General features: G+C 57.5%; 40 protein-coding genes. 26 read left to right on the top strand and 14 right to left on the bottom strand.

Features of this window, described 5'->3' with window-relative positions; translation table 11 throughout:
- The 7 genes from EKN83_RS19740 to EKN83_RS19710 form a co-directional block, all read left to right on the top strand.
- On the top strand, window positions 1-3,505 hold a 3,505-nt coding region (locus EKN83_RS19740), incomplete at its 5' end, for an Ig-like domain-containing protein (RefSeq protein WP_126801536.1).
- Between the two features lie 84 nt (window positions 3,506-3,589).
- Window positions 3,590-9,274, top strand: a complete 5,685-nt coding sequence (locus EKN83_RS19735; protein WP_126801535.1) for an Ig-like domain-containing protein — start codon at window positions 3,590-3,592, stop codon at window positions 9,272-9,274.
- 44 nt (window positions 9,275-9,318) lie between these two features.
- Window positions 9,319-10,224, top strand: a complete 906-nt coding sequence (locus tag EKN83_RS19730) for an OmpA family protein (protein ID WP_126801534.1) — start codon at window positions 9,319-9,321, stop codon at window positions 10,222-10,224.
- A gap of 228 nt (window positions 10,225-10,452) precedes the next feature.
- Entirely contained in the window at window positions 10,453-12,711 is a 2,259-nt protein-coding gene (locus EKN83_RS19725; RefSeq protein ID WP_126801533.1) for a type I secretion system permease/ATPase, read from the top strand.
- Window positions 12,708-13,946, top strand: a complete 1,239-nt coding sequence (locus EKN83_RS19720; RefSeq protein ID WP_126801532.1) for an HlyD family type I secretion periplasmic adaptor subunit — start codon at window positions 12,708-12,710, stop codon at window positions 13,944-13,946. The genes EKN83_RS19725 and EKN83_RS19720 overlap by 4 nt, the downstream gene beginning before the upstream one ends.
- A 1-nt stretch (window position 13,947) precedes the next feature.
- Entirely contained in the window at window positions 13,948-15,423 is a 1,476-nt protein-coding gene (locus EKN83_RS19715) for a TolC family protein (RefSeq protein ID WP_126801531.1), read from the top strand.
- Between the two features lie 47 nt (window positions 15,424-15,470).
- Window positions 15,471-16,157: a response regulator transcription factor gene (locus tag EKN83_RS19710; RefSeq protein WP_126801530.1), complete on the top strand. Its 687-nt coding sequence runs from the start codon at window positions 15,471-15,473 to the stop codon at window positions 16,155-16,157.
- A 51-nt stretch (window positions 16,158-16,208) separates the two neighbouring features.
- On the opposite strand, the gene EKN83_RS19705 is transcribed toward EKN83_RS19710, so the two are convergent.
- Window positions 16,209-19,043 carry a transporter substrate-binding domain-containing protein gene (locus EKN83_RS19705; RefSeq protein ID WP_260591314.1) on the bottom strand — a complete coding sequence of 945 codons (2,835 nt, stop codon included), beginning with the start codon at window positions 19,041-19,043 and terminating at the stop codon, window positions 16,209-16,211.
- Between the two features lie 443 nt (window positions 19,044-19,486).
- Here EKN83_RS19705 and EKN83_RS19700 point away from each other — a divergent pair, with 443 nt between their 5' ends.
- The gene (locus tag EKN83_RS19700) at window positions 19,487-20,698 is read left to right on the top strand and encodes a tetratricopeptide repeat protein (protein ID WP_126801528.1); all 1,212 of its coding nucleotides are present in this window, start codon (window positions 19,487-19,489) and stop codon (window positions 20,696-20,698) included.
- 5 nt (window positions 20,699-20,703) lie between these two features.
- Here EKN83_RS19700 and EKN83_RS19695 read toward each other — a convergent pair whose 3' ends face one another.
- Window positions 20,704-21,012, bottom strand: a complete 309-nt coding sequence (locus EKN83_RS19695; RefSeq protein ID WP_185857688.1) for a Biofilm associated protein A — start codon at window positions 21,010-21,012, stop codon at window positions 20,704-20,706.
- A gap of 269 nt (window positions 21,013-21,281) precedes the next feature.
- Between EKN83_RS19695 and EKN83_RS19690 the strand changes: the two genes are divergently transcribed.
- Window positions 21,282-24,836: a response regulator gene (locus EKN83_RS19690; protein WP_126801527.1), complete on the top strand. Its 3,555-nt coding sequence runs from the start codon at window positions 21,282-21,284 to the stop codon at window positions 24,834-24,836.
- Window positions 24,833-25,624: an aminoglycoside adenylyltransferase family protein gene (locus tag EKN83_RS19685; protein WP_126801526.1), complete on the top strand. Its 792-nt coding sequence runs from the start codon at window positions 24,833-24,835 to the stop codon at window positions 25,622-25,624. Before EKN83_RS19690 ends, EKN83_RS19685 begins: the two co-directional genes overlap by 4 nt.
- Here the strand turns inward: EKN83_RS19685 and gorA are convergent.
- Window positions 25,621-26,973 (bottom strand): glutathione-disulfide reductase, encoded by a 1,353-nt coding sequence (gene gorA, locus EKN83_RS19680; RefSeq protein WP_045286391.1) that lies wholly within the window; start codon window positions 26,971-26,973, stop codon window positions 25,621-25,623. The two genes, EKN83_RS19685 and gorA, sit on opposite strands and share 4 nt — an antisense overlap.
- Window positions 26,974-27,044: 71 nt before the next feature.
- Window positions 27,045-27,887: a 23S rRNA (adenine(2030)-N(6))-methyltransferase RlmJ gene (locus EKN83_RS19675; RefSeq protein ID WP_008503119.1), complete on the bottom strand. Its 843-nt coding sequence runs from the start codon at window positions 27,885-27,887 to the stop codon at window positions 27,045-27,047.
- 177 nt (window positions 27,888-28,064) lie between these two features.
- On the opposite strand from EKN83_RS19675, the gene prlC reads away from it, so the two are divergent.
- Window positions 28,065-30,107, top strand: a complete 2,043-nt coding sequence (prlC, locus tag EKN83_RS19670) for an oligopeptidase A (protein ID WP_047959656.1) — start codon at window positions 28,065-28,067, stop codon at window positions 30,105-30,107.
- 7 nt (window positions 30,108-30,114) lie between these two features.
- The gene (gene rsmJ, locus EKN83_RS19665; RefSeq protein ID WP_025760139.1) at window positions 30,115-30,867 is read left to right on the top strand and encodes a 16S rRNA (guanine(1516)-N(2))-methyltransferase RsmJ; all 753 of its coding nucleotides are present in this window, start codon (window positions 30,115-30,117) and stop codon (window positions 30,865-30,867) included.
- Between the two features lie 96 nt (window positions 30,868-30,963).
- Here the strand turns inward: rsmJ and uspA are convergent, their stop codons facing one another.
- Entirely contained in the window at window positions 30,964-31,401 is a 438-nt protein-coding gene (gene uspA / locus EKN83_RS19660; RefSeq protein ID WP_003861223.1) for a universal stress protein UspA, read from the bottom strand.
- Between the two features lie 283 nt (window positions 31,402-31,684).
- On the opposite strand from uspA, the gene uspB reads away from it, so the two are divergent.
- A complete protein-coding gene (gene uspB, locus EKN83_RS19655; protein WP_003861224.1) occupies window positions 31,685-32,020 on the top strand; it encodes a universal stress protein UspB in 336 nt (111 codons plus the stop codon).
- 43 nt (window positions 32,021-32,063) lie between these two features.
- On the opposite strand, the gene EKN83_RS19650 is transcribed toward uspB, so the two are convergent.
- Both EKN83_RS19650 and pitA read right to left on the bottom strand, forming a co-directional pair.
- Window positions 32,064-32,471, bottom strand: coding sequence for a hypothetical protein (locus EKN83_RS19650; protein WP_126801525.1), 408 nt, complete (start codon window positions 32,469-32,471; stop codon window positions 32,064-32,066).
- Between the two features lie 184 nt (window positions 32,472-32,655).
- Window positions 32,656-34,155, bottom strand: a complete 1,500-nt coding sequence (pitA, locus tag EKN83_RS19645; protein WP_025760141.1) for an inorganic phosphate transporter PitA — start codon at window positions 34,153-34,155, stop codon at window positions 32,656-32,658.
- 228 nt (window positions 34,156-34,383) lie between these two features.
- On the opposite strand from pitA, the gene EKN83_RS19640 reads away from it, so the two are divergent.
- Complete coding sequence (locus EKN83_RS19640) at window positions 34,384-35,577, top strand: NAD(P)/FAD-dependent oxidoreductase (RefSeq protein WP_126801524.1); 1,194 nt, start codon at window positions 34,384-34,386, stop codon at window positions 35,575-35,577.
- Window positions 35,578-35,925: 348 nt separating this feature from the next.
- The gene (locus tag EKN83_RS19630) at window positions 35,926-36,951 is read left to right on the top strand and encodes a TerC/Alx family metal homeostasis membrane protein (RefSeq protein ID WP_025759668.1); all 1,026 of its coding nucleotides are present in this window, start codon (window positions 35,926-35,928) and stop codon (window positions 36,949-36,951) included.
- A 352-nt stretch (window positions 36,952-37,303) separates the two neighbouring features.
- Here EKN83_RS19630 and EKN83_RS19625 read toward each other — a convergent pair whose 3' ends face one another.
- Window positions 37,304-37,966 carry an HAD family hydrolase gene (locus EKN83_RS19625; protein ID WP_025759624.1) on the bottom strand — a complete coding sequence of 221 codons (663 nt, stop codon included), beginning with the start codon at window positions 37,964-37,966 and terminating at the stop codon, window positions 37,304-37,306.
- A gap of 236 nt (window positions 37,967-38,202) precedes the next feature.
- Here EKN83_RS19625 and EKN83_RS19620 point away from each other — a divergent pair, with 236 nt between their 5' ends.
- A complete protein-coding gene (locus tag EKN83_RS19620) occupies window positions 38,203-38,730 on the top strand; it encodes an NlpC/P60 family protein (RefSeq protein WP_032672654.1) in 528 nt (175 codons plus the stop codon).
- A 5-nt stretch (window positions 38,731-38,735) separates the two neighbouring features.
- On the opposite strand, the gene EKN83_RS19615 is transcribed toward EKN83_RS19620, so the two are convergent.
- Entirely contained in the window at window positions 38,736-39,530 is a 795-nt protein-coding gene (locus tag EKN83_RS19615) for an SDR family NAD(P)-dependent oxidoreductase (RefSeq protein ID WP_025759627.1), read from the bottom strand.
- Window positions 39,531-39,563: 33 nt separating this feature from the next.
- Window positions 39,564-40,445 carry a LysR family transcriptional regulator gene (locus tag EKN83_RS19610; protein WP_045286772.1) on the bottom strand — a complete coding sequence of 294 codons (882 nt, stop codon included), beginning with the start codon at window positions 40,443-40,445 and terminating at the stop codon, window positions 39,564-39,566.
- A gap of 99 nt (window positions 40,446-40,544) precedes the next feature.
- Between EKN83_RS19610 and EKN83_RS19605 the strand changes: the two genes are divergently transcribed.
- The 8 genes from EKN83_RS19605 (at window position 40,545) to arnF (ending at window position 48,757) form a co-directional block, all read left to right on the top strand.
- Window positions 40,545-41,051: a phenolic acid decarboxylase gene (locus tag EKN83_RS19605; protein WP_047959649.1), complete on the top strand. Its 507-nt coding sequence runs from the start codon at window positions 40,545-40,547 to the stop codon at window positions 41,049-41,051.
- Window positions 41,052-41,375: 324 nt separating this feature from the next.
- The gene (gene arnB / locus EKN83_RS19600) at window positions 41,376-42,515 is read left to right on the top strand and encodes a UDP-4-amino-4-deoxy-L-arabinose aminotransferase (RefSeq protein WP_045286770.1); all 1,140 of its coding nucleotides are present in this window, start codon (window positions 41,376-41,378) and stop codon (window positions 42,513-42,515) included.
- A gap of 1 nt (window position 42,516) precedes the next feature.
- Complete coding sequence (arnC, locus tag EKN83_RS19595; protein WP_025759633.1) at window positions 42,517-43,500, top strand: undecaprenyl-phosphate 4-deoxy-4-formamido-L-arabinose transferase; 984 nt, start codon at window positions 42,517-42,519, stop codon at window positions 43,498-43,500.
- Window positions 43,497-45,479 carry a bifunctional UDP-4-amino-4-deoxy-L-arabinose formyltransferase/UDP-glucuronic acid oxidase ArnA gene (arnA, locus tag EKN83_RS19590; RefSeq protein WP_025759634.1) on the top strand — a complete coding sequence of 661 codons (1,983 nt, stop codon included), beginning with the start codon at window positions 43,497-43,499 and terminating at the stop codon, window positions 45,477-45,479. Before arnC ends, arnA begins: the two co-directional genes overlap by 4 nt.
- Window positions 45,476-46,378 (top strand): 4-deoxy-4-formamido-L-arabinose-phosphoundecaprenol deformylase, encoded by a 903-nt coding sequence (arnD, locus tag EKN83_RS19585; RefSeq protein ID WP_025759635.1) that lies wholly within the window; start codon window positions 45,476-45,478, stop codon window positions 46,376-46,378. Before arnA ends, arnD begins: the two co-directional genes overlap by 4 nt.
- Window positions 46,375-48,030, top strand: coding sequence for a lipid IV(A) 4-amino-4-deoxy-L-arabinosyltransferase (gene arnT, locus EKN83_RS19580; protein WP_104557187.1), 1,656 nt, complete (start codon window positions 46,375-46,377; stop codon window positions 48,028-48,030). The genes arnD and arnT overlap by 4 nt, the downstream gene beginning before the upstream one ends.
- A complete protein-coding gene (gene arnE / locus EKN83_RS19575; RefSeq protein WP_025759637.1) occupies window positions 48,027-48,365 on the top strand; it encodes a 4-amino-4-deoxy-L-arabinose-phosphoundecaprenol flippase subunit ArnE in 339 nt (112 codons plus the stop codon). Before arnT ends, arnE begins: the two co-directional genes overlap by 4 nt.
- Complete coding sequence (gene arnF, locus EKN83_RS19570) at window positions 48,362-48,757, top strand: 4-amino-4-deoxy-L-arabinose-phosphoundecaprenol flippase subunit ArnF (RefSeq protein ID WP_025759638.1); 396 nt, start codon at window positions 48,362-48,364, stop codon at window positions 48,755-48,757. Before arnE ends, arnF begins: the two co-directional genes overlap by 4 nt.
- Here arnF and acpT read toward each other — a convergent pair.
- Together acpT and EKN83_RS19560 are read right to left on the bottom strand one after the other, a co-directional pair.
- Complete coding sequence (gene acpT, locus EKN83_RS19565; RefSeq protein ID WP_126801523.1) at window positions 48,699-49,310, bottom strand: 4'-phosphopantetheinyl transferase AcpT; 612 nt, start codon at window positions 49,308-49,310, stop codon at window positions 48,699-48,701. The two genes, arnF and acpT, sit on opposite strands and share 59 nt — an antisense overlap.
- Window positions 49,311-49,414: 104 nt before the next feature.
- Window positions 49,415-50,464 carry an AI-2E family transporter gene (locus EKN83_RS19560; protein WP_045286765.1) on the bottom strand — a complete coding sequence of 350 codons (1,050 nt, stop codon included), beginning with the start codon at window positions 50,462-50,464 and terminating at the stop codon, window positions 49,415-49,417.
- A gap of 145 nt (window positions 50,465-50,609) precedes the next feature.
- Here EKN83_RS19560 and EKN83_RS19555 point away from each other — a divergent pair, with 145 nt between their 5' ends.
- Window positions 50,610-51,827: an MFS transporter gene (locus EKN83_RS19555; protein WP_088244405.1), complete on the top strand. Its 1,218-nt coding sequence runs from the start codon at window positions 50,610-50,612 to the stop codon at window positions 51,825-51,827.
- A 4-nt stretch (window positions 51,828-51,831) separates the two neighbouring features.
- On the opposite strand, the gene EKN83_RS19550 is transcribed toward EKN83_RS19555, so the two are convergent.
- Both EKN83_RS19550 and EKN83_RS19545 read right to left on the bottom strand, forming a co-directional pair.
- A complete protein-coding gene (locus tag EKN83_RS19550; protein WP_025759642.1) occupies window positions 51,832-52,389 on the bottom strand; it encodes a DcrB family lipoprotein in 558 nt (185 codons plus the stop codon).
- Window positions 52,390-52,461: 72 nt separating this feature from the next.
- Window positions 52,462-53,127, bottom strand: coding sequence for a 7-cyano-7-deazaguanine/7-aminomethyl-7-deazaguanine transporter (locus EKN83_RS19545; RefSeq protein WP_045286763.1), 666 nt, complete (start codon window positions 53,125-53,127; stop codon window positions 52,462-52,464).
- 167 nt (window positions 53,128-53,294) lie between these two features.
- Between EKN83_RS19545 and tusA the strand changes: the two genes are divergently transcribed.
- Window positions 53,295-53,537 (top strand): sulfurtransferase TusA, encoded by a 243-nt coding sequence (gene tusA / locus EKN83_RS19540; protein ID WP_045286762.1) that lies wholly within the window; start codon window positions 53,295-53,297, stop codon window positions 53,535-53,537.
- Window positions 53,538-53,553: the final 16 nt, after the last annotated feature.

Here is a 53,553-nt window from a genome sequence, read left to right as displayed (position 1 = left end):
GAAGGTGGTGATCACCGATCCGGCAGGCCATGCGGGCGAACCGTCTGATGACTTTAAATTTATCGTCGATCTGGAAGCACCAGTCAAACCTGTCATTGGTGACGTTGAGGATGACGTCGGCCCGGTTTCCGGCCCGATTCACAACGGGGACACCACCGACGACACCCAGCCGGTATTCAGTGGCGACAACGGTACGCCAGGCGACACCGTGCGCCTGATTATTGACGATGAAGTGGTAGGTACCGCGATTGTCGGCGATGACGGCAAATGGGAAGTCACGCCTGAGAAACCGCTGCCAGAAGGGGATCATGAAGCGGTTGTCGTGATCGTTGATCCGGTCGGTAACGTCAGCGATCCGTCCGATCCGATCGGCTTCATCGTTGATACCACGCCGCCGGTAAAACCGACGATTGATAGCGTGTTTGATAATGCGGGGCTGAAAACGGGCAACCTGACGAGCGGTGATATCACCGATGACAGCACTCCGGACTTTACCGGTACCGCTGAGAAAAACAGCGTGGTGCGCATCATTGTCAACGGTAAAGAAGTGGATTCCGTTACCGCCGATCCAACCGGTAAATGGACCTGGACACCGTCTCCGGCGCTGACCAACGGCCACTACGATGTGCGCGTGATTGCTGAAGACAAGGCCGGGCTGCGCTCTGAGCCGTCTGACGCGTTCTCGTTCGATCTGGTCGCAGGCGGCGTGCCGACTGCGCCAGCCATTACCGATGTGATTGACGATGTAGATGCCTACACCGGCACCGTACAGCAGGGCGGTATCACGAACGATGACAAACCGACCATCACCGGTACCGGTCAGGACGGGACCACGGTTTACCTGTACGACGGCACGAATCCGCTGCCGATCGGTAGCGCTGTGGTCAAGGATGGCACCTGGACTATTGATTTCGACACGCCGCTGGCGCAGGGCGAGCACCGCTTCCGCGCGGTCGCGGAAAATGCCGTTGGCAACCGCAGCCCGGAAACCGGCGAGTGGGTGATTATTGTCGATTCTGTTAAACCGCTGGCGGCCACGGATATTGAACTGTGGGACGACTTCGGTACGCCAGGCATTATCGCCAATAACGACACCACCGATGACAACACCCCGACCTACCGCGGCAAGGGCGAGCCTGACGGTACCGCGATCATCGATCTGGGTAACGGCACCACGGTGCGCGTGCCGATTGATGGCAGCGGTAACTGGAGCTACACCCCGGCGCCTGCGCTGGCGGACGGTGACTACACCTGGAAAGTCTCGATTGAAGACAAAGCGGGGAACATGGGCCCAGAGTCCGACCCTATCCACTTTATCGTCGATACCAGCCACAACGGCGTCTCTATTAGCCACGTGGAAGATGATGAAGGCGCGCTGAAAGGCAATCTGGCCAGCGGCAGCCATACCGATGACACGACACCGACCGTTGTGGGCCGCGCGACGCCTGGTGCCGAGGTCAAAGTCTACCTGGACGGTAAGTTTGTCGACAGCGTGATCGCCAACCCGACGACCGGTGAGTGGAAATACACCTTCAACCCGGCGCTGACCGCTGACGGAACGTACCAGATCACCGCCAGTGAAAATACCGGCACCGGTGACAGCGCCCAGACCGCGCCGTTTGAACTGACGCTGGACACCCGCGTACCGGTTGGCTCGTTTGATAGCGTTTCCGATGACGTCGGCCTGGTGCAGGGCGATCTGGCCAACCCGGCCGTGACCGATGACACCACGCCAACTCTGCACGGGACCGGCGTCGCGGGCGATACCGTCTTTATTTACAACGGTACCACGCTGCTGCATACCGTGACCGTTGGTCCGGACGGGTCATGGAACTACACCCTGCCGGCACAGAACAACGGCACGGAGCTGTCCCTGACGACGGTATTCCAGAGCCCGACCGGCGTGAGAAGTGCGCCGTCCGCGGAGTGGAAAATCACCATTGATACCGAAGCCCCGGTAGGCAGCGCGGTGGTGGATGCGATGACCCATGACTCCGGCGTCAGCGGCAGCGACTTTATTACTAACAATGGTCAGGCCGGTGGTCTGGTCAGCGGCTATCTCTCCGCGCCGCTGGAAGCGGGCGGCAAGGTGCTGGTCTCTACTGACGGCGGGAAAACCTGGCTTGAAGCGATGGTTGACGGCGACAAATGGGCGTTTGTTGACGGGCAGGCACACAGCGCGGACTGGACGGTGCTGACCCGCGTGGTCGATGCCGCCGGGAACTATACCGAATCCTCCCAGAAAGTGGTGCTGGATCAGGTAGCGCCGGATGAACCGACCGACGTGGTGCGCAGCGGTAACGACGTGACGGTAACGCTGCCGGGCAGCGGGATTGTTGAGGGCGACACCGTGCTGGTGAAGAGTGGCGACATTACCGTCACCCATACGCTGACGGCGACAGACATCGCCAACGGCAACGTGACTTTGACCATGCCTGCGGGTGGCTACACCGATATTCCGGTCGGCGCGGCGATTGTTGACGCGGCGGGTAACAGCTCCAGCTACCGCACCAGCGCGTTCACCAGCACCAACAGCTTCGAAGACGATACGGAGTTCGCGGACATTAATGCAGGCGCATGGGTGCACGGGATGCGTTTCTCCCACACGCCAGATACCGGCACGGCGGATTATGAGTTCGACAGACAGGTCATTGGCACGGGCAGCACCAACAGCCTGTATCTGTACAGCACTTCTACGGATACCGGGATGGCAGCCAGCATGTTTGTTGACTTCCAGTATGGCGCTAAAACGATCGATTTCGTGTTCAACCCGCGCTTTGCCGGTCCGTCGACGGTGGTGACGTTCTACGACGTCAACGGCGATGTGATTAGCTCTCAGCCGGTGAACGCCTTCATCGGCAACCGTAACGTCCCGGTGTCGTTCACCAGCCCGGATGATACCCCGGTTTACCGGATGGAGATCCATCACGAGGAACTGGCGAGCAGCTCTGGCTTTGGTTTCAGCATCGATAACCTGGTGGTGAGCGGAACGGCGAAAACAGTAACGCCTGGCGAATTCCTGGCGGATAACCAGGGCGATGTCTGGTACGGCGACGCGGCGGACAACCTGTATCAGGTTGCGGACGTGGCCAGCCTGACCAATACGGTGATTCAGGGCGGAGAAGGGACCGACACGCTGAAGCTGCTGGGGGCGGATCAGCACCTCGACCTGAGCGCGCTGACGCACCCTGTTCAGTCAGTGGAAGTGTTCGACATTACGGGAACAGGTAACAACACCCTGACGCTGAGCGCGGGGGATGTGCTGGAAAACGCCACGCAGAACCTGTTCCACGACAACGACTTCAACCAAATGATGGTGAAGGGCGACGCGGGCGACGTGGTGAACCTGAGCGACCTGCTGCCGAACGGTATGGACCCGGGTAACTGGACCGATGGCGGGACGGTGAATGTTGGAGGAGTGGAGTATCAGTCTTACCAGATGGATAGCCTGAACACCGAGATCCTCGTTCAGATGGGAGTGACGGTCACGCTACAGAACCATTAATTGATACCAGGAAAGGGAGGTTCCTTCGCCGGAACCTCCAGAGTTTTAGACCAGAACATAAACAGAATTTATTTGGAAAATTTTATGAAAAAGACCATTGCTTCTACTAACAATACCGAACCCAACATCACCGCTCTGCCGCCGCTGCCAACGGACGTTTTACTGTGGAACGACTACCAGTTCCCGCGCGAAATTCACAACGGTGATCCGAGTGAAGATAACACCCCAACCTTCAGCGGTAAGGGTGAGCCGGGCATGACGGCGGTGATCGACCTCGGTGGCGGTCAGAGCGTTCGCGTACCGGTAACCGCAGCAGGCACCTGGAGCTGGACGCCAGCACCAGCGCTGGCTGACGGCAATTATACCTGGTCTGTTTCCCTGGAAGACGCGCAGGGCAACCGGGGGCCTTCTACCGCGCCCATCAGCTTCACCATTGATACGGTGGGTAACGCGGTTTCCATCAGCCACGCTGAAGACAACACCGGTCCGCTGACCAACCCGCTGGCAAGCGGCAGCAGCACCGATGACGTGAACCCGGTTATCGTGGGCACGGCAACGCCTGGCTCGCTGGTCACCCTGTACGTTGATGGCGAACCTGTTGGCTCGAAGACCGCTGATCCGGTAACTGGCGAGTGGGCCATCGAAATCAAACCGGCACTGGAATCGGGTAAGACTTATGAAATTACCGCGGGTGAGTATAGCGGCCCGGGTGAGATCCCTGCGCCGACGCGTCCGTTCCTGCTGACCATCGACACCGTTGTGCCGACGGGCACCTTCGATCGCATCGAAGATAACGAAGGCCGTTATCAGGGCGATGTGGCGAACCCGGGTGTGACCGATGACACCACTCCAACCCTGCACGGTACCGGCCGTCCGGGTGATACCGTGTTCGTGCGCAACGGCAGCGACATTATTGATTCTGTCACCGTTCGCCCTGATGGCAGCTGGGAATATACCCTGCCTGAACAGAAGAACGGCACTGCGCTGGACGTCAGCGTGGTCTTCCGTGGCCCAACGGGGGTGGAAAGCGCACCGACTGCGCCGTGGAAGCTGGTGATTGATACCGAAGCGCCGAACAAACCGATCATTGGTGATGTGGAAGACGACCAGGGCCCGGTTGTTGGCCCGATTCACAACGGCGACACCACCGACGACACGCAGCCGGTATTCAGCGGCGAAGGCGCCGTGCCTGGCGATACCGTTGAGCTGATTGTTGACGATGAAGTGGTCGGTACGGCTACCGTGGGCGACGACGGTAAATGGGAAGTGACCCCGGAAAACCCACTGAAAGACGGTGAGCATCAGGCCGTGGTGGTGATCAGCGATCCGGCAGGTAACGCCAGCGATCCGTCCGATCCGATCGGCTTTATCGTGGACACGCAGCCACCGGCGAAACCGACAATTGATACCGTGTATGACGATGCAGGTCAGCAGACCGGCAATATCGCAAACGGCGGTATCACGGACGACAGCACCCCGGACTTCACCGGTACCGCCGAGAAGGGCAGCCTGGTGTACATCATCATCAACGGCAAAACCGTTGACTCGGTGACCGCCGACGCCGCGACCGGTATCTGGACCTGGACACCGACGCTGGGCCTGGCGAACGGTCATTACGACGTGAGCGTGGTGGCTCAGGACAAAGCGGGGCTGCGCTCCGAGCCGTCTGACACCTTCTCGTTTGATCTGCTGGCGGGCGGTATTCCGACGGCACCGGCCATCACGGACGTGATCGACGACGTTGACGCACATGTGGGGACAGTACAGAACGGCGGCATCACCAACGACGCGCGCCCAACCATTACCGGTACCGCGCAGGATGGCACTACGGTCTATCTGTACGATGGTACAAACCCGAACCCGATCGGCAGCGCCGTGGTGAAGGGCGGCCGCTGGACCATTGATTTTGATGCCGATCTGGCGCAGGGCGAGCACCGCTTCCGCGCGGTGGCAGAAGATGTGACAGGTAACCGCGGCCCGGAAACCGGTGAGTGGGTCATTATTGTGGACTCCGTCGATCCGCTGGCACCTACGGACATTGAGCTGTGGGACGACTTCGGCACGCCGGGCCTCATTGCTAATGGCGACACCACCGATGACAACACCCCAACCTACCGTGGTAAGGGTGAAGCGAACGGCACCGCGATTATCGATCTGGGTAACGGCACTACCGTGCGCGTGCCGGTAGACGAAAAAGGTCACTGGAGCTACACCCCGGCGCCGGCGCTGGCGGACGGCGACTACACCTGGAAAGTCGCGATTGAAGATAAAGCGGGGAACGTCGGTCCGTCTTCTGACCCTATCCACTTTATTGTGGACACCAGCCACAACGGCGTGTCCATCAGCCACGTGGTGGACGATCAGGGTGACTTTACCGGCAACCTGGGCAGCGGTAGCCATACCGATGACACGACCCCAACCGTGGTGGGCCGTGCGACGGCTGGCGCCCTGGTGAAGGTGTATGTTGATGGCAAATTTGTCGACAGCGTACGTGCTGACGCCGTGACCGGTGAATGGCAGTACACCATCAGCCCGGCGCTGACGGTTGATGCGACCTATAAGATCACCGCCAGCGAAGATGCAGGCGCAGGTGAGAGTGCGCAAACCGCACCGTTTGAGCTGACGCTGGATACCCGCGTGCCGACCGGTTCGCTGGATCGCATCGCGGATGACGTAGGTCTGGTGCAGGGCGACCTGGCCAACCCGGCGGTGACCGATGACACCACCCCGACCCTGTATGGTAAGGGCGTGGCGGGGGATGTGGTCTTTATTTACGACGGCACCCGACTGATTGACTCTGTCACCGTAGGGCCAGCGAACACCTGGAACTTTACCCTGCCGCAGCAGAACAACGGCACTGAGCTGTCCCTGACGGCGGTATTCCAGAGCCCGACCGGCGTGAAGAGTGCCTCAACGGCACCGTGGAATATCACCATTGATACGCAGGCACCGGATGCGCCAACGATCAAGGGCATGTATGACGATACGGGTACGCTGATTGTCGACGGTAGCCGTTCACGCGACGCGACGCCGGAGCTGCGCGGTACCGCTGAGAAAGGCAGCCTGGTGAAAATCTATGGCCCGGACAGCAAAGAGCCGATTGCCTCGGTCTATGCCGACACGAACGGCGAATGGAAATGGACCTCGCCAGTACTGTCCGATGCAAAACACGACTTCTACGTGAGGGCGCAGGACAAGGCAGGGAACGTCTCCGGTGAGTCCAACCACTACGGTCTGGAAGTGGACACGAAATCGACCACGCCGGTTATTCTCGGCGCGTACGATGACGTGGAAGGCGGTATCTATAAAGCACTGGTACCGAACGGTGGGCTGACCAACGACGCAAATATGGAGCTGCGCGGGACGGCGGAAGCGAACAGCATCGTCTACATCTACAACGCGTATAACGACGCGGTGCTGGATACGGTTAAAGCCGGTCCGGACGGTAAATGGAGCTGGGAGCGTGCGGTCGCGAATACCGCTGAAGGCCGTCCGCACATGTTCTACACCATCGCCAAGGACGACCTGGGCAACGTCTCCGCAAAATCGGCGACCTACTCACTGAACGTGGATACGGTCAATGCCGCGCCGGTGATCACCGGTTCCTGGGATGATGTTCAGGGTGGTGTGTATAACGGTTTGGTGGGTAACGGCGGCGTTACCAACGACAGAACGCTGGATTTACGCGGCACGGCGGAAGCGGGCAGCGTGGTGTATATCACCAACCCGGCCAACGGCGCGGTGTATGGTTCGACCACGGCAGGTACGAATGGACAATGGTCATTCCCGGTCACGACCAACTATAACCAGACGTATAACTTCCAGGCTTATTCAATTGATAAAGCCGGAAACCGTTCGGTGAACTCGACGAACTTCGCGATCACCGTGGATACCGTGGTGGCCGCGCCAAACGTCACCGTTATCTCTGATAACGTGGCGGGCGGTAAAGTCGGTAACCTGGTTGACGGCGAGCGTACGAACGACAACCGTCCAACCATTACAGGTAATGGTGCGGAAGCGGGCGCTAAGATTGAGATTGTGCTGGCGCTGGGTAACCAGGGCTGGAGTAACAACAACCTCGTGTACACCACCACCGCCAAAGCCGATGGCACCTGGAGCATCGAAATTCCTAACGCATTGCAGGACGGAACCTGGTACTTCCGTGCCAAACAGACCGACCTGGCGGGTAACACCAGTGCTCTGGGCAATCAACATTATGTTGTGGTCGATACCGCAGTGGCTGCACCAACCGTAACGGTTATCTCGGATAACGTAGCGGGCGGTAAAGTCGGTAACCTGGTGGATGGTGAACGTACCAATGACAACCGTCCAACCATTACAGGTAACGGTGCGGAAGCGGGCGCTAAGATTGAGATTGTGCTGGCGCTGGGTAACCAGGGCTGGAGTAACAACAACCTCGTTTACACCACCACCGCCAAAGCCGATGGCACCTGGAGCCTGGAAATTCCGAAGGCGCTGCAGGATGGCACATGGTATTTCCGCGCCAAACAGACCGATCTGGCGGGTAACACCAGTGCACTGGGCAACCAGCATTATGTGGTTGTCGATACGGTTAACGCCGCACCGACCATTACCAGCGTGATGGATAACGTCGGAAATGAAACGGGTAACGTAGCGAACCTGGGGAAAACGGATGACAGCACACCAACGTTAAACGGTACGGCAGAGGCAGGCAGCACGGTCTATATCGCCGTGAATGGCGTAACGTACAGCACCGTCGCCACCAACGGCAACTGGAGCTTTACGCCACCAGCGTTGCCGCTGGGTAACCATACCTTTAGCGTGTTCTCGATTGACCAGGCGGGTAACAAGAGTGCGGGTGTGTCACGTAGTCTGACGATTGTGTCGCCGAAAACGAGCGGATTTGAGAATTTCGATTCTTATCCGATTGAAACAATGAATAAAGGAACATATACGTCAAAAAATGGCCTGAAATTTACGTTGAACGACAACTACTATCCTGGATACGGCGGGGCGATGACGCATACAGATGCCTACGGCGGCCGTGCATTAGCGCCATTTGGCAATATGACCATGCATTTCGATGGTGTGAATGCGGTAAGCATGAAGATTTCTGGTGCGAATGATGCCATTCAATCGAGTGTCGTGAAGTCAACTTACGTTGTCTACGATACCGCTGGAAAGGTGATTACCTCCGGATATCTGCCTTCAGGAAATGCCACATTCTCCGCCACCGCACCAGCGGGACGCGAGATTGGTGATATTGTGTTCAATATGGGACGCGGTGCCAGCAGTGGTCTGTCGGGTGGTGGTAACACGACCAACACCGATCAGTACCTGATTGATGACGTTCGCTGGACGGTTAACACCTCACGCTCTGCTTCCAGAAGCATGATGATGAACACCGAAGAGCAGCATGACGATAATAACCATCTTGTCAGTACGCTGAACGATCGTGAGATCAATCTGGATAACCTCCAGCACAAGACCATCGATCTGACCAACAGCAAGCAGGACAAGCTGAATATCAGTCTGCACGACGTGCTGACCCACGCTGAAAAAGACCTGTTCATTGCTGATGGCAACAAGCAGTTGATGGTGCAGGGGAATAAAGGCGATGTGGTGAACCTGAACGAACTGCTGCCTGACAACAGCGATCCGGGTAACTGGACCAACGCAGGTAACGTCAAGGTCTCCGGTGTGGAATACCAGGTGTACCACATGGAAAACCATGACGTGGAGCTGCTGGTACAGACCGGCGTCACCGTCAACGTGAATAATCACTAACTAAAACTTTTCCGGGCCCCTGAGAGGGGGCCCGTGGAGGATTTATGACTTTTTTCAAGACCTCTTTATTCGCGGCGCTGTTTACCTCCTCCGCATTGATCATTCACCCGGCACTGGCGGCGGAAAACTTTGGTAAGACGTATCAGCCCGTTGCGCCTGTCGGCCAGACGCAAACCCAGGTGGTTTACTACCGTGACGCCAGCAATACCGCAGGCGGCGCAGCGCATATTTATGTCGATAATGAATTCCACGACGCCCTGCTGCCGGGCGGCTATACCGTTTTCTGTCTGGCGCCGGGCAAGCACAATCTGGGCGCGTACCAGAATGATGCGCCACAGTATCGCGGCAAAGAGCAGGGCTACAACGTCGAGATGAGCGGCGGTCAGACCTACTTCGTGCGCGTCAACCACACGATGAATGCCGTGCCGGAAGCGCGGACCCGCGAGCAGGCGGAAAAGGATCTTGTGGGGCTGCGCGAGCAGATCCACGTGCTGTCCCGTGCCTCCAGCGTCGAAGCCTGTAAGAATCTTGCGCCACAGTACAAGGATTACACCCTCTCCGGGGATGTGATGTTCCGCTTTGGTCAGTCTGGCGTGAAAGGTGTTTCCGCTCAGGGTCATCAGGCGGTGAAAGATCTGGTGGCGACGATCAGACGTGAAAACGTTGAACTGAAGCAGATCCAGGTTATCGGCCACACGGACGCCATTGGCAGCGATCGCAGCAACTATGCCCTTGGTCTGAAGCGTGCCCAGACCGTCCGCACCATGCTGGCAGAAAACGGTCTCCCGGCGCGCCTGATGACCGCTTCCAGCGTGGGCAGCGATGAGCCTGTGGTGAACGACTGCGCGGCATCCGATAAAAAAGCCCTGATTGCCTGCAATGCGCCTAACCGTCGTGTGGTAGTGCGTGTCAGCGGTGGTCAGGATGTAAGTGCGCCAGCACAAAAGTAGTTTATTTTTCATCTGTTTATGCCGGGTGACGCTTCGCTTACCCGGCCTGCTTTACGGAAAGCATTTTCCTACCCCTTCCTTTTTCGTGTCAAAAAATAAGCAGGTCCATTGAGACAGGTCTCATTAAGGCAAGACCATTCCGCGTGACAGAATATTCCTAATTCACTGCAAAAAGTTAATTTATCTTTTTGATTTAATTGTCTTTTAACAACCAGGAACACGCGAAATATGGAATCCTCAATGGCCAATACCCAGGAGGAACAGCTGCACACGCTCGCCCGTGATACCCGCCTGAATGACGACTCTCTGCTCAGAAGCATTGCCTGGCTGTCTGAGCATTATGGTCTGGGTAAAAGCGACGATGTGTTGCTGGCTGGTCTGCCTGTCGAACAAATCCTCACACCCTCTTTAGCGCTTGATGCGCTCAAAAACGCCGGTATCACCGGGGGGCTCATCAAGCGTAACAGCGCTGAACTGCCCGAGCAGGTTTTCCCCATGATTCTGCTACGCAAAGGTGCGGGCGGCATGGTGCTGCTTGCGCGCGAGCGTCGTAAAAATGCCGATGATAAATGGGATCTGTTTTACACCCTGATCATGCCGGAAGTGGGTAACGAGCCGGTTGAGCTGAACCATGAGGCGCTCAGCGAGCTGTATGTCGGTTATGCCATTGCGGCCAAGCCGACGGCGCGCATTGACAGCCGGGTCAGCGACATTGCGCCGCCGCAGCCGAAAGGCCACTGGCTGTTCAGCACCCTGTGGCGCTACCGTAGCTACTACCGCAGCGCCGCGCTGGCCTCGGTGCTGGTCAACGTCCTGGCGCTGGCGTCGGTCTTCTTTACCATGAACGTCTACGACCGTGTGATCCCGAACCAGGCGTTTACCACGCTCTGGTCGCTGGCGATTGGCGTGCTGGTGGCGATGGTCTTTGAGGCTGTCACCCGTACGGTGCGGGCGCATCTGCTTGATACCGCTGGAAAGAAAGCGGATCTGATCGTCGGCAGCATTCTGTTTCGCCAGTCGCTGGCGGTCAAAATGGAGCATAAACCGGCCTCTTCCGGCTCGTTTGCCAACCAGCTGCGCGAGTTTGAATCCGTCCGCGACTTCGTCTCTTCCGCGACGCTGGCAGCGATTGCCGACCTGCCGTTTGTGCTGCTGTTTATCGGCATTATTTTTGCCATCGGCGGCTCGCTGGCCATTATTCCCCTGTTGATGTTACCGATGATCCTGGTGGTGAGCCTGCTGATCCAGTGGCCGCTGGCAAAAGTTATGAAAGCCAGCCTGCAGGAAGCGTCGTTAAAGCAGGGCGTACTGATTGAATCCATCGAAGGGATGGAAACCCTCAAGTCAGTGGGCGGTGAATCCTGGATGCAGAGCCGCTGGCAGAAGTTCAGCGCCATGCAGTCCAGCAGCGCCGCGGCGTCCAAACACTACTCGACGCTGGCCATGAACTCGGTGAGCTTCCTGCAGCAGCTGCAGACGGTGCTGCTGATTGTGACCGGGGTATACCTGATTGATGCCGGTCACCTGACCCAGGGCGCGCTGATCGGTACCGTGATGCTGGCGGGCCGCGTGACCGCGCCATTAAGCCAGGTGATTGGTCTGGCCGTGCGTTTTCAGCAGGCGAAGGCCGCGCTGAGCTCGCTGAACAGACTGATGGAGCATCCGACCGACCGCAGCAGCGAGATCGACTACATCAAACAGCCTGAGCTGAATGGCGATATCGAGCTGAAAGGGGTGACCTTCTCCTACCCGGCACCGCCGATGCAGCCTAACCCGGAGATCCTGAAAGGGGTCAACCTGACGATTAAGCCGGGCGAGCGCGTGGCGATTGTCGGCAAAATCGGCAGCGGCAAATCGACCCTGCTGCGCATCATTGCCCGTCTCTACACCCCGGTGAAAGGGCAACTGTTCAGCAGCGGGCTGGATGTAAACCAGATTGAGCCCTCCGACTGGCGTAACAACGTGGGCTTTGTCGGCCAGGAAGCGCGCCTGTTTTACGGCACCCTGCGTGAAAACATCATGATTGGCCGCCAGAACGCCTCCTCCGATGAATTCCTGCACGTGCTGCGCCTGACCGGGCTGGATCAGATTGCCGCGCGCCATCCTCGCGGGATCCACATGCCGGTGGGCGAGCAGGGGAATAGTCTCTCCGGTGGCCAGCGTCAGCTGGTGTCGCTGGCCCGTACGCTGCTGGCGAGACCCAATCTTCTACTGCTGGATGAACCCACCAGTGCGATGGATTCCCAGACGGAAGCCCTTTTCTTACAACACCTGAAAGTCGCAACGGCTGGGCACACGCTGGTTGTAGTGACCCATCGCCCGTCGCTGCTGGCGCTGGTCGATCGCCTGGTGGTGGTTGATGACGGCAAAATCGTGGCCGATGGCCCTAAACAACAGGTGCTGGCCGCCCTGAACGGCGCACCGGCTAATGACAGTTCCCCTGCGAAAGCCACGCCAGCAAAACAGCCCGTGGAGGCGACCGCATGACATTCTTTAAACGTAACACCCGACAAAAAGCCCTCTCGGCGCGCGATGCCGCCTGGATGAGCGACATTCAGGAGGCGTTATTCTCCCAGACCACGCCAAAATCACGGCTGGTACTGTGGCTGATCCTCGTCGTCTTCTGCGGCTTCCTGGTCTGGGCCCATTTCGCGAAAGTGGAAGAGATCACCAAAGGCGACGCCAAAATCGTCTCGAAAAGCCGCGAGCAAATTATCCAGAGCCTGGAGGGCGGTATTCTCGAAGAGCTGAACGTCCGTGAAGGCGACATCGTCGAGCCGGGGCAGGTGCTGCTGAAAATTGACCCGACCCGCGCCCAGTCCAGCTACCAGGAGACGCTGCGTAAAGTGGTCGCCCTTGAGGCCACCGTCGATCGCCTGCGTGCCGAAGCATATGGCCTGCCGCTGACCTTCAGCGACCGCGTGAAGCAGTACCCGTCAGAAGTGGAGCTGGAAACGCATGCCTATAACAGCCGCAAGCAGGCGCTGGAAGAGGGCATTGCCTCGCTGGAAAAAAGCTACCGCCTGGCGCAGAACGAGATCGCCATGTCCGAGCCGCTGGCCGCGCGCGGCCTGCTCTCGGAAGTGGAACTGCTGCGCATGCGCCGTCAGGCCAACGATCTGCAGTCGCAGATTGTTGAACGCCGCAACCGCTACCAGTCCGATGCTAACGCCGAGCTGATTCGCCAGGAGCTGGATCTGGTGCAGGCCCAGGAGAGCCTGACCGGACGCGCTGACGTGGTGAGCCGGACCACCATCACCGCGCTGGTGAAAGGCACGGTAAAAAACGTGCGTGTCACCACCATCGGCGGCGTTATCCAGCCGGGTGAACACATTATGGAAATCGTGCCGCTGGAAGACCAGCTGCTGGTGGAAGGGAAAATCAAACCGTCTGACGTGGCCTTCCTGCATGCCGGATTACCGGCGATGGTGAAGATCACCGCCTACGATTTCGGCATCTACGGCGGTCTGAAAGGGCACGTCTCTCTCGTCAGCCCGGACACGCTGAAGGATGACGCCAAAGCCGCGGCCGGTCGCCCTGACGACACCTACTACCGGGTGATGGTCTTAACCGACAGCAGCACGCTGACGGCAGGCGGTAAATCCCTGCCGATTATTCCCGGCATGATCGCCACGGTGGAAATTCGCACCGGTGAAAAAACCATTCTCGACTACCTGTTGAAACCTATCTTCAAAGCGAAGGAAGCGTTCCGCGAGCGTTAATATGAAAAGTGAATCTATTTTTATGCAGCGCCGTCTGGCGGCACTGCTGACGGCCGCGGCTTGCCTGGCATCGGCCAAAAGTGCAGCAAATAGTGATGGCTTATTAGCCTTTGTGCCTGTGGACCCTGTGGTAAAATCTCGCATGGTGATGGCCTCCACGCCGCCGGCGCCCGCCGCGCCGCTGGTGGAGCAGGCGCCTGTGAAACCGGTGGTTGCTGCGCCCAAACGCGAAAACACGGCCCCGTCTTCAACGGCCCGGGTACCCAGTGAACAGTATATTCGCGAACTGTTTAATGACGCGGTCAATACTGCGCTGAGCATCAGCCCGGAAGTGCGTGGTGCGAATTTCAATACGGAAGCGGCAGAAGCGAACGTGGATGAAGCCAAAGGCCAGCGCTGGCCGCAAATTGACGTTGGCACCCGTTCCAAAAGCTATCAGTTTGGTGGCGGTGAGCGCCGCTATAGCGACAGCCGCCCGGCGGTCACCGTCAATATGGCGACCACATTGCTCGACTTTGGCCGCACCAGTAACACCATTAAAAGCCGCGAAGCATTGCATGACGCGGCAATCAATAACGTTGATGCGCAGGCGGAAGATATCGCCTGGCAGGTCAGCAGTTCACTGATTGAGCTGAGCAAACAGCGCCAGATCATCAGCCTGAGCCAAAAGTACGTGGCGCGGATGAACGAGCTGGTCGCCATGCTGGACGGGATTGTGAAGGTCGACCAGGGGCGTCGCAGCGAGCTGACCCAGGCCCGGGGGCGTCTGCTGCAGGCGCAATCTTCGCTGGATACGGCCGTCTCGCGTGCTCGTGATATTGAAATCACCCTTAATCGCCTGCTGGGCGATAAGAAAGTGCCTCTGCCGGCGGCGACCGTCTGGAACCTGAAGCCGGGTGAACTGACGTCACAGCTTTCGGCCATCGACAGCCATCCGACGATCCGTCAGGCGAAGGCGGAAACCGCGTCGGCGCTGGCGGATGCGGATGCGGCACGTTCGGCGTCATACCCGACGGTCACCTGGAACGTGGGCAAAAGTACCGGGCGTGACGAGCTGGGGCGAGAGCAATCCTGGGAGACCGGGGTGAATGTAAGCTGGCCGATTTTCCGCGGTGGTTCGCAGCGCGCCGCTGAACTCTCCGCCGCGCGTCGTGCCGACGCCAGCAGAGAAGCCATTGAAAAACAGTTACGCGATCTCGATAACCGCGTGCGTGCAGCCGATCACGATGCCCGCAGCATGCTGGAGCGCGCTGAGTTGTACCATGACTTAGCCTTTGAATCCGATCGCATTCGCCAGGATTTCTTCGATCAATGGTACCACCTTGGCAGACGAACCCTGCTGGATGTGCTGAGTGCAGAAAGTGATTATTACGGTAACCAGGTGGCAGAAGCCACCAACCGCTTTGACGCTTACGCTGCTATTTTTCGTAGTTATGCCAGTGCGGGGACATTATTGCAGTGGCTGAGAAAGCCTTAATCAGCCATTTTTTATTATGACCCCGCAGGCACAGAAAGAGAGTGCAGATGAACCCGTTTTCAGGAAAAAAAATCTATATCGCCTTACTCGACGATCATCCGATTGTGCGCAAAGGGCTGGAAATTATTTTCAGCCAGGAGCCGGATTTCGAACTGAAGGGCAGCTTTGCCAGCCGTATTGATCTGATGAACTTCTTACGCACCAACCGTATTGATGTGCTGATCCTCGACTATTTACTCGGTGAGGACGACATCGACGGATTACCGATGATCAAACAGCTGATGAGCAATTTCCCGTGGCTGAAAATTTTGCTCTCATCGACGCTGGAAAATACCGCGATTGTCCGTCAGGCGCTGAAGGCGGGCGTGCGCGGGCATATCGGGAAAAGCCGCGACGCCTCGGAAGTGGTCGCGGCGGTACGCCAGGTGGCAGCGGGGCATATCTGCCTCTCCGAAAGCATGGAGAAAGAGTTTTATCTTATCTCCGAGCCGACGGCACCGGGTGAGGTGGAAGACGAGCAGCAGGTCATCGAGGGTATTGGCCGTCTGGATGAGCTTTCTCCCCGGGAACTGGAAGTGTTACGCCTTTTCCTGTCCGGAATGTCGGTACTGCAAATTTCTGAGAAGTTCAGCCGGAGCCGCAAAACGGTCAGCGGCCAGAAGAAATCGGCGATGAGAAAGCTGGGGGTCAAGACCGACCCGGAGCTGTTCCTCTGGCACGACCAGCTGCTGTGATCCTCCACTGAGAGCCGCTTTTCTTGCCGGGTGGCGCTGCGCTTACCCGGCCTACTCCACGTTGCAGGCCCGTGCATTGCGCAGCGCCTTTGCCAGATCGCTAATCGAGCACGGCTTAAACAGACAATCGTTCATGCCCGCCTGTAAACACCGCTCCGTAATCTCATGCATCGCATTGGCGGTAAAGCCAATAATCCACGCCGGATCCCGGCCCTGTTCGCGCTCGGCATCGCGTATCATGCCCGTCAACTGGTAGCCGTTAATGCCCGGCATATTACAGTCGGTGATGATCACATCAAACGCCGTGTCGGCCCAGATGTTGAGCGCCTCATCGCCGCTGGCCGCCAGATGTGCGTGCTGGCCCAGCCAGGCCAGCTGTTTGGCCAGCAGGATCCGGTTTGCCGGGTTGTCATCCACCACCAGCACCTTCAGCGCCGGTAACGTTTCCTCTTCCGCCTGCGACGGGGCGCGGGGGGTGACGGCACGGCTCACTTTTGGCAGGGAGAAGGTCGCCCGTACCGTGGTGCCGACCTGCTTCTCGCTGGTGAGGGTGAGCGTGCCATTCATGCTTTCACAAATGGTCCGGCTGATATAAAGCCCGAGTCCCGTTCCTGCCCGGCGGTTGTCTGCCTGGCTGAACGGTTTGAAGAGGGCGGCCTGCTGGCTGGCATCAATACCGACGCCGCTGTCCTGCACCTCAATCACAAACTGGACAGCATCGCCCTCTTCCTGTTGCGATAAGGTCAGCGTTACGCCGCCGCGATCGGTGAACTTAATGGCGTTGCTCAGCAAGTTGGAGAGCACCTGCTTAATACGCAGCGGATCGGCGTAGACCTCATACAGCGGCGTGGTCGGGAAGACTTTCTCCAGCCGGATATTCTTTTCAATCGCCACCCCCTGGAATACCCGCATCATGTTGTCGATGAGCTTGCCAAAATGCACCGGCTCCGGATTGAAATCGAGATGGCCTCCCTCGATGCGGGAGATATCGAGAATATCGCCAATCAACCCCACCAGCCCTTCTGCCGAGTCGTAAGCGACTTCCAGCGCCTGCAGATCGTGTTCGCCCCGGCGTCCTTTTTTCAGCACGATGTCCAGCATGCCGATAATCGCATTCATCGGGGTGCGGATCTCATGACTCATGGTTGACAGGAAGACCGATTTTGCCCGGTTAGAGTCTTCGGCCCGCTCTTTCGCCTCGCTCAGCTCCGCCAGCAGCGATTCACGTTCCGTCAGCATCTCACGAAGCTGGCTGAGCTGTTCGTTCAGCTGTCGGCGCAGGGCGGCTTTACGCACGATCTGCCGACGTAAATAGAGCGCCCACCCCAGCGCCAGCAGCACCAGCACGGCGCTGAAGATGCCCGTGGCAATCAGCACCTCGCGATAGCGATACCAGAAGCTGTCCACCACCACCAGCTCGTTCGGTCGCCAGCGGTTTGCCAGATTCTCCATCTCAATGGGGGAGATGCTCAACAGCACTTTATCCAGAATACGTTGCAGTTCGGGGCTGGCCAGCCCCACGCCAAACGAGATCCAGACGGGGGAATCGCCGACGATCGACACCACTTTCAGCCGATCCGGGAAGTTGGTGTAGATCTGATAATCCGTCATCACCAGAATGCCGAGCGCCGCGTCGGCATCGCCATCAGTAATGCTGGCGAGCAGCTGCGATTCATTGCCCACGTGAACAATCTTGATCTCCGGGTAACGCTCGCGCACCCACTGCTCCACGGCAATGTCTTTGACCACCGCCAGGCGCTTGCCGCGCAGATCGGCCAGGGTGTGGATGTCGTTGCGTGAGGTTGAGGTGGTCAGGGAAAATGCGCTGCGCAAGTAGGGGCGCGTGAAGAGGAGCTGAGACTGACGCGCCTCGCTGGGGGTGATTGACGCGAGCATATCCGCCTGGCCATGGTCCACCTGGGAAATTAACGCCTCCGTGGTCGTCCCGGTCTCAAAACTAAAGCGTAACCCGGTTCTCAGCGAGACAACGGAGAAGAGGTCCGCCACCACGCCACGCAGTATGCCCTTGTTATCAATAAACGAGACCGGCGCAGCGTTATCCTGGCTGTAGATAAGCACCTTCACCTCCGGATGACGGGCAATCCACGCTTTTTCCTGGTCGGTAAAATCCAGCGACTTGGTTCCCTGAGCAATATCGACCCGATCGGGCTGCCAGCGGCGATAGAGATCCAGCTTTTCTTCTTCGGGCACCGCGCGGATAGTGGCGTTGATTAAGGCATTGAGCTGCGGGTTATTCTGGCTCAGGGCGAACCCGACTTCACGGTTGGGCAGCCTGGAGAAGCGCTCGATATGAATATTGTTTAAATAGTTCCGGCTCAGGGAATAGCTGTTGCCCAGATAGGCGCGCGATTGCCCAAACGCCACGGCGCTGAGTGCGTCCTGATAGCTGTCAAACAGACGAAAGCGGGCGTTGGGGTACGCCGCTTTCACCTGAGAAAGGGGGAGATAGTCCCTGACCATTGCCACGTCGGTGTCGGCAAGATCGTCCGCGAGGGGCCGGGTGTCCCGGTCGTTAATACCCAGCACCGGTTTATCGCTGGCGTAGGGGGCTGAGAAAACAAAGGCGTCGTTGGCATCAAAAGCGGCGACAGAGGGGATAAGATCGATATCACCGCGGGCCAGCGCCTGCCACAGCTCTTCCGGCGAGTCGTACATCCGGAGCTTAACCGGCAGATTCAGCTGCCAGGAGACCAGACCAAGATAGTCGGCGCTTAAACCCTCATACTCATGACGCATATTGCGCATACCGAAGGGGGGCGCGTCATAGCGCGTAATGCCGACCGTTAAATTTTGCAAACGCTTCAGCAGCGTGGCCTGCTCTTCGGTAAGCGGTAAACGGTGCATCCCCTCAATAGGGGTACGCATCAGAATCTTATATTCTTCGCTGTGTGCCGGCGGCATCACGAATAAAAATAAAACCAGAAGCAAAAAACGACGAAGGTAGTGGCGCATATCTTTTTATAACGCTCCTGAGGATGAAGTACTAAGAGTGATATTCTGGTTAAAGGTAAAAAGTATTGTTATAAGACAAGGCTTGGTTATTATTCTGGCAATTGAGAATAACGAAAAGCGCAATGTCTGGTCAGGAACGTGATTAATTCGACGCAATCACCTCAATACTAATATAAGCGTACCGTTTCGCCTGTTTTTCGCTGCTTAACGTATGTTAACTGGCAGGAACATCAAGACGGGTCTTGTCGCTTACCTGCCTGGCGAAGAGGAAAATAATACCCACGTTTATTTACTCCTGAGCCCGAACGATGCGCCGAACCCTTCATTCTCACGCTTCCGCAGCGAAACAACACGCCATGCGTCAGAAATTTACTGCTCTGGCTGAGCAGTACCGCCATGCTATGGCCGTCGCGGATTATGCGACCGCCTCCCTCTGCTGCGAAAAAGCGCTGGCCGTTCTGCCGCACAATATGTCGGTGCAGAGCGATTACGCCCTGAGCCTGATGCGTGCGGGAAAATATGACCAGGCGTATAAGGTCTATCGCAAGATTTATCAGTCGCCGCGCCGTCATGAAGCGTCAGAAACCTGGCTCGATGGTCTGGCGGAACTGTGCGGCCATATGGGCAAAACGGATGAAATGCGCGCCTGTGGTCTGGAATCGTTGACCCTCTCGGACCAGCGTTTTCGTCAGGGAACCGTCTGGCCGTTGCCCCAGACGCCACCGCCGCCTTTCCGGACGGATTGCCCGGAAAAGAACATTATTGCGTTCAGCCTGTATGGCGATCAGCCCCGTTACTGCGAAACCTTAATTAAAAATATCGAGGTTGCCGCAGCGCTGTTTCCGGCCTGGCGCTGCCGCGTCTATCTGGACGACTCCGTGCCGCAGCATGTCTGGCAGCGGCTGGCGCAGGCGGGTGCCGCGCTGGTGGATATGAGCGAGGAAAAGGGCATTTACCCGACGCTGTGGCGTTTTCTGGTAATGGATGACCCGCAGGTTGAGCGATTTTTAGTGCGTGACGCTGACTCTCTGCTCTCCGAACGCGAGCAGGTCTGCGTGGAGGCCTGGCTGCGCTCGCCGTTCTATTTCCACCATATGCGCGACTACTTCACCCATACCGAGCTGTTACTGGCCGGGATGTGGGGCGGCTGCGGCGGTGTGGTGCCGAACGTGGAAGGGATGATGCGTCAGTTTGTGGCGGGCTACAGGGGGAGCGCCCGTTTCACCGACCAGTATTTCCTCAAGGTGGCGCTGTGGCCTACGGTCCGACAGAGCATTCTGAATCACGATGAGATCTTTGCCTTTCACCATGCTCAACCCTGGCCCGAGCACCCGCCGATTCGCTGGAAGACCGAACACTTCCATGTGGGCAGCAACGCCGGGTTTACCGTGCTGGCCGGGCCGAGCGAACACGCTGAAGGTGAAAAGCAGACGGTCGCATTGCGTATTGCTGGCGTGAGCTATCCCTACGCGGCGACGGTGCGAGAGGGGCAATGGCGATTGCCCATCCCCTTCTTCCTCGCCGACGATTTTCGCGCCGGCGCGATACAGGTCGAGGTGCTCGCGTAACGGGTTTACGTCTGAGGGGCAACCTCTATGCCTGTCTGTACCAGCAGCTCCGTCTCGATCCCGGAATGGTGATACACCTCATATTGCACCCCATCTACGGTGACGGAGCCTCTCGCCTTCATCCACTCTCCAGGCTCTGACTCCGCAGGCAGCAGATCGGAAAGATTGACCTGCTGGCCGGGCGCGCCTTTTATCAGTAACTGCTGACTGCCATCGTCGATAAAAAGAGGCTCTTCACCCGCAATGAAAATATCGCCGAGGGTGATCTCGACCAGCGCAGACTTTTCATCGTGGGGCGTTAAAGGGTTATTCATTATTGTGGAACCTGTTTATGCATAGCTAATTTGCTGCGTTTTTACCTGTCCGGGTAAAAGGGGACAATAAGGCCTGTCTTATAAAAAACGGCGGTCGATATTTTTTAAAAACAAGACCGACCTTAGTTAGGGCTGGATCGCCAATGGCTAAAATTCCCGCACATTATGGCGGGTATCCAGACAATGCAGAACGACGCGCGGTTGCTAAAATTAAGGCTGCACCCGTCTGCTTATTTTCAGCACTCATTTTTCAGGGAACGACTCAAACGATGCGTTTTATCTCTGCCCGGTTAATTAGCCTGTTTTTACTGCTGTGCAGTATCGGGCAGATACAGGCCCAGGAACTGACGCTGCAACCCCGCGTGCAGGTCAATGCGCCGCACGTCCAGTTTAGCGGTGACGTACAACAGTGGCTGAATAACAATCAAACGCTTCACGTGGGGGTCTGGGGACAGCCGCATCCTCCCCTGAGCGAGGGCATGGACCACGGGCTGTTCAGCGGTATCGCTGCCGATTATCTGGCGCTGCTGGAAGACAGCCTTAAGGTGAACGTCAAACTCCACTACTACAGCCAGAGTCGCGATGCTTTCCAGGCGCTGCGCCGCCATGAAATCCAGATGGTGGCGATGTGGAACCCGGAACTGTGGCCCAACCCCGGGCTGGTGACCACGCCGCCATGGCTGCTGGATAAAGCGGTCCTGATGACCCCTCGCGATCGCGCCGATGACCACCCAGAAGAGAGCCCAAAGACCCTCGGTCTGATGTCCGATACCCACGCCAGTGCGGCGTTGCGTCAACATTATCCCGACAGCACGCTGCGTTTACAGTTCTGGTATCCTTCGGCGATCAGCGCGCTAGCGTTTAAGCAGATAGATGCGCTGTGGATTAACCGCGCCAGTGCGGAGTATCTCACTCAGTACCATCAGGCGCAGGGGCTTCGCTGGCGTTACAGCCCGGCCCTGCCCAATCTGAACATGAGCTTTGGTGTCGACAGGCAACTGCCGCAGCTGGCTGAAGCCATCGACATGGTGTTCAAACATATCCCGTTAGCCAGCCGTTTGCGAATCACCACCAGCTGGGGACTTAACCGGAGCTTTGTCATCACCTCCAATCCGCTGGCGCTGGATCAGGAGGAGGAGAACTGGCTGCGTGAGCATAGTCAGATTCAGGTGATCCTGGACAGCCGCCAGCGCCCGCTGTCGTTTCTGGAAGAGGGGGCGCCCGCGGGTCTGGTGGTGGATCTGCTCAACCAGTTTAGCGAGCAGTACGATATTCACTTTACGCTTCTCACCGCCGGGAGCGACGCCGAACTTAACGCCTTAAAACGCGACAACCCGGATGCGCTGGTACTGAGGCAGCAGTGGGACGTGTCGCAGAAGCCCGCCGCGACCGTGGCGATGACGCCGCCGTTACTGACCACGCCCGCCGTGGTGGTGATGGACCAGGATATCAAACGCCCGGACGATTTTTCCCAACTGAAGGGGGAAAAGCTGGCGATCATGGCTGATGATCCGCTGCGCGCCTGGCTGGAAACCTGGTATCCCACCATTAAGCTGGTGCCGTTGACGCAGATGGACGATGCGCTTGCGCGCCTGAAAAAAGGGGAAATTCGCGGGGTGATTGCGCCGCAGTTCATTGCCAACTATCTGGTGACGCGCCATCACCCCACCCGTTTTTATCTGGCCGTGACGGTACCGGTAGCCCCCATTGACGTGGTCATTGCCGCGCAAAGCGACACCAGCCAGCCGATCAATATTCTCAATAAAGCGCTGGCGGATATGCAGCCGCAGGCACTGATGCAGCTGGCGGGCGACTGGCGGCAAGCGGCCATCGACAATAGCGAAACCTGGGCTCACAGCTCGCTGATTAATTCGCTGGTCTGGGGCGTACTGCTCCTGCTGGTGGTCACCGGGTGCTGGCTGTGGATACATTATCTGCGCGCCGCGCTGCGTCGCGGTAACGTCTGGCAGCAGCAGCTGGCCGAACAGTTACGTTTTACCCAGGCGCTGATTGACGCCTCGCCCGTGGCGCTCTACGTGCGCGATCGCAACGGCCATCTGCTGCGTTACAACCAGGCGTGGGCGGATGCCATCGGCCAGCCGGGCGATGCGTTTCAGGGGCAGCCGGTCACGGCGATCGACATCGCCGAGCCGGCGGTGCTGGCGAATCTGGAGGCAAAATACCAGCAGGCGCTGCAGGATGGGCAACCGCAGAAATGGTCTGAAAGCGTTACGCTACATGGCCAGACGCGTTACCTGCAGGGCTGGATTGTGCCGTGGCACGACGGTCAGGGGGAGATTGGCGGCCTGATTGGCGGCTGGCTGGATGTCACCGAAAAAGAGCAGCTGATCGCTCAGCTCTCTGAGACCAAAAGTAATCTGGAGCAGGCCATAGGCAGTAAAAACGCCTTTATGCAGAGCATGGGCCATGAGGTGCGCACCCCGCTCAGCGTGATCACCGGCCTGCTGGAGATGGAGCTTCAGGCGCTTGATGCGCGGCATGAGCATAATGAAAACCTGAATCTGATTTGGGAATCCTCGCTGAATCTGCTTTCGTTGATTGGTGACATGTTCGATGTCTTCCGTGCCGATAACCCGCAGCTGAACGGAACGATGCGCAGCACGCATCTGCCGCAGCTGATCCACAGCACGGTGGCGCTTTACCGGCAGCAGGCGGAAGCGAAAGGGATCACCCTGAACGTGCTGATTGAGCTCTCCACCGAGCGCTTTATCACCGATCCGCTGTTGATTATTCGCATCCTCTCCAGCCTGCTGCGTAACGCCATCAAGCATGCGCATTGTCAGGAGATAGACGTTGAGGTGTATGAGGGCAGCAGAGCGCCGGACGCCAGGACGATCCCGTTGGTTATCGAGGTGTGTGACCAGGGAGAGGGCATTGACCCACATCAGCTGGAAGAGATAAGCGGACGCGCTCACCGCGTGACGCTGAAATCAGAGTGGACCGACACCGGGTTCAGTTTACCGGCCTGCCTGTTTATGGCGCATGCTGCCGGTGCGCAGGTGCGCATCGACAGTGAACCGCATGAGGGTTGCGTGGTCAGCCTGCACTTCAACGCGGAGCCTGCCGCCAGTAAGGTGTTGACCCCGCCGCCCGTCGACCAGGCGCGCAGTCTGCATATTCTGGGGGTGGATGATTACCCGCCAGCCCGCCGTGCGCTGCAGCAGCGGCTGGAGTCCTGGGGACACCGGGTGTCGCTGGCGACCCAGGGCGCTGAGGCACTGTCGATGTGGCAGCAAAATCCTGACTGCTACGATGTCATTATTACCGACTGTACGATGCCAGAGATGGACGGCTATGAGCTGGCGCAGCAGATCCGTCATACCGAACAGCTTAACGGTCATCCACCGGTTCCGATCTTTGGCCTGACGGCGATGAGCGGGGCAGAGGCGGCAGAGCGCTGTATCGCTGCCGGTATGAATGAATATCTGGAAAAACCGCTGACGGCAGAGAAGCTGCAGACGCTGCTGGATCGTTATTTTGCCGTCGGCAGCGCGAAACCTGATCGTGTGAGTGATACCACGCGGGCGCTGCAGGCCGAAATGGCGGAGGTCAACCGGGAAGATGCCCGCCAGTTGACGCAGTGGCTGGCACAGAAAGATCGCGAAAAGGTGGGGCGTATGGCGCACCGTATCAACGGCGGCGCGCGGATGATGAACATGTCATCGTTGCAGAAGGCCTGCGAACAGCTGGAAACGGCCTGCCACAACGACGACGCCTGGCAAGAGATTGAGCTCCTCGTGCAGCGCGTGCTGGACGAGATCGCCCGCGTTAATCAACAGTTGGTGTCTGAGGAAGAGGGATGATGAACGTGCTCCCCTGCGCACAAAAACAGATACAGACGGCCTGCACGCTTATCGAGAACATTCTGGGAAGCGAGCTGATGGCGATTCACTTATACGGGTCGGCAATGGACGGCGGCCTGAAACCGCTGAGCGATATCGATCTGCTGGTCACGGTGCGCTCACCGCTGCGGGATGAACAACGCCATGCCTTAATGCAGCAGCTGCTGGCGGTTTCGGCCTGGCCCGGGACGTCGGAGATTTTCCGGGCGCTGGAAGTGACGGTGGTTGTCTGGTCGCAGATGGTGCCATGGCGATTTCCGCCCGTACGGGAGCTGCAGTTTGGGGAATGGCTACGGGACACGATATTAAACGACGAATACGAACCGGCGCAGCCCGACCCCGATCTGGCGATTTTACTCACCAAAGCGCGGCAGAACAGCCTTGCCCTGCGGGGAGAGGCGGCCAGCACGCTGTTTGAGGTGGTGCCTGAACGCGATCTGCAGCAGACGTTTCGTCAGACCCTCGCACTGTGGAACGGGGCCGAGGATCTGGAAGGTGATGAGAGGCATATCCTGCTGACGCTGGCGCGCATCGGGTATAGCGTAGAGACCGGTCAGATCGCGGCGAAAGATGAGGCAGCGGCCTGGCTGATGCCACAGCTGCCTGCGGCCCATGCGAGACTGCTGGCTGAGGCGCGCGCAGAATATCTCGGCGAGGTCACCGTGAACTGGACAGAAAAAATGCCTCAGGTTGAGGCATTTGTCCGCGATGTCAAAAAAGCGATTGAGAAAAAACTGGCGTTACCCTAGCGCATGGTCACAAACTCTTCCGCCGCCGTAGGGTGGATCGCCACGGTGTTGTCGAAGTCTTTTTTGGTCGCACCCATCTTCAGTGCCACCGCGAAGCCCTGCAGGATCTCATCCATGCCGAAGCCAATGCCGTGGATACCGACAATCTTCTCTTCCGGGCCGACGCAGACCAGCTTCATGCGGCACGGCTGACGGTGAGAGGTGACGGCGGTATACATCGCAGTAAACGCGGATTTATACACTTTCACCTGATCGTCGCCATATTGCTCGCGCGCCTGCGGCTCGGTTAAGCCGACGGTGCCGATTGGCGGGTGGCTAAAGACCACGGTCGGGATGTTGCTGTAGTCCAGATGCTCGTCCGGCTTGTTGTTGAACAGACGCTCGGAAAGGCGACGCCCTGCCGCAACGGCCACCGGGGTCAGCTCAACCGCGCCGGTGTTATCGCCCACGGCGTAAATGCCCGGCACGCTGGTATTCTGGAATTTATCAACGACGATGTAGCCTTTTTCGTCGGTTTTCACCCCCGTCACGCCGAGGTTGAAGTTGTCGTTGGCGGGTTCGCGACCAATCGCCCAGATCAGGCAATCCACGGTCTGGCTGCGGCCATCTTCCAGCTCAAGCGTCAGGCTGCCGTCTGCATTTTTCACCACCGCTTTTGGCACGGCATTGGTGTGCAGGGTTGGGCCTTCGGTGTTCATCACTTCGACCAGCGTATCCACAATCAGCGGGTCAAAGCTGCGCAGCGGCGCGTGTTTACGCACGAACAGGTGCGCCTCAGCACCCAGACCGTTAATCACGCCGGCCAGCTCCACTGCGATGTAGCCCGCGCCCACGATGGCAACGCGTTTTGGCAGGGCAGGCAGTTCGAAGAAACCATCAGAGTCGATGCCATATTCCGCGCCCGGGATATTCGGGTGGCTCGGGCGACCGCCGGTGGCGATCAGGATATGATCGGCGGTGATCGTCTCACCATTTACTTCGATCGTCTTCGCGTCCACAAAACGGGCGAAACCGTGAATAACGTCGACGTTATTTTTACCCAGCACGTTGTCGTACGAGGTGTGAATACGGTCGATGTAGGCGGTACGGCTGGCGATCAGCTTATCCCAGTCGAAATGGTTGATGGTGGTGTCAAAGCCGTAATCCGGGCCATACATATGGATAGCTTCACGGATTTGCGCTGCATGCCACATCACTTTCTTCGGTACACAACCCACGTTCACGCAGGTGCCGCCCAGCGCTTTGGCTTCAATCAGCGCACATTTCTGGCCGTACATGGCCGCACGGTTGATGGAGGCGATGCCGCCGCTGCCGCCGCCGATTGCGATGTAGTCATAATGCTTAGTCATAGCTTTTGTCCTTAATCGTGAATTGCCGCGATTGTATACCTGAAATCAATAGTTTCCACCGATGGCTGCGATTACTCCGGCACGATCCAGCTGACGCTGGTGTGGCCCGTTCCCGCTGGCACCAGCGTTTTGTGCAGCCACGGCAGGACGTTGTTCATCTGCGCTTCGAGCTTCCATGGCGGGTTAATGACGATCATGCCGGAGGCGGTCATGCCGCGCTGGTCGCTGTCCGGGCGTACCGCCAGTTCAATCTGCAAAATTTTGCGGATGCCGGTCGCTTCCAGGTCTTTGATCATGCGCTTGATTTGCGCACGCAGAACCACCGGGTACCACAGGGCATACGTCCCGGTGGCAAAGCGTTTGTAGCCTTCGTGGATGCCGGTCACCACCGCCTGATAGTCGGTTTTGATTTCGTACGGCGGGTCGATCAGCACCAGACCGCGACGGGAAACCGGCGGCAGTTTGGCTTTCAGTTGCTGGTAGCCATCGGCTTTTTCCACGCGGGCGCGGCTGTCTTTCTGGAATTCAGAACGCAGCAGCGGGAAGTCGCTCGGGTGCAGCTCGGTCAACTGGATGCTGTCCTGCTCGCGCAGCAGCTGGCGGGCAATCAATGGCGAGCCTGGGTAGTAGCGCAGCTGGCCGTTGCGGTTGAAGTGATTCACCACGCCAATGTACGGCTCCAGTTCGGCAGGCAGGTCGTCCTGCTGCCAGATGCGGGCAATCCCTTCCAGATATTCACCGGTACGCTCGGCGTGCTCGCCGCTCAGCTGGTAACGGCCTGCGCCCGCGTGCGTGTCCAGATAGAGAAACGGCTTCTCTTTCTCTTTGAGTGATTCAATAATCAGACTCTGAACGGTGTGTTTGAGGACGTCGGCGTGGTTGCCTGCGTGAAAGCTGTGGCGATAACTGAGCATGGGTAATGAAATTCCGATGAAATGACGATTTGCCACAGTTTACAGCAGAACGGCACAGATTACCCGTCGGCCCGCGAAGCGCAGGCATTGAAATCCTCTACACTTAACCCCATTACCAGACAATATGCACAGCGCCGGATGCGCGCTTCATTCATCTTATTCAACAGGACAGCGTTTATGACCAATCCATTACTGACGCCTTTTTCGTTGCCACCGTTTTCTAAAATCCTCCCTGAGCATGTGGTTCCAGCCGTGACGCAAGCGCTGGACAACTGCCGCGCGGCGGTAGAAAGCGTGGTCGCGCAGGGCGCGCCGTACACCTGGGAAAATCTGTGTCAGCCGCTGGCCGAAGTGGATGACGTGCTGGGGCGTATCTTCTCCCCGGTGAGCCACCTGAATTCGGTAAAAAACAGCCCGGAACTGCGCGAAGCCTACGAACAGACCCTGCCGCTGCTCTCGGAGTACAGCACCTGGGTCGGCCAGCACGAAGGGCTCTACAAAGCGTATCGCGATCTGCGCGACGGCGACCACTATGCTGAACTGAACACGGCGCAGAAAAAATCGGTCGATAACGCCTTGCGTGATTTCGAGCTTTCCGGGATTGGTCTGCCAAAAGAGAAGCAGACCCGCTACGGTGAAATTGCCGCGCGTCTCTCCGAACTGGGCAACCAGTACAGCAACAACGTGCTCGACGCCACTATGGGCTGGACGAAGCTGATTACCGACGAAGCGGAACTCGCAGGCATGCCGGAAAGCGCGCTGGCGGCCGCTAAAGCGCAGGCCGAAGCGAAAGAACAGGAAGGCTACCTGTTGACCCTGGATATTCCAAGCTATCTGCCGGTGATGACCTACTGCGACAACCAGGCGTTGCGTGAAGAGATGTACCGCGCCTACAGCACCCGCGCCTCCGATCAGGGGCCGAACGCCGGTAAGTGGGACAACAGCCCGGTGATGGCGGAAATCCTCGCCCTGCGTCACGAGCTGGCCCAGCTGCTGGGCTTTGACAGCTACGCGGATAAATCCCTCGCCACCAAAATGGCCGAAAACCCGCAGCAGGTGCTCGATTTCCTGACGGATCTGGCTAAACGTGCCCGTCCACAGGGTGAAAAAGAGCTGGCCCAGCTGCGCGCCTTCGCCAAAGCGGAGTTCGGCGTGGACGAGCTGCAGCCGTGGGACATCGCTTATTACAGCGAAAAACAGAAACAGCATCTTTACAGCATCAGCGACGAGCAGCTGCGCCCGTACTTCCCGGAAAATAAAGCCGTCAATGGCCTGTTCGAAGTGGTGAAACGGATTTACGGCATCACCGCCAAAGAGCGCACCGACATCGACGTCTGGCACCCGGACGTGCGTTTCTTCGAGCTGTATGACGAGAAAAACGAGCTGCGCGGCAGCTTCTACCTCGATCTCTACGCCCGTGAGAACAAGCGCGGTGGGGCGTGGATGGATGACTGCGTGGGCCAGATGCGTAAAGCCGATGGTTCTCTGCAGAAGCCGGTCGCGTACCTGACCTGTAACTTCAACCGCCCGGTAAACGGCAAGCCGGCGCTGTTCACCCACGACGAAGTGATCACCCTGTTCCACGAGTTCGGGCACGGCCTGCATCACATGCTGACCCGCATTGAAACCGCAGGCGTGGCCGGGATCAGCGGGGTGCCATGGGATGCAGTCGAGCTGCCAAGCCAGTTTATGGAAAACTGGTGCTGGGAGCCGGACGCGCTGGCGTTTATCTCCGGCCACTATGAAACCGGCGAACCGCTGCCGAAAGAGCTGCTGGATAAAATGCTGGCGGCGAAGAACTACCAGGCGGCGATGTTCATCCTGCGTCAGCTGGAGTTCGGCCTGTTCGACTTCCGTCTGCACGCCGAGTTCAGCCCGGAACAAGGGGCGAAAATCCTCGAAACCCTGGCCGAGATTAAAAAGCAGGTTGCCGTTATTCCAGGGCCAACATGGGGCCGCTTCCCGCATGCGTTCAGCCACATCTTCGCGGGCGGCTATGCGGCAGGCTATTACAGCTACCTGTGGGCCGACGTGCTGGCAGCGGATGCCTTCTCTCGCTTCGAAGAAGAGGGGATCTTCAACCGCGAAACCGGCCAGTCGTTCCTCGATAACATCCTGACGCGCGGCGGTTCTGAAGAGCCGATGGTGCTGTTCAAACGTTTCCGTGGCCGCGAGCCGCAGCTGGATGCGATGCTTGAGCACTACGGGATCAAAGGCTGATTGTTACGTGAAGATCTGCTTAGTGGATGAAACAGGCGCCGGAGACGGCGCCTTGTCTGTTCTGGCCGCCCGCTGGGGGCTGGAGCACGATGAAGAGAACCTGATGGCGCTGGTAATGACGTCAGCGCATCTTGAACTCCGTAAACGCGACGAGCCGAAACTCGGCGGGATTTTTGTCGATTTTGTGGGGGGCGCGATGGCGCACCGGCGCAAGTTCGGCGGCGGCCGCGGTGAGGCGGTGGCCAAAGCGGTCGGCATCAAGGGAAGCTATCTTCCGGACGTGGTGGATGCCACGGCGGGGTTAGGGCGCGATGCGTTTGTGCTGGCGTCGGTCGGCTGTCGCGTGCGGATGCTGGAGCGCAATCCGGTGGTGGCAGCACTGCTCGATGACGGTCTGGCGCGGGGCTATGCTGATCCGGAAATCGGCCCGTGGTTGCAGGAACGACTGCAGCTGATCCACGCCTCCAGCCTGACGGCGCTGACGGATATCACCCCGCGCCCGCAGGTGGTCTATCTTGACCCGATGTTCCCGCATAAGCAGAAAAGCGCGCTGGTGAAGAAAGAGATGCGGGTGTTTCAGTCGCTGGTGGGGCCGGATCTGGACGCCGATGGGCTGCTGGAGCCCGCTCGCCAGTTAGCGACGAAGCGAGTGGTGGTGAAGCGTCCTGACTATGCGCCGCCGCTGGCGGACGTTGCCACGACCAACGCGGTGACCACCAAAGGGCACCGGTTTGATATTTATTCGGGTACGCCGGAATAAAAAAGCCGGGTGGCGGCTTCGCCTTACCCGGCCTACGTTCTCGATCTATTCCCTCTCCCTATGGGAGAGGGTTAGGGTGAGGGGAATATAGAGCACTTACTCGTCTTCTTCGTCACGCAGCGGAACAATCAGCATATCCACGTGAACGGTGTTAATCAGCTGGCGCGCGGAAGACATCAGCTTGCTCCAGAAGTCCTGATGGTGACCGCACACCACCAGATCCATGTCATATTTCTTGATCGCATCAACCAATACCTGGCCCAGATCGCCGCTGCCGCTTAAGGTTTCGGTAATCGGGTAGCCAGCGTTAGTGGAGAGCTCGCTCAGGGCGTGGTGCGTCTCTTCAGAGATGCGCTTTTGCATGTCGCCGAGATTGACGTCGATCAGACCGGTGTAAAGGTCGGAGTAATTCACATCAACGTGAATCAGGGAAACTTTCGCGTTGTAGGGACGTGCCATGGATACCGCTTTATCAACCAGCACTTTGCTCTCCGGAGAGAGGTCTACCGCGATGAGAATGTGTTTGTAAGCCATAGTGTTACTCCTTCCTTAAGTTATCGATGACTAAATGTGAAAGCCGTCGTCTGATACTTTCATTACGGCCCAGTAAAACATATTTTTCAAGCTTTGGTGTTGATAACGATTAACCTTGTGGCAAAAAAATTAACGGATCTCCTACACTATTTAATGAGCCGTTCGGATATGAAAACGCGAACCGGATCGACTTTTGGTCATTCTTTCACTGAACTGTCTGTCAGGGCATTGGGGTGCGGTAGCTCAGGAGCCTTGCTTCGTGGGCGGACGCCGGGGAGGATGTATGATTAGCACCGTCGCATTGTTTTGGGCGTTATGCGTAGTTTGCATAGTGAATATGGCGCGCTACTTCTCATCGTTACGTGCGCTGTTAGTGGTACTTCGTGGTTGCGATCCGTTGCTTTATCAGTATGTGGACGGTGGAGGTTTCTTCACCTCGCATGGACAGCCCAGCAAGCAGATGCGTCTGGTGGGATATATCTACTACCAGCGCTACCGCGATCATCACGATGAAGAGTTTATTCGTCGCTGCGAGCGTCTGCGTCGTCAGTTCATTTTGACCAGTGCCCTGTGCGGGCTGGTCGTGGTCAGTATGATTGCATTGATGATTTGGCACTGAGTGACACAGCAGGCGGGGAAAGCCCCGCCTTCTTTCATCTGGCTCAGGGTTTAACTGAGAACCGGAGACTGGAGATATTGTTCTCAATCGAAATAACCTTTCCGCTATAGGCAATGTTCACTTCCCCACTTGCATCAATACTGGCAGCGGTAATCGTGCCTGTACCCTCGATGACAGGATGTTTCTTAGCAAGTTGATGGATAATGTCGGTACCTTTCCCGGCGATCTCCTTCGAGAGATAGTAACGGTAGATTGTTGGTACGGTTGCGCCACCCTGATTGTTCACGGTCATATAGAGCCAGACGCTATCGGATAATTTATAAACGCGCTGAAGTTCATCGCTGTTTCGCTGACGGGGCTGATGGTTTAACCAGAGAAATCCAATGACCAGAACCAGAAGCGAAAGGGTAATAAGGCGATGAATCCATTTAATAGCCGTTTTGAATGGCATAGTCTGTTCCGTCCTGGCGTTGTTTAGAGTGAGATCATTTGCCAGCAGGATAATTATTTGTGCAGTCAAAATCTGAACAGATAGTGTTCAGATTGTCCTGATAGCAGCAATGGGTTGAGTAAAACATCAGCCATAAAAAAAGCGGGTCAGTTTCCTGACCCGCTTTTTTGTCGCCCTCAGCCGATTAAATCAGCTTCAGCGAAATCCAGTACAACCCGCCAGAGAGCAGGATAGATGCCGGAAGGGTGAACACCCAGGCCATCAGAATGTTGGTCACGGTTTTGCGCTGCAGACCGCCACCGTCAACAATCATGGTACCTGCCACGGACGAGGAGAGGACGTGGGTCGTGGAGACTGGCATACCGGTATAGCTTGCCAGACCGATAGACACCGCCGCCGTCATCTGCGCGGACATTCCCTGCGCATAGGTCATGCCTTTCTTACCGATCTTCTCGCCGATGGTGGTCGCCACACGACGCCAGCCAATCATTGTGCCGATACCCAGTGCCAGCGCGACGGCCATGATGATCCAGATTGGCGCGTACTCAATGGTGTTGAGCATGTCGCTTTTCAGTTTCTTCAGCAGACGTTTGTCGTCACCGTTCACCTCCGGCAGCTTCGCGACTTTATCGGTCACGTCAGAGATGCAGAGCATGATGCGACGCAGCTGACCACGCTGTTCAACGGCCAGTTTGTCGTAGCTTTCGATGTTGCCCAGCATGCCTTTCGCACGTTCCAGCGCGTTAATCGCGTTTGCCGGATGGCAGTGGAACTCGCCTGGTGCCGTGGTGGCGCCCGCTTCCGGGGAAGGGATTAACTGGTCAACGCCGGTCGCCTTTTTCAGCAGGTCAGGATGCTGCTGGAAATAGGTTTCAACGTTGTTGACCGCATCACGGGTACGCGTGATTTCGTAACCGGAGGCGTTCATGTTGACCACGAAGCCTGCCGGCGCAACGCCAATCAGCACCAGCATCACCAGACCAATGCCTTTCTGCCCGTCGTTCGCGCCATGAGAGAAGGCCACGCCGATAGCGGAAATGATCAGGGCGATACGCGTCCAGAATGGCGGCTTTTTCTTGCCGTCTTTCTTCTCACGCTCTGCTGGCGTCAGGTGGATACGCGCACGTTTCTTCGTGTTGCTCCAGTAGCGACGCAGGATGAAGATCAATCCACCCGCAACCACCAGACCCACGATAGGGGAGATGATCAGAGAGCCGAAAATCCCGAGTACTTTTGGAAGGTTCAGCGCATCAACAACCGATGTACCGGTCATCAGGGCATTGGTTAACCCGATACCGATAATCGCGCCGATGAGAGTGTGAGAACTGGATGCAGGCAGGCCGAAATACCAGGTACCGAGGTTCCAGATAATTGCAGCAAGCAGCATTGAGAACACCATAGCGAGGCCATGGCCAGAACTAACGTTAAGCAGCAGATCCGTTGGCAGCATATGCACAATGGCATACGCAACGCTCAGTCCGCCCAGGAGGACACCAAAAAAGTTAAATACCGCCGCCATAACAACCGCAAGCTGCGATCGCATTGCGCGAGTGTAGATAACCGTTGCTACTGCGTTTGCAGTGTCGTGGAAGCCGTTGATCGCTTCGTAAAACAGTACAAAAACCAGAGCAAGCAAAAGTAAAAGCCCGGTATGTAAATCCAGGCCGGCAAACAAATGTAGCATAGGACGTTACGCCATTTTGAGGACATGAACGCGGCGCATTATCCAGGACAAATGCGCAACGGGCAAAGTGAAATATAGACTTTTTTTGACATACCACCTGAAATGGGAAAAGCGCCCGAAAGGATATTCTTTAAATTTCAATGGAATGGCTTTGTAATATCTTTTTACGCTGGTGTGACCACAGAGGAAACTTTACAATCCGCGGCAGTGAATAATGAGGATTTTGACGTGGAAAGGTTTGATGCCGTGGTAATTGGCGCCGGTGCGGCGGGTATGTTTTGTGCGGCGATGGCCGGACAGGCGGGTCGTCGCGTGCTGCTGCTGGATAACGGTAAAAAGCCAGGCCGTAAAATCCTGATGTCCGGCGGCGGGCGCTGCAACTTTACCAACCTCTATGTTGAACCTGCGGCGTATCTGAGCCAGAACCGGCATTTTTGTAAATCTGCGCTGGCGCGTTATACCCAGTGGGACTTTATCGATATGGTGGGTAAGCACGGCATCGCCTGGCATGAGAAAACGCTGGGCCAGCTGTTCTGCGACGACTCCGCGCAACAGATTGTCGATATGCTGGTGGCCGAGTGCGAAAAGGGCGGCGTGGTCATGCGCCTGCGCACGGAGGTGCTGGCGGTCACGCGTGACGAACAGGGCTATACGCTTCAGCTCAACGGTGACACCGTCAGTGCCGATAACCTGGTGATTGCCAGCGGCGGTCTGTCGATGCCGGGGCTGGGTGCCTCGCCGTTCGGCTACAAAATTGCCGAGCAGTTTGGCCTGAAGGTGCTGCCGACCCGCGCCGGTCTGGTGCCGTTTACGCTGCATAAACCGCTGCTGGAACAGCTCCAGACGCTCTCCGGGGTCTCCGTTCCGTCCGTTATTACCGCTGAAGACGGGACGGTGTTCCGCGAAAATCTGCTCTTTACCCATCGCGGCCTCTCCGGCCCGGCGGTATTGCAAATCTCCAGCTACTGGCAGCCGGGGGAGTTTGTCACGGTTAACCTGCTTCCCGATTGCGATCTGGACGCGTTCCTCAACGCGCAGCGTGCCGCGCACCCGAATCAGAGCCTGAAAAATACCCTGGCCATGCAGCTGCCGAAACGTCTGGTGGAGTGTTTACAGGTTTTAGGCCAGATCCCGGATGTGTCGCTCCGCCAGCTTAACAGCCGCGAGCAGGAGACGCTGGTCGAGACCCTGACGAACTGGCGCGTGCAGCCAAACGGCACCGAAGGCTACCGCACGGCGGAAGTGACGCTGGGTGGCGTGGATACGCATGAACTCTCTTCCCGCACCATGGAAGCGCGCAACGTGCCGGGGCTCTATTTTATTGGTGAAGTGATGGATGTGACCGGCTGGCTCGGCGGGTATAACTTCCAGTGGGCATGGGCCAGTGCCTGGGCCTGCGCGCAGGCGCTGGCAGAGAAATAATCACGCAACGCAATTATTGCACCAACTTTCCCGTTCTTTCAACTAAGCTTCGACCAGGTGCCCCGCTGCGTTCGCGGGGCCATATTCCTTTTGGTCAGAGCAATCGGCGCCCTGATGGTCGGCTGGTCTGTGGCGGTGCTGGTGGCGGTGCTGCAGCGTTTGCGTGGCATGGCCGCCTAAACGACAGATGCGCACGCCCCGCCTGGTAAGGTAAAGTACCCCCTTCTTGCGTAGCCGACAGGGCTACGGCTTTGAGGGTGAAGAGGCTGAGTAACAGCCCACGCCTTTCTGTTCCTGGTTTACGCCAGTTTGCATGGTGTTGTGTTTTGTCTGCCAAAAGGGTTTTGTATGTCTGCTGCTCATCTCGGTTTCCCGACGGAAACCGTTGTTGTCTTTGTGGTGATGGCCGTTGGGGCGATGTTTATCGACCTCTTTATGCACCGTCACGATAAACCGATCTCGCTGAAAAGTGCCGCCATGTGGTCCCTCTTCTGGGTCATGATGGCGATGGCGTTCGCCGGGTTCCTGTATGTTCACCATGGTGCCGAAATGGCGAGCCTGTTCCTTACCGGTTACGCGCTGGAAGAGGTGCTCTCTGTCGATAACCTGTTTGTGATGATGGCGATCTTCGCCTGGTTCGGCGTGCCGGATAAGTATCGTCACCGCGTCCTTTACTGGGGCGTGCTGGGGGCGATTATCTTCCGCGGTATTTTCGTGGCGATCGGCACCAGCCTGCTGAGCCTGGGGCCGTACGTGGAGGTGATTTTCGCGCTGGTCGTCGGCTGGACGGCAGTGATGATGCTCAAGCGCAATGAAGAGAGCGACGAGGTGGAGGATTACTCCGGGCATCTCGCGTATCGCCTGGTGAAACGCTTCTATCCTGTCTGGCCGAAAATCAGCAGCAATGCCTTTATTCTGACCCAGAAAGAGGTGGATGCGGAGCTTGAAAAACCGGAAAACCAGGACGTGATGGTGGGCCGCGTTAAGAAGGCGAAGCGCTATGCGACGCCGCTGCTGCTTTGCGTGGCGGTTGTCGAACTCTCTGATGTGATGTTCGCCTTTGACTCCGTGCCGGCCATTATTGCCGTGAGCCGCGAACCGCTGATTATTTACAGCGCCATGATGTTCGCCATTCTCGGCCTGCGTACGCTCTACTTCGTGCTGGAAGCGCTGAAGCAGTATCTGGTGCACCTCGAAAAAGCCGTCGTGCTGCTGCTGTTCTTCGTGGCGTTCAAGCTGGGATTAAATGCCACCGATCACTTCTGGCATCACGGTTACAACATTGGCGCCACGGCAAGCCTGTTTGTCGTGCTCGGCGTGCTGGCGCTGGGGATTATTGCGAGCGTGATGTTCCCTGGAAAACGCGAGGCCTGATACCTCGCTTTTCTCCCTCTCCCTGTGGGGTGAGGAAAATAATGTCTGCTCCGACGACCCCCTCTCCCTTGAGGGAGAGGGCTGGGGTGAGGGGGAACATACGGCTGTGGTGGTCATTCCGTTCACATTATGTTCCTTGCTACTCTGTAACAGCATGACCAGTGAACGTGCCAGGGCGGCTCAATCGCCACCGCCCTGGCCTTACGGAAACGCTTCGGCGATTTACAGCCGGACCAGGGTATCGCTGTAAGTCATTAATTTTACTGAAGCAACGTCCATCGCTTCAGATAAAAAATTACTGAGGATTCCCCAGCCCTGTGGGAGAGGGCCGGGTGAGGGCACCAGAGCGCACCTAACCCTTGATCGGTGAATTCCGGCGCTTGCGCGGGGGATGGAAATGCCGCCAGTGCGGATCCTGCGCGGCTGCCAGCAGTTCGTGGTCGCCGCGGGTGTCTCCCCAGGCTCGCAGGTGATAGGCGTTCAAATCGCCGTACACTTTTTCCAGCCTGGCCACTTTCTGAGCGCAGCGGCAGTTATGGCCGGTAATGCGCCCCGTCAGCTTACCGTCTTTCACTTCCAGCTGGGTACCAATCAGCTTAATGCCCAGTTTGTCGGCCCAGGGCTGGAGCACCAGCGCCGGCGACGCGGAACAGATGGTCACCTCCGCACCGGAATTTACCTCAGCCGCAACCGCCAGAACCCCTTCGGGGCGCATCAGCTTGTCCCAGTATTTTTCGCAAAACGCTTCCGCCTGCTGGCGTAACCAGTGTTCATCCACGCCCGTCAGGAACGTTTTAATCAGCACTTCTTTTAGCTCATCGCGCGTCAGCTTACGGCGCACGCAGTGGAGCGTGGGCAGCGCCATACGCACCAGGCGGCCTGCGAAGTAACGTTTCCCGAAGGCAAACCGCAGGAAAGGGATAAAGCTGTCGTGGTGCGTTAATGTCCCGTCAAAGTCAAAGACAGAGAGCACGCTGGATTTCGCCACCGTCTCGTCGGCAATCATATTGGTCATAAATACGTCTTAGCTGAAATACACATTCTTCGGATCAGTTTACCTGCTTTACCCTGGGAGTCCTTAGATCACCACCATTTTTTTCTCGATCTTGCGAACTGAAAGTGAGTCCAATTTTGGTCTCGATAAGCGTTGGTGAAAAAGTGAGCTGCCTATATTATCGCCACATCACGATTTTTAGGGGGACCCTTGGCCTCCGCAGGTAAGGAAAAATTCACTCACATACGCTCTCTGATATGACCTTAAGATCGCTTATTTCAATACTCTCGTTAAGTTTTGCCTCGTTTTCCGCCTTCAGTTTTCAACTGCCGGCATCAATGCTATCGATGAACAACGAGCTTGCGGCAGCGCCTGCGAAATCGGCGCTGCTTCACCCGGAAACGGGTCCGCTGCGCTCACGTATTCTCGATCAATACCAGAAGTGGAAAGGCACGCAGTATCAGTGGGGCGGCACCACGCATCGCGGGGTGGATTGCTCCGCGCTGATGCAGCATCTGTTCAGCGATGCCGTACATCTCGACCTGCCGCGCACGACAGGTGAGCAGATCCATCGCGGCGTGCAGGTGGCGCAATACCGCCTTCAGGTCGGGGATCTGGTGTTCTTCCAGACCGGCCCGAACCGTAAGCACGTCGGCGTATACATTGGCGACAGCCAGTTTATTCATGCCTCAAGCAGCCAGGGCGTGACGGTGTCCACCCTGAACGATAGCTACTGGCAAGCGCACTATATTACTGCCCGCCGGGTTGCAGGCAGTGCGGCCTGACCGGCTCAGATAATGTCATCCACGACGCCACCGTCGACGCGCAACGCCGCGCCCGAGGTGGCGGAGGCCTGAGGCGAACAGACATAAATCACCATGTTGGCGACCTCTTCAACCGTGGCTGCGCGCTGGATCACCGAGCTGGGGCGGTTGGCCATCACAAACTCTTTTGCCAGCTGCTCCAGCGATTTTCCGGTTTTCTCGATCTCGTCTTTCATCATCTCCGCGAAACCGTCCGACATCGTCGGGCCCGGCAAGACGCTGTTGACCGTCACACCGCTGCCCGCCACGAACTTCGCCAGTCCGCGCGCCAGCGAGAGTTGCGCCGTTTTGGTCACACCGTAGTGGATCATGTCCGCCGGAATATTGCAGGCCGACTCGGAGGAGATAAACACCACCCGTCCCCAGCCTTTCTGCACCATACCGGGAAGCAGAGCGCGGGAGAGACGCACGCCGGACATCACGTTGGTCTGCCAGTAACGCTCCCAGGTGTCATCGTCGGTAGCATAGAAATCCTGCGGGCCGTAAATCCCGGCGTTATTGACCAGAATGTCAACATTGCTCGCCACCTTCAGCAGCGACTCCACCCCTTCATGTGAACCGAGATCGGCGATCGCGGCACGAACCTGCACGCCAGGCACCACCTGCTGTAGCTGTTGAATACCCTTGTTCACCGAGTCGGTGCTGCGCCCATTGACGATCACTTCCGCGCCGCTTTCAGCCAGCCCTCTGGCAATGGCGAAACCAATTCCGCCCGTTGAGGCGGTCACCAGCGCCACTTTTCCCGTCAGGTCGATCTTCATCATCAGGCTCCTTATCGTTTTAACGTTCGGACCTTAAAGCGTAGCAGGTGATGATGACGGCTCCTGGCTAAAAAGGCGCAACAGCGTCTCGACCTGCTCATCAAGCGGGGCGAGGGAGCGCTTAACGATCAGGTGCAGCGGCGTGGCCCGGCGCACGCCGTGACTGAGCGGCAGCAGCTTCAGCACCCCTTGCTCGAGCTGAGCCTGTATGCGCTCCTCCGGCAGCCAGCCGTAACCCACCTGCGACATCACCGCTTCAATGGCGGCGTCAATGGTGGAGAAGGTCCAGGAGCCTCCGGCCGTGCGTGCCGAAGACTGGTTATCCGCAATCTGGATGAGCGGCCACGGGCGGAGCATCTCATCGCTAAGCGGTGCGTCGAGCGTAAAGAGGGGGTGCTGGTGATGTGCCACGGCAACAAAGTCGATGTTCATCAGCCATTCGCCCAGCCCGGTAATATCCTGGCGACGGGTGAGCACCATCACATCGGCTTCATCGTTAATCGCCTCGGCGCGGGTGTTTTCCAGCACTTCGGTGAGGCGCACCTGCGTTTGCGGGTACTGTTGCTGGAACTGACGCAGGATGGCGAACAGACGACGGCGGGGGAAGATATTATCCACCACCAGATCCAGCCGCGTGCGCATGCCGTTGCGCAGGGTTGCCGCGCGGGTTTCAACATACGCGAAGGCTTTTAATAGCGGTTTGACCTGGCTGAGAAGCAGTTCCCCGGCGGGGGTCAACACCGCCCGGCGGCCTTCCTGAACCAGAAGCGCCACTCCCAGCCGTTCCTGCAAAAGCGACAGGTTATAGCTGACGGAAGACTGGCTGCGGTGAGTCTCTTCTGCGGCTCTGGCAAAACTGCCCGCCTCAACCACTTTCGCCAGTAAAGACCATTGCTCAAGGGTCGTCTTGTGCATAATCAATCTAAAATTTGGATGAATTTGATTCAAACATAGCGTTATTTATTCATTTTTTGAAGGGGTACGATCGTCTCATCAAAACAAAGGAGACATCTTATGAACACCTTCGACAAACATGATTTAAGCGGCTTCGTCGGCAAACATCTGGTTTATACCTACGATAATGGCTGGAACTACGAGATTTATATCAAAAATGACACGACCATCGACTACCGTATTCACAGCGGTCTGGTAGGGAATCGTTGGGTAAAAGATCAACGGGTCTATATCGCTCGCGTGGGTGAGAGCATCTGCAAAATCTCATGGACCGAGCCAACCGGCACCGACGTCAGCCTGATCGTGAACCTGGGCGATAAACTGTTCCATGGCACTATCTTCTTCCCGCGCTGGGTCATGAACAACCCGGAAAAAACCGTCTGCTTCCAGAACGATCACATTCCGCTGATGAACAGCTATCGCGATGCTGGCCCTGCGTATCCAACGGAAGTGATTGATGAATTTGCCACTATTACCTTTGTGCGCGACTGCGGTGCTAACGATGACAGCGTTATTGCGTGTGCGGCCAGCGAGTTACCAGAAAACTTTCCAGATAACTTAAAATAAGCGCGACAATTAACTAAAAAGAAAAGTTCCCGGTTATTCCCTATTATTTTGGAAAAACCGGGGATTTTTTTGTTTGTTGAGGTTTGGTTTAAACGTTACATTTTGAAAAGGTTGAATACGATCACAAAATAAATAATTCATAAAAGTGCAATCTGTTGATTATAAACTGATTTTCATGTTGTTTATTTCGGTTTAAATACTCATCTTAATTTTTCCCTAAGAAATGAGCGCTACCTTGATATGAGTTTATGGTTCGTTGAAATAAACGAACTGGCAAATGGTTAATATCAAAAGCATGCCATTCTTATTGCAAGGAATTTAATGATGAGTGATTTTTTGCCTTTTTCCCGCCCGTCTATGGGCAATGAGGAATTAGCGGCGTTGCAGGAGGTATTAGCCTCCGGCTGGATCACGACCGGGCCGAAAAATCAGGCGCTGGAAGAGGCATTTTGCCAGCTTACCGGCAATCAGCACGCGATTGCGGTCTGTTCAGCCACTGCGGGAATGCACGTTACGCTGATGGCGCTGGATATTGGCCCGGGTGATGAAGTCATTACCCCCTCCCAGACCTGGGTCTCCACGCTGAATATGATCGTTTTGCTGGGCGCCACGCCGGTGATGATTGACGTGGATAAAGAGACGTTGATGGTGACGCCCGACGCCGTTGAAGCGGCTATTACCCCGCGTACTAAAGCCATTATTCCCGTGCATTATGCCGGCGCGCCCTGTGATATCGACGCTATTCACGCCATCGGCGAACGTCACGGTATTCCGGTGATTGAAGACGCGGCCCATGCCGCCGGAACGTACTACAAAAACCGTCACGTCGGCTGGAAAGGAACGGCGATTTTCTCCTTTCACGCCATTAAAAATATGACCTGTGCAGAAGGCGGCTTAGTCGTTACGGATAATGCCGGGCTTGCGGCGCGGATCCGCAGTCTGAAATTCCATGGCCTGGGCGTAGATGCCTATGATCGCCAGACGCACGGTCGCGCGCCGCAGGCGGAAGTGATCGCGCCGGGCTACAAATACAACCTGGCGGACATCAACGCCGCGCTGGCCCTGGTGCAGTTAGGCAAACTGAAAGAGGCCAACCAACGCCGCCAGGCGATCGCTGAACGTTACCTGCGCGAGCTCGCCGATACGCCGTTCCAGCCGCTGACTATCCCGTCATGGCCGCACGTTCACGCCTGGCACCTGTTTATTATTCGCGTGGATGAAGCGCGCTGCGGGATCTCCCGCGACAGCCTGATGACCGCGCTGAAAGAGAAGGGCATCGGCACCGGCCTCCATTTCCGCGCGGCACACACGCAAAAATACTACCGCGAGCGTTTTCCTGATGTATCGCTCCCGAATTCTGAATGGAATAGCGCGCGTATTTGTTCTCTCCCACTTTTCCCGGACATGACTCATGACGACACAACCCGCGTCATTACCGCGCTCCATCAGCTTGCAGGACATTGATATGTTCAGTGCACCGCCCGTACAAAAAGTTTCCGTGGTTATCCCGGTTTATAACGAGCAGGAGAGCCTGCCTGAACTGATTCGCCGCACCACGGCTGCCTGCGACACGATGGGCAAAGCCTACGAAATTCTGCTGGTAGATGACGGCAGTAGCGACAATTCCGCGCTGATGATGACCGAAGCCGCGCAGGCTGAAGGCAGCCATATTGTTGCGGTGTTGCTCAACCGTAACTACGGCCAGCACTCGGCGATTATGGCAGGGTTTAGCCACGTTACGGGCGATCTGGTCATCACCCTGGATGCGGACCTGCAAAATCCGCCGGAAGAGATCCCGCGTCTGGTGGCCAAAGCCGATGAAGGCTTTGATGTGGTCGGCACGGTACGGCAAAACCGTCAGGATAGCCTGTTCCGCAAGCTGGCTTCACGCACCATTAACCGTCTTATCCAGCGCACCACCGGTAAAGCGATGGGCGATTACGGCTGTATGCTGCGCGCTTACCGCCGCCATATCGTCGACGCCATGCTGCACTGCCATGAACGCAGCACCTTTATTCCGATCCTCGCCAACACCTTTGCCCGTAAGGCGACGGAGATCCCGGTTCTGCACGCCGAGCGCGAGCACGGGGAGTCGAAGTACAGCTTTATGCGTCTCATCAACCTGATGTACGACCTCATCACCTGCCTGACCACCACACCGCTGCGCCTGCTGAGCGTTTTCGGCAGCATTATCGCCGTCGCCGGATTTGCGCTGTCCGTTCTGCTGGTTGTCCTGCGCCTGGTCTTTGGTCCGCAGTGGGCGGCGGAAGGGGTCTTCATGCTCTTTGCCGTGCTGTTTATGTTCATCGGCGCCCAGTTTGTCGGGATGGGGCTGCTCGGTGAGTACATTGGCCGTATCTATAACGATGTTCGCGCGCGTCCGCGCTACTTTATCCAACGTGTTGTCCGTCAGGAACACAAAGCATCTCAAGAGGAAAACCACCCATGAAAGCTGTTGTCTTTGCCTATCACGATATGGGGTGCACGGGCACGCAGGCCCTGCTGGACGCGGGCTATGATATTGCTGCAATTTTTACCCATCCGGACACCGCCGGAGAGAATACCTTTTTCGGCTCTGTGGCGCGTATCGCCGCCGAGCATGGGATCCCGGTTTATGCGCCGGACGACGTTAACCACCCGCTGTGGGTGGAGCGCATCCGCGCGCTCGCCCCGGATATGATCTTCTCGTTCTACTATCGCAATCTGCTCTGCGATGAGATCTTAGGCCTGGCCGCAAAAGGGGCCTTTAATCTTCACGGCTCTCTGCTGCCTGCCTACCGTGGCCGCGCCCCGCTGAACTGGGTGCTGGTGAACGGTGAGACGGAAACCGGCGTGACGCTGCACCGCATGGTGCGCCGTGCGGATGCGGGCGCCATCGTGGCACAGCAGAAAGTCGCTATCGACGCTGACGACACCGCGCTGCAGCTGCATCACAAACTGAATGCGACGGCGCAGACGCTGCTGCGCGATGTGCTGCCAACCATCCTGAACGGCACCTTCAGCGAGACCGCGCAGGATGAGAGCAAGGCAAGCTGCTTTGGCCGCCGTACGCCGGAAGATGGCCGTCTGGACTGGAGCAAGCCGGCCCGCCAGCTGCACAACCTGGTGCGCGCCGTGACCGACCCGTGGCCGGGCGCATACAGCTTTGCGGGCGTCAGCAAGTTTATCGTCTGGAAATCTCGCGTGCGTGACGACATTCCGGCCGCCAGACCGGGCACCGTCGTCTCCGTCTCCCCGCTGATTGTGAGCTGCGGTGAGCAGGCGCTGGAGATCGTCACCGGGCAAACCGACAACGGCCTGTACGTGCAGGGCACCCAGCTCGCGCAGTCTCTGGGGCTGGTGGCCGGGGCGCTGATCACCAGCGCACCGGTGGTGGCTCTCAAACGCCGCACCCGCGTGCTGATCCTCGGCGTGAACGGCTTTATCGGTAACCACCTGACCGAACGCCTGCTCAAAGATGATAACTATGAAATTTATGGCCTGGATATTGGCGCGGATGCCATCAGCCGGTTCCTCAATAACCCGCGTTTCCACTTTGTGGAAGGGGACATCAGCATCCACTCTGAGTGGATCGAGTACCACATTAAAAAATGTGACGTGGTCCTGCCGCTGGTCGCCATTGCCACGCCAATCGAGTACACCCGTAACCCGCTGCGCGTGTTCGAGCTGGATTTCGAAGAGAACCTGAAGATCATCCGCGACTGCGTGAAATACGACAAGCGCATCATCTTCCCGTCCACTTCTGAAGTGTACGGCATGTGCACCGATAAGAACTTCGATGAAGACACCTCTAACCTGGTGGTCGGGCCGATCAACAAACAGCGCTGGATTTACTCTGTCTCTAAACAGCTGCTGGACCGCGTGATTTGGGCCTACGGCGAGAAAGAAGGGCTGCGCTTTACCCTGTTCCGTCCGTTTAACTGGATGGGACCCCGTCTGGATAACCTGAACGCGGCGCGTATCGGTAGCTCCCGCGCGATCACCCAGCTGATCCTGAACCTGGTGGAAGGCTCACCTATTAAGCTTATCGAAGGCGGTAAACAGAAACGCTGCTTTACGGATATCAGCGACGGGATCGAAGCCCTGTTCCGCATCATCGAAAACAAAGATAACCGCTGCAATGGTGAAATCATCAACATCGGCAACCCGGATAACGAAGCGAGCATTCGCGAGCTGGCCGAAATGCTGCTGGCCAGCTTTGAGCGCCATCCGCTGCGCGATAAATTCCCGCCGTTTGCCGGTTTCCGCGAAGTGGAAAGCAGCAGCTACTATGGCAAAGGCTACCAGGATGTCGAGCACCGTAAGCCCAGCATTCGCAATGCGAAGCGCTGCCTGAACTGGACGCCGACGGTGAAGATGGAGCAGACCATTGATGAAACGCTCGATTTCTTCCTGCGCACCGTGGAGCTCTCGGAACAGGCCTCATGAAAAAAGTCGGTTTACGCATTGATGTCGACACCTTCAGGGGGACGCGTGACGGCGTACCCAAACTGCTGGAACTGCTGGGCAGGCACGGTGTGCGTTCCAGCATTTTCTTCAGCGTGGGGCCTGACAACATGGGACGCCATTTATGGCGTCTGGTTAAACCGGCATTTCTGTTCAAAATGGTGCGCTCGCGCGCCGCATCCCTCTACGGCTGGGATATTTTGCTGGCCGGCACCGCCTGGCCCGGCAGGCGCATCGGCGCGGGTAATGAAGCGGTGATCCGGGAGGCGGCGCTGCATCATGAGGTGGGCCTGCACGCCTGGGATCACCATGCCTGGCAAGCCTGGGCGGGCGTCTGGGACATCCCGCGCCTGACCCGCGAAGTCGAGCGCGGGATGCTGGAGCTGGAGGCGATTACCGGTCAGCCGGTGCGCTGCTCCGCTGTGGCAGGCTGGCGCGCGGATCAGCGTGTGGTGAAAGCCAAAGAGCCCTTCGCGTTTCGCTACAACAGCGACTGCCGCGGAACCGGACCCTTTTTGCCACTGTTGGGCGAAAATCGCTACGGTACGGTGCAAATTCCCGTCACGCTTCCCACCTGGGATGAAGTGGTGGGGCGCGAGGTGACCGCCGACGGGTTCAACCGCTATATTCTGGACTGCATCCATCGCGACGCCGGTACGCCGGTGTATACCATCCATGCCGAAGTGGAAGGGATTGCCTTCCAGCAGGATTTCGATGCGCTGCTGACCCTGGCCGCGCAGGAGGGGATCACCTTCTGCCCGTTAAGCGAGTTGCTGCCTGACGATCTCAGCACCCTGCCCGTGGGCAAAGTGGTCCGTAATGAACTGGCTGGCCGGGAAGGCTGGCTTGGCTTTCAACAAACCGTGAGTTCGGTCCCATGAAAACAGCCCGTTATGGCTTAGCGCTTCTCGCACTGTTTATCGTTTACTACCTGATCCCGGTCGATATCCGCCTGCTGTGGCAGCCTGATGAAACGCGCTATGCGGAAATCAGCCGCGAAATGCTGGCCTCCGGTGACTGGGTGGTCCCCCATTTTCTGGGGCTGCGTTACTTTGAAAAACCGATTGCTGGCTACTGGATCAACAGTCTCGGGCAAGTATTGTTCGGGCACTCGAACCTTGCCGTGCGCGCCGGGGCGATCTTCTCCACTGGACTGACGGCGCTGCTGGTTATCTGGATGGCCTGGCGTCTCTGGCGGGATAAGCGAACAGCCCTTTTCTCCGGCCTTATTTTCCTGACCCTGTTCCTTGTCTATGGCATTGGTACGTATGCGGTTCTGGATCCCATTATCACCCTGTGGCTGGTGGCGGCGATGTGCAGCTTCTGGCTGGCCTCACAGGCCCAAACCGTGGCCGGAAAAGCCGGTGGCTATGTGCTGCTTGGGCTGGCGTGCGGGATGGGGGTGATGACCAAAGGCTTCCTGGCGCTGGCGGTACCGGTGATTGGCGTGCTGCCGTGGGTGATAGCGCAGAAGCGCTGGAAAGAGGTGCTGATATTTGGCTGGCTCGCGATCCTGAGCTGCGTGCTGATTGTTCTGCCGTGGGCGCTGGCCATTGCGCAGCGTGAGCCTGATTTCTGGCGTTACTTCTTCTGGGTGGAGCATATTCAGCGTTTTGCTCAGAGCGACGCGCAGCACAAAGCGCCGTTCTGGTATTACCTGCCGTTCCTGATTGCGGGCAGCCTGCCGTGGCTGGCGCTACTGCCCGGCGCGTTTCGTTTCGGCTGGCATGACAGACAAAACGCGGGCGGCGGGTTCTATCTGCTGGGTTGGGTGGTGATGCCGCTGCTGTTCTTCAGCATTGCCAAAGGCAAGCTGCCGACCTACATCCTGCCCTGTTTTGCCCCGCTGGCGATCCTGATGGCGCGCTATGCCTGCCTCGCGGCGGAAAAAGGTGCCAGAGCGCTGCGCATTAACGGCGGGATTAACCTGGCGTTTGGCGTCATCGGCGTGGCTGCGGCGCTGGTGGTCTCGCCGTGGGGGCTGGCTAAGCATCCTGTCTGGACATCCGTTGAGCTGTATAAAGTCTTCTGTGCGGTGGTGGCGTTCCTCATCTGGGCTGCGGTAGGCTGGTTTACCTTCCGACAGAGCCCGCAGCGCTGGTGGCTGGCTGCCTTGTGTCCTGCGGGACTGGCGTTGCTGATTGGTTTTGCCATTCCTAACCTGGTGGTGGATTCCAAACAGCCGCAGTCGCTGGTCGATACCGTGCGCGAGCCGCTGCAGAACAGCCGGTTTGTGCTGGCCAACAATGTTGGCGTGGCCGCCGGCCTGGCGTGGGAGCTGAAGCGTAATGACATCACCCTGTTTGGTCAGAGTGGCGAGCTGCGCTATGGGCTGGATTATCCCGATGTTAACGATCGTTTTGTCGGCAAAGATGACTTCGCGCAGTGGCTGGCGGCGCATCGTCAGCAGGGACGCGTATCGCTGGTTATCCTGCTGTCAAAACGCGATGACCTTGCCCGGGCGAATCTGCCCGAGCCTGACAGCCTCTATATCCAGGGCCGTCTGGCCTACCTGCAGTATCTGCCGAAATGATGATCTGGATCTGGCTGATACTGGCAAGCGTGCTCAGCTGTGCGGGGCAATTGTGTCAGAAGCAAGCCACCCGTCCGGCGAAAGCCGGGCGGCGCGGGGCGCATATCGCGCTGTGGCTTGGTCTGGCAATGCTGATGCTGGGCTGCGGGATGCTGGTCTGGCTGGTGGTGCTGCAACGCCTGCCCGTCGGCATTGCCTACCCGATGCTGAGCCTCAATTTTGTCTGGGTGACGCTGGCGGCGAAGGTCGTCTGGCGTGAGCACGTCGCGTCACACCACTGGCTGGGGGTGGGGTTCATCATCATGGGGATTATTATCCTGGGAGGGAGCCTGTGAAAGGGGCGTTGTGGGCGTTATGCAGCGTGCTGTTAGTCAGCGCCGCGCAGCTGCTCCTGCGAAGCGCCATGCAGGCGCTACCCTCTGTAGGCGAGGCGTTCGCATTTCTCCAGGCCCTCTGGCATTTCTCGTCCGGTACCGGTGCGCTGCTGCTGGGGTTAACGGGGTATGTCGCCTCTATGGGCTGCTGGTATCTGGCGCTGCACCGTATGTCGCTCAGCAAAGCGTATGCCTTGCTGAGCCTCAGCTATATCCTGGTGTGGGGCGCGGCGATCCTGTTGCCCGGCTGGGACGAACATTTTTCCTGGCGTGGGCTGGTGGGTGTCGGGTTGATTATACTGGGCGTGCTGGTGATATTTCGGCCAACGCATCGTGGATCAAACCGGCCCTGAGCTCAAAGGGCGTTGCGGTGCAGACCGCGAGACTGAGCGAGTCTATCCGGCAGTGGCTCACCGAGTGGAACGCGCTGGCGGCACTGTCAATGCTGACCATTTGCCAGGCGTGACCGCCGCGCTGTTTAACAATCGCTTCTTTTCGCGTCCAGATGCGCCAGAATGCCGTAAGCTGGCTCGCTGGCGTCTCCTTTTCCAGTTCATCGTGCTCGGCGTTACTGAAGAGGGCATTGGCGAGCGTGCGCCAGTTGTCCTGCGGGCGAATATGTTCCAGCGAACATCCCACACTGCCTTCATCGCTGATAATTAACGCAATATCGTCCTGAGAGTGGCTAAAGCTGAACCACAGCGGGTAGTCGTCCGCAAAAAGGGGCTTCCCCTGTTCGTTGTGGATAATCTCCGGGAGCGGCTTCGGAGCCAGCAGACGCGAAAGCAGCCCGCGACCCGCCAGCCAGCGCGCGCGCCGGGCGCCTTCGGGCGCGTGTTCACAGAGTGCTTCAGCCCAGCGATCGGTGCTCAGCGAAGAGATCTTTCCCAGAAAAACCTGGTACATATAACGTCTGGCCTTCAGTCAAAACAGAGAGAGCCGCAAAGTTGCGCGGCGAAACCATTACTATAATCCATTGACCCCAGGAATGGCTAACCAGACGAGAGCGCTTACCCGGGCAACCGGCTTTTCGGTCGTCCCGGCCCAAGCAGAATGGCCAGCTTGCTGCCGCCTTTGGTGGTCTCCATCCAGATCTTACACACGCTGGTGAGCGGGACTGACAGCAGCATCCCGACCGGACCCAGCAGCCATCCCCAAATCAGTAAAGATAAGAACACCACCAGCGTCGACATTCCCAGCCGGTGGCCCATCATGCGCGGCTCAAGAATATTCCCCAGAACCATGTGCACCACGAGGAACAGCGCCCCCACCAGCATGCACTCATAGAAGCCATTAAACAGAAACGCCTGAATCATCGGCGGTACGGCAGAGAGCACCGCGCCAATATTGGGCACGTAGTTCAGCAGAAAGGCCAGCACGCCCCACATCAGCGCGAACTGCACGTCCATCAGCATCAGCCCCAGCCAGACAATGATCCCGGTCCATACGCTCAGCAGTGTTTTCAGCGCCAGATATTTGGAGACGCCCTTTAGCGCCCGGTGTAAGCCGGCAATGTGGATCTGGGGATTATTCAGCGCAAAACGCAGCTTATAGGGGACGTGGCGCACTTCGAACAGCATAAACACCACCGTCATGACCAGCAGCAGAATGCTGGCCATCGCCCCGGAGAGGCCCGTCATCAACGTGGTGGCGTAGGTCATGACTTTCTCTGAATCCATCCTGCGCAGCATCCGTTCGGGTGAGATATGCAGATTCAGAAAGGGGACCATCTCCTGCAGCGCCACGATCTTCCGCGTTAGCTCTTTGTTGTACTGCGGCAGCATCGTGGAGAACTCGCTCAGGGAGGCCGCCAGCACGCCGAAAAGCGCCGTCAGGGCAATCAGCATCACGATAACCACGATGGTAATGGCCACCGGGCGGCTGACGCCCCGGCGTAAAAACCAGGTCACCAGCGGGTTAAGCACGATGGCAAAAAAGAGCGCCAGCAGGAGCTGGACAATAATGTCGGCGGCGGCATGGATACCCGCAAGGATAACCACCAGACAGGCGAGTTTTAATAAGATATGGAGTCCAGCTTTGTCGGACGGATTAGGGGTCATGCGTGTTCCTTTATGTGGTTGCCCGTTAAGTGTAGTGCGCGGCATCCGCCTCGTCTGGCACCGTTAATCTGAAAAGTCGCTGCTGATTTTCTGTTGGCGTCGTGGTAATAGTGAAACACTGTTGCAAAATTCCAGGTAAAACCCCATGCCCGAACCTGCCGCTGAACCGGCGCTGAGCGGACTGCGCCTCAATCTGCGCATCGTGTCCGTCGTGATTTTCAACTTTGCCAGCTATTTGACCATCGGCCTGCCGCTGGCGGTCTTGCCGGGCTATGTCCATGACGTTATGGGCTTCAGCGCATTCTGGGCGGGGCTGGTGATTAGCCTGCAGTATTTCGCCACGCTCCTGAGCCGCCCGCATGCCGGGCGCTACGCGGACCTGTTCGGTCCAAAAAGCATCGTGGTTGTCGGGTTGTGCGGCTGTTTCCTGAGTGGGCTGAGCTACCTGCTGGCTGCCACAACCAGCCACTGGCCGCTGGTCAGTCTGGTGTTGCTTTGCCTGGGCCGCGTCATCCTCGGCATTGGGCAAAGCCTGGCGGGAACCGGGTCAACGCTGTGGGGCGTGGGGGTGGTCGGTGCGCCGCACATTGGACGGGTGATCTCGTGGAACGGCATTGTCACCTACGGCGCAATGGCGCTGGGCGCCCCGCTTGGGGTGATGTGTTATGCGTATGGCGGTCTCTACGGGCTGGCGGGCACCATCATGCTGGTCGCGCTGGTGGCGATCCTCTTTGCCCTGCCGCGCCCGAAAGTCAAAGCCAGCAAAGGTAAACCACTGCCGTTCCGGGCGGTGCTCGGGCGGGTCTGGCCATACGGGATGGCACTGGCGCTGGCGACCACCGGCTTCGGGGTCATCGCCACCTTCATTACCCTGTTTTACGATGCCAAAGGCTGGGACGGCGCCGCCTTTGCGTTAACCCTGTTCAGCTGTGCGTTTGTGGGCGCGCGGTTACTTTTCCCTAACGGTATCAACCGTCTGGGCGGGCTGAACGTGGCGATGATCTGCTTTGCGGTGGAGATGGTTGGCCTGCTGTTGACCGGCATAGCCATGGCACCATGGGTCGCGAAAGTGGGCGTCTTCCTTGCGGGGGCGGGCTTTTCACTGGTCTTCCCGGCACTGGGTGTGGTGGCAGTTAAAGCCGTGCCGCCGCAGAATCAGGGGGCGGCGCTGGCGACCTATACGGTATTTATGGATATGTCATTAGGCATTACCGGCCCGCTGGCGGGTCTGGTGATGGCCTGGGCAGGCGTACCGGTTATCTATCTGGCCGCGGCGGGTCTGGTGGTGATTGCCTTGATGCTGACATGGCGGCTAAAAAAATGGCCCCCGGTGCAGGCACCGGAGGCCACGTCATCATCGTGAAGCGTTACTGGATCACGATGGTGTTAATGATGTTTTCCGCAGCCGTTTGCGCTTTCTGCTGATCTTCCGCTGGCAGGGTGATCTGCAGGGTCAGCAGTTTGTTATCGACCTTGCCCAGCACAACAGAAGAGTATGCGGTCTGGCCTTTTGCAGAGATGATGCTGTCCAGCTGTTGCAGCGTGTGGCCTTTCAGTTCGATGGACTTGTTGGTGACCACCTGCAGCTGCGGATCGCGGCTGCGCTGCTGATCTTCCAGGCGTTTGGACAGGACGGCCAGGTCTTCGCTGGTGTCGTCGCCCACAATCACAATGACCGCTTTCTGACCGGTTGCGTCGGAGTAAACGTGCATATTGTTCGCTTGCGTACCCAGCTTGCCGCTCTGGTCAGTCATATCGGCTGGCAGAGAGAAACTGAGTTTGCCATCCATCAGATTCACCGGCTGACCGGTTGCGTTGCTCTCAGCGGATGCACCCTGAGCAGGCGTTTTCGTGTCGCTGTTATCACAGGCTGCAAGACCCACAACCAGCAGGCCAATCCCGACATATTTAACCAGATTGCGCATTGACTTCTTCCTTTCGATAAACGGCCATAACGGCTCATTCGCTCATCTTATCACAACTGATAAAGCGAACCTTTAACCAGCCTGTAATGCTGTGATTTCAGATTTATCTGCCAGCCTTTTCAGCAGCATATTCAACAGGACGCCGTACATGGGCAGGAAGAAGACAATGCTGATGAGCACCTTGAAGCAGTAGTCCACCAGGGCGATCTCCATCCAGTGTTCGGCCATAAACGCATCCGGACTGTGCCAGAAGGCGATGAAGAAGAACGCCAGCGTATCGCTGACGTTGCCGAACAGCGTCGAGGCGGTGGGGGCCATCCACCAGCGATGATTCTGACGCAGGCGATTAAACACATGCACGTCGAGGATCTGCCCCAGCGCATAAGCCATAAAGCTTGCGGTGGCGATACGGGCGACAAACAGGTTGAAGTGGGTCAACGCCTCAAAGCCCTGCCAGCTTCCCATATAGAACAGGGAGGAAATCACGTACGAGATGAACAGCGCCGGAAGCATGACGGCAAAAATAATGCGTCGGGCCAGCGGTGCGCCAAAGATACGTACGGTTAAATCCGTGGCGAGGAAAATAAACGGAAAACTGAACGCGCCCCAGGTGGTGTGAAAACCAAAAATGGCGATCGGGAGCTGCACCAGATAGTTGCTGGAGGTGATCACCAGCAAATGGAAAAGCGAAAGCCAGAACAACGCTTTTACGCGCTGTGATTCAGAAAACTGCGTCATATTGTGACCTTTTTATACGTTGGGGTGAGGGAACCCAATAAAAACCGCAGAATGATACTGCTTTGGCAGGACATTGCAATGGTTAGTTTTTACGCAATCGTTAACCTGGTTTGCATTGACTGCCACGGGGCGTAAACTACAGCCGTTTTTACCTGACCGAGAAGATCATGACCGACCTGTTTTCCAGCCCAGACCACACCCTTGACGCCCAGGGCCTTCGCTGCCCGGAACCGGTAATGATGGTACGTAAAACCGTGCGCAACATGCAGACCGGGGAAACGCTGCTGATCATCGCCGACGATCCGGCAACGACCCGCGATATCCCCGGGTTTTGTACCTTTATGGAGCATGAGCTGGTGGCACAGCAGACCGACGCGCTGCCGTATCGGTATTTGATTCGTAAGGGTTAAGTGGGCTGCCCTCTGC

It is taken from the genome of Enterobacter sp. WCHEn090032 (assembly GCF_003986875.1).
Lineage (GTDB): Bacteria > Pseudomonadota > Gammaproteobacteria > Enterobacterales > Enterobacteriaceae > Enterobacter > Enterobacter sichuanensis.
Note: the sequence above shows the minus strand (reverse complement) of the source record. Positions and strands in the feature narration are given on the sequence as shown.

Bases quoted from the DNA above. Each gene is read 5' to 3' on its own strand.
- arnD (WP_025759635.1), top strand. From the start codon at position 45,476: ATGAAAAAAGTCGGTTTACGCATTGATGTCGACACCTTCAGGGGGACG.
- EKN83_RS19615 (WP_025759627.1), bottom strand. From the start codon at position 39,530: ATGAAGATCGACCTGACGGGAAAAGTGGCGCTGGTGACCGCCTCAACG.
- EKN83_RS19560 (WP_045286765.1), bottom strand. From the start codon at position 50,464: ATGACCCCTAATCCGTCCGACAAAGCTGGACTCCATATCTTATTAAAA.
- EKN83_RS19700 (WP_126801528.1), top strand. From the start codon at position 19,487: ATGCGTCAGAAATTTACTGCTCTGGCTGAGCAGTACCGCCATGCTATG.
- EKN83_RS19610 (WP_045286772.1), bottom strand. From the start codon at position 40,445: ATGCACAAGACGACCCTTGAGCAATGGTCTTTACTGGCGAAAGTGGTT.
- EKN83_RS19650 (WP_126801525.1), bottom strand. From the start codon at position 32,471: ATGCCATTCAAAACGGCTATTAAATGGATTCATCGCCTTATTACCCTT.
- EKN83_RS19725 (WP_126801533.1), top strand. From the start codon at position 10,453: ATGGAATCCTCAATGGCCAATACCCAGGAGGAACAGCTGCACACGCTC.
- EKN83_RS19715 (WP_126801531.1), top strand. From the start codon at position 13,948: ATGAAAAGTGAATCTATTTTTATGCAGCGCCGTCTGGCGGCACTGCTG.
- pitA (WP_025760141.1), bottom strand. From the start codon at position 34,155: ATGCTACATTTGTTTGCCGGCCTGGATTTACATACCGGGCTTTTACTT.
- EKN83_RS19545 (WP_045286763.1), bottom strand. From the start codon at position 53,127: ATGACGCAGTTTTCTGAATCACAGCGCGTAAAAGCGTTGTTCTGGCTT.
- arnC (WP_025759633.1), top strand. From the start codon at position 42,517: ATGTTCAGTGCACCGCCCGTACAAAAAGTTTCCGTGGTTATCCCGGTT.
- EKN83_RS19675 (WP_008503119.1), bottom strand. From the start codon at position 27,887: ATGCTCAGTTATCGCCACAGCTTTCACGCAGGCAACCACGCCGACGTC.
- tusA (WP_045286762.1), top strand. From the start codon at position 53,295: ATGACCGACCTGTTTTCCAGCCCAGACCACACCCTTGACGCCCAGGGC.
- EKN83_RS19695 (WP_185857688.1), bottom strand. From the start codon at position 21,012: ATGAATAACCCTTTAACGCCCCACGATGAAAAGTCTGCGCTGGTCGAG.
- arnT (WP_104557187.1), top strand. From the start codon at position 46,375: ATGAAAACAGCCCGTTATGGCTTAGCGCTTCTCGCACTGTTTATCGTT.
- EKN83_RS19690 (WP_126801527.1), top strand. From the start codon at position 21,282: ATGCGTTTTATCTCTGCCCGGTTAATTAGCCTGTTTTTACTGCTGTGC.
- uspB (WP_003861224.1), top strand. From the start codon at position 31,685: ATGATTAGCACCGTCGCATTGTTTTGGGCGTTATGCGTAGTTTGCATA.
- EKN83_RS19555 (WP_088244405.1), top strand. From the start codon at position 50,610: ATGCCCGAACCTGCCGCTGAACCGGCGCTGAGCGGACTGCGCCTCAAT.
- EKN83_RS19550 (WP_025759642.1), bottom strand. From the start codon at position 52,389: ATGCGCAATCTGGTTAAATATGTCGGGATTGGCCTGCTGGTTGTGGGT.
- gorA (WP_045286391.1), bottom strand. From the start codon at position 26,973: ATGACTAAGCATTATGACTACATCGCAATCGGCGGCGGCAGCGGCGGC.
- EKN83_RS19735 (WP_126801535.1), top strand. From the start codon at position 3,590: ATGAAAAAGACCATTGCTTCTACTAACAATACCGAACCCAACATCACC.
- EKN83_RS19730 (WP_126801534.1), top strand. From the start codon at position 9,319: ATGACTTTTTTCAAGACCTCTTTATTCGCGGCGCTGTTTACCTCCTCC.
- EKN83_RS19710 (WP_126801530.1), top strand. From the start codon at position 15,471: ATGAACCCGTTTTCAGGAAAAAAAATCTATATCGCCTTACTCGACGAT.
- arnA (WP_025759634.1), top strand. From the start codon at position 43,497: ATGAAAGCTGTTGTCTTTGCCTATCACGATATGGGGTGCACGGGCACG.
- EKN83_RS19625 (WP_025759624.1), bottom strand. From the start codon at position 37,966: ATGACCAATATGATTGCCGACGAGACGGTGGCGAAATCCAGCGTGCTC.
- acpT (WP_126801523.1), bottom strand. From the start codon at position 49,310: ATGTACCAGGTTTTTCTGGGAAAGATCTCTTCGCTGAGCACCGATCGC.
- EKN83_RS19685 (WP_126801526.1), top strand. From the start codon at position 24,833: ATGATGAACGTGCTCCCCTGCGCACAAAAACAGATACAGACGGCCTGC.
- EKN83_RS19630 (WP_025759668.1), top strand. From the start codon at position 35,926: ATGTCTGCTGCTCATCTCGGTTTCCCGACGGAAACCGTTGTTGTCTTT.
- EKN83_RS19620 (WP_032672654.1), top strand. From the start codon at position 38,203: ATGACCTTAAGATCGCTTATTTCAATACTCTCGTTAAGTTTTGCCTCG.
- arnB (WP_045286770.1), top strand. From the start codon at position 41,376: ATGAGTGATTTTTTGCCTTTTTCCCGCCCGTCTATGGGCAATGAGGAA.
- EKN83_RS19605 (WP_047959649.1), top strand. From the start codon at position 40,545: ATGAACACCTTCGACAAACATGATTTAAGCGGCTTCGTCGGCAAACAT.
- prlC (WP_047959656.1), top strand. From the start codon at position 28,065: ATGACCAATCCATTACTGACGCCTTTTTCGTTGCCACCGTTTTCTAAA.
- EKN83_RS19720 (WP_126801532.1), top strand. From the start codon at position 12,708: ATGACATTCTTTAAACGTAACACCCGACAAAAAGCCCTCTCGGCGCGC.
- uspA (WP_003861223.1), bottom strand. From the start codon at position 31,401: ATGGCTTACAAACACATTCTCATCGCGGTAGACCTCTCTCCGGAGAGC.
- EKN83_RS19705 (WP_260591314.1), bottom strand. From the start codon at position 19,043: ATGCGTACCCCTATTGAGGGGATGCACCGTTTACCGCTTACCGAAGAG.
- arnE (WP_025759637.1), top strand. From the start codon at position 48,027: ATGATGATCTGGATCTGGCTGATACTGGCAAGCGTGCTCAGCTGTGCG.